The organism is Pantoea piersonii (genome assembly GCF_003612015.1).
GTDB classification, from domain to species: domain Bacteria; phylum Pseudomonadota; class Gammaproteobacteria; order Enterobacterales; family Enterobacteriaceae; genus Pantoea; species Pantoea piersonii.
The window spans coordinates 1-56,045 of the sequence record NZ_RARB01000012.1 but is presented as its reverse complement, the minus strand read 5'-3'; the positions used below and the strand labels follow the sequence as shown (position 1 = coordinate 56,045).

The 56,045-nt window shown below is 50.8% G+C and carries 59 protein-coding genes and 5 pseudogenes (1 of these 64 running past the window's edge); 20 read left to right on the top strand and 44 right to left on the bottom strand.

Features of this window, described 5'->3' with window-relative positions; all coding sequences use genetic code 11:
* From D7S44_RS21640 to D7S44_RS21600, 9 genes are all read right to left on the bottom strand, one after another.
* A protein-coding gene (locus D7S44_RS21640; protein ID WP_120458278.1) for a gp53-like domain-containing protein crosses the window boundary here: on the bottom strand, positions 1–152 show its 5' end (the start). It extends 1,264 nt beyond the left edge of the window; 152 of the gene's 1,416 nt are visible here — the first part of the coding sequence; the start codon lies at positions 150–152; its stop codon lies beyond the left edge, outside the window.
* Between the two features lie 67 nt (positions 153–219).
* A complete protein-coding gene (locus tag D7S44_RS21635; protein ID WP_120458277.1) occupies positions 220–882 on the bottom strand; it encodes a hypothetical protein in 663 nt (220 codons plus the stop codon).
* A complete protein-coding gene (locus D7S44_RS21630) occupies positions 883–2,010 on the bottom strand; it encodes a baseplate J/gp47 family protein (protein ID WP_120458276.1) in 1,128 nt (375 codons plus the stop codon).
* Between the two features lie 4 nt (positions 2,011–2,014).
* On the bottom strand, positions 2,015–2,380 hold the full coding sequence (locus D7S44_RS21625; protein WP_120458275.1) for a GPW/gp25 family protein: 366 nt from the start codon (positions 2,378–2,380) through the stop codon (positions 2,015–2,017).
* A 12-nt stretch (positions 2,381–2,392) separates the two neighbouring features.
* Positions 2,393–2,995 (bottom strand): phage baseplate assembly protein V, encoded by a 603-nt coding sequence (locus tag D7S44_RS21620; RefSeq protein WP_120458274.1) that lies wholly within the window; start codon positions 2,993–2,995, stop codon positions 2,393–2,395.
* A complete protein-coding gene (locus tag D7S44_RS21615) occupies positions 2,992–4,107 on the bottom strand; it encodes a phage late control D family protein (protein ID WP_120458273.1) in 1,116 nt (371 codons plus the stop codon). Before D7S44_RS21615 ends, D7S44_RS21620 begins: the two co-directional genes overlap by 4 nt.
* Complete coding sequence (locus D7S44_RS21610) at positions 4,094–5,098, bottom strand: hypothetical protein (RefSeq protein WP_120458272.1); 1,005 nt, start codon at positions 5,096–5,098, stop codon at positions 4,094–4,096. Before D7S44_RS21610 ends, D7S44_RS21615 begins: the two co-directional genes overlap by 14 nt.
* A 238-nt stretch (positions 5,099–5,336) precedes the next feature.
* A complete protein-coding gene (locus tag D7S44_RS21605; protein WP_120458271.1) occupies positions 5,337–5,633 on the bottom strand; it encodes a hypothetical protein in 297 nt (98 codons plus the stop codon).
* A 217-nt stretch (positions 5,634–5,850) separates the two neighbouring features.
* The gene (locus tag D7S44_RS21600; RefSeq protein WP_120458270.1) at positions 5,851–8,133 is read right to left on the bottom strand and encodes a hypothetical protein; all 2,283 of its coding nucleotides are present in this window, start codon (positions 8,131–8,133) and stop codon (positions 5,851–5,853) included.
* 137 nt (positions 8,134–8,270) lie between these two features.
* Here D7S44_RS21600 and D7S44_RS21595 point away from each other — a divergent pair, with 137 nt between their 5' ends.
* The 3 genes from D7S44_RS21595 (at position 8,271) to D7S44_RS21585 (ending at position 9,282) form a co-directional block, all read left to right on the top strand.
* On the top strand, positions 8,271–8,531 hold the full coding sequence (locus D7S44_RS21595) for a hypothetical protein (RefSeq protein WP_120458269.1): 261 nt from the start codon (positions 8,271–8,273) through the stop codon (positions 8,529–8,531).
* A gap of 75 nt (positions 8,532–8,606) precedes the next feature.
* On the top strand, positions 8,607–8,798 hold the full coding sequence (locus D7S44_RS21590) for a hypothetical protein (RefSeq protein ID WP_120458268.1): 192 nt from the start codon (positions 8,607–8,609) through the stop codon (positions 8,796–8,798).
* 37 nt (positions 8,799–8,835) lie between these two features.
* On the top strand, positions 8,836–9,282 hold the full coding sequence (locus tag D7S44_RS21585; RefSeq protein WP_147402126.1) for a hypothetical protein: 447 nt from the start codon (positions 8,836–8,838) through the stop codon (positions 9,280–9,282).
* Here D7S44_RS21585 and D7S44_RS21580 read toward each other — a convergent pair.
* The 20 genes and pseudogenes from D7S44_RS21580 to D7S44_RS21490 all read right to left on the bottom strand — a co-directional run bounded on the left by D7S44_RS21580 (position 9,275) and on the right by D7S44_RS21490 (position 23,476).
* A complete protein-coding gene (locus D7S44_RS21580) occupies positions 9,275–9,709 on the bottom strand; it encodes a phage virion morphogenesis protein (protein ID WP_120458266.1) in 435 nt (144 codons plus the stop codon). The two genes, D7S44_RS21585 and D7S44_RS21580, sit on opposite strands and share 8 nt — an antisense overlap.
* Positions 9,709–9,855, bottom strand: coding sequence for a hypothetical protein (locus tag D7S44_RS23585; RefSeq protein ID WP_158591294.1), 147 nt, complete (start codon positions 9,853–9,855; stop codon positions 9,709–9,711). The genes D7S44_RS21580 and D7S44_RS23585 overlap by 1 nt, the downstream gene beginning before the upstream one ends.
* A 35-nt stretch (positions 9,856–9,890) precedes the next feature.
* On the bottom strand, positions 9,891–10,268 hold the full coding sequence (locus D7S44_RS21575) for a hypothetical protein (RefSeq protein ID WP_120458265.1): 378 nt from the start codon (positions 10,266–10,268) through the stop codon (positions 9,891–9,893).
* Between the two features lie 8 nt (positions 10,269–10,276).
* Positions 10,277–10,708, bottom strand: a complete 432-nt coding sequence (locus D7S44_RS21570; protein WP_120458264.1) for a hypothetical protein — start codon at positions 10,706–10,708, stop codon at positions 10,277–10,279.
* Positions 10,709–10,739: 31 nt separating this feature from the next.
* Complete coding sequence (locus tag D7S44_RS21565; protein ID WP_120458263.1) at positions 10,740–12,293, bottom strand: phage tail protein; 1,554 nt, start codon at positions 12,291–12,293, stop codon at positions 10,740–10,742.
* Between the two features lie 45 nt (positions 12,294–12,338).
* Entirely contained in the window at positions 12,339–12,914 is a 576-nt protein-coding gene (locus D7S44_RS21560) for a hypothetical protein (protein WP_120458262.1), read from the bottom strand.
* A 1-nt stretch (position 12,915) separates the two neighbouring features.
* Entirely contained in the window at positions 12,916–13,560 is a 645-nt protein-coding gene (locus tag D7S44_RS21555) for a hypothetical protein (RefSeq protein WP_120458261.1), read from the bottom strand.
* A 1-nt stretch (position 13,561) separates the two neighbouring features.
* Positions 13,562–13,954, bottom strand: a complete 393-nt coding sequence (locus tag D7S44_RS21550; protein WP_120458260.1) for a hypothetical protein — start codon at positions 13,952–13,954, stop codon at positions 13,562–13,564.
* A 45-nt stretch (positions 13,955–13,999) separates the two neighbouring features.
* Positions 14,000–15,130, bottom strand: coding sequence for a major capsid protein (locus tag D7S44_RS21545; RefSeq protein WP_120458259.1), 1,131 nt, complete (start codon positions 15,128–15,130; stop codon positions 14,000–14,002).
* 14 nt (positions 15,131–15,144) lie between these two features.
* Entirely contained in the window at positions 15,145–15,900 is a 756-nt protein-coding gene (locus D7S44_RS21540; RefSeq protein WP_240629517.1) for a DUF6651 domain-containing protein, read from the bottom strand.
* 103 nt (positions 15,901–16,003) lie between these two features.
* Positions 16,004–17,407: a DUF4055 domain-containing protein gene (locus D7S44_RS21535; RefSeq protein WP_240629515.1), complete on the bottom strand. Its 1,404-nt coding sequence runs from the start codon at positions 17,405–17,407 to the stop codon at positions 16,004–16,006.
* Between the two features lie 12 nt (positions 17,408–17,419).
* Positions 17,420–18,892 (bottom strand): phage terminase large subunit family protein, encoded by a 1,473-nt coding sequence (locus D7S44_RS21530; RefSeq protein ID WP_120458257.1) that lies wholly within the window; start codon positions 18,890–18,892, stop codon positions 17,420–17,422.
* Positions 18,879–19,448 carry a terminase small subunit gene (locus tag D7S44_RS21525; RefSeq protein ID WP_120458256.1) on the bottom strand — a complete coding sequence of 190 codons (570 nt, stop codon included), beginning with the start codon at positions 19,446–19,448 and terminating at the stop codon, positions 18,879–18,881. Before D7S44_RS21525 ends, D7S44_RS21530 begins: the two co-directional genes overlap by 14 nt.
* A gap of 224 nt (positions 19,449–19,672) precedes the next feature.
* Positions 19,673–19,747, bottom strand: a pseudogene (locus D7S44_RS24165) (lysis protein); the annotation flags it as partial.
* A gap of 639 nt (positions 19,748–20,386) precedes the next feature.
* The gene (locus tag D7S44_RS21515; protein WP_167456985.1) at positions 20,387–20,860 is read right to left on the bottom strand and encodes a lysis protein; all 474 of its coding nucleotides are present in this window, start codon (positions 20,858–20,860) and stop codon (positions 20,387–20,389) included.
* A complete protein-coding gene (locus tag D7S44_RS21510) occupies positions 20,850–21,353 on the bottom strand; it encodes a lysozyme (protein WP_120458255.1) in 504 nt (167 codons plus the stop codon). Before D7S44_RS21510 ends, D7S44_RS21515 begins: the two co-directional genes overlap by 11 nt.
* A 3-nt stretch (positions 21,354–21,356) precedes the next feature.
* A complete protein-coding gene (locus tag D7S44_RS21505) occupies positions 21,357–21,578 on the bottom strand; it encodes a phage holin (RefSeq protein WP_120458254.1) in 222 nt (73 codons plus the stop codon).
* Positions 21,579–21,790: 212 nt separating this feature from the next.
* Complete coding sequence (locus D7S44_RS21500) at positions 21,791–22,492, bottom strand: antitermination protein Q (RefSeq protein ID WP_120458253.1); 702 nt, start codon at positions 22,490–22,492, stop codon at positions 21,791–21,793.
* Between the two features lie 57 nt (positions 22,493–22,549).
* Positions 22,550–22,834, bottom strand: a complete 285-nt coding sequence (locus D7S44_RS21495) for a hypothetical protein (RefSeq protein WP_120458252.1) — start codon at positions 22,832–22,834, stop codon at positions 22,550–22,552.
* A 15-nt stretch (positions 22,835–22,849) separates the two neighbouring features.
* Positions 22,850–23,476: a helix-turn-helix transcriptional regulator gene (locus tag D7S44_RS21490; protein WP_120458251.1), complete on the bottom strand. Its 627-nt coding sequence runs from the start codon at positions 23,474–23,476 to the stop codon at positions 22,850–22,852.
* Positions 23,477–25,632: 2,156 nt separating this feature from the next.
* Between D7S44_RS21490 and D7S44_RS21475 the strand changes: the two genes are divergently transcribed.
* Entirely contained in the window at positions 25,633–26,340 is a 708-nt protein-coding gene (locus D7S44_RS21475; protein WP_147402125.1) for a hypothetical protein, read from the top strand.
* Between the two features lie 102 nt (positions 26,341–26,442).
* Complete coding sequence (locus D7S44_RS21470) at positions 26,443–27,042, top strand: phosphoethanolamine transferase domain-containing protein (RefSeq protein ID WP_240629513.1); 600 nt, start codon at positions 26,443–26,445, stop codon at positions 27,040–27,042.
* 1,005 nt (positions 27,043–28,047) lie between these two features.
* Here the strand turns inward: D7S44_RS21470 and D7S44_RS24160 are convergent.
* Complete coding sequence (locus D7S44_RS24160) at positions 28,048–28,188, bottom strand: replication protein P (protein WP_371315561.1); 141 nt, start codon at positions 28,186–28,188, stop codon at positions 28,048–28,050.
* Between the two features lie 209 nt (positions 28,189–28,397).
* Entirely contained in the window at positions 28,398–28,553 is a 156-nt protein-coding gene (locus D7S44_RS23575) for a hypothetical protein (RefSeq protein ID WP_158591290.1), read from the bottom strand.
* A 542-nt stretch (positions 28,554–29,095) separates the two neighbouring features.
* On the opposite strand from D7S44_RS23575, the pseudogene D7S44_RS24050 reads away from it, so the two are divergent.
* Together D7S44_RS24050 and D7S44_RS21460 are read left to right on the top strand one after the other, a co-directional pair.
* Positions 29,096–29,176 (top strand): annotated as a pseudogene (locus D7S44_RS24050) (helix-turn-helix domain-containing protein); the annotation flags it as partial.
* Positions 29,177–29,221: 45 nt separating this feature from the next.
* On the top strand, positions 29,222–29,644 hold the full coding sequence (locus D7S44_RS21460; protein ID WP_257026240.1) for a TetR-like C-terminal domain-containing protein: 423 nt from the start codon (positions 29,222–29,224) through the stop codon (positions 29,642–29,644).
* 337 nt (positions 29,645–29,981) lie between these two features.
* Here D7S44_RS21460 and D7S44_RS21455 read toward each other — a convergent pair whose 3' ends face one another.
* From D7S44_RS21455 to D7S44_RS21440, 4 genes and pseudogenes are all read right to left on the bottom strand, one after another.
* On the bottom strand, positions 29,982–31,523 hold the full coding sequence (locus tag D7S44_RS21455; protein WP_205685251.1) for an MFS transporter: 1,542 nt from the start codon (positions 31,521–31,523) through the stop codon (positions 29,982–29,984).
* Positions 31,520–32,008 carry a MerR family transcriptional regulator gene (locus tag D7S44_RS21450; protein WP_120458286.1) on the bottom strand — a complete coding sequence of 163 codons (489 nt, stop codon included), beginning with the start codon at positions 32,006–32,008 and terminating at the stop codon, positions 31,520–31,522. The genes D7S44_RS21455 and D7S44_RS21450 overlap by 4 nt, the downstream gene beginning before the upstream one ends.
* A gap of 260 nt (positions 32,009–32,268) precedes the next feature.
* A pseudogene (locus D7S44_RS24070) lies at positions 32,269–32,409 on the bottom strand (alpha/beta hydrolase); the annotation flags it as partial.
* A gap of 67 nt (positions 32,410–32,476) precedes the next feature.
* On the bottom strand, positions 32,477–33,370 hold the full coding sequence (locus D7S44_RS21440) for a LysR family transcriptional regulator (RefSeq protein WP_240629512.1): 894 nt from the start codon (positions 33,368–33,370) through the stop codon (positions 32,477–32,479).
* Between the two features lie 112 nt (positions 33,371–33,482).
* Here D7S44_RS21440 and D7S44_RS21435 point away from each other — a divergent pair, with 112 nt between their 5' ends.
* The 3 genes from D7S44_RS21435 to D7S44_RS21425 all read left to right on the top strand — a co-directional run bounded on the left by D7S44_RS21435 (position 33,483) and on the right by D7S44_RS21425 (position 36,185).
* Positions 33,483–34,391, top strand: a complete 909-nt coding sequence (locus D7S44_RS21435) for an alpha/beta hydrolase (protein WP_205685249.1) — start codon at positions 33,483–33,485, stop codon at positions 34,389–34,391.
* Positions 34,392–34,452: 61 nt separating this feature from the next.
* Entirely contained in the window at positions 34,453–35,208 is a 756-nt protein-coding gene (locus D7S44_RS21430) for an SDR family NAD(P)-dependent oxidoreductase (RefSeq protein ID WP_120458245.1), read from the top strand.
* A 38-nt stretch (positions 35,209–35,246) separates the two neighbouring features.
* Complete coding sequence (locus tag D7S44_RS21425; protein ID WP_120458244.1) at positions 35,247–36,185, top strand: alpha/beta hydrolase; 939 nt, start codon at positions 35,247–35,249, stop codon at positions 36,183–36,185.
* On the opposite strand, the pseudogene D7S44_RS24155 reads toward D7S44_RS21425, so the two are convergent.
* The 3 genes and pseudogenes from D7S44_RS24155 to D7S44_RS21410 form a co-directional block, all read right to left on the bottom strand.
* Positions 36,174–36,615 (bottom strand): annotated as a pseudogene (locus D7S44_RS24155) (replication protein P). The gene D7S44_RS21425 and the pseudogene D7S44_RS24155 overlap by 12 nt on opposite strands.
* A gap of 22 nt (positions 36,616–36,637) precedes the next feature.
* Entirely contained in the window at positions 36,638–37,033 is a 396-nt protein-coding gene (locus D7S44_RS21415) for a DUF4440 domain-containing protein (RefSeq protein ID WP_120458242.1), read from the bottom strand.
* On the bottom strand, positions 37,030–38,409 hold the full coding sequence (locus tag D7S44_RS21410; protein ID WP_120458241.1) for an MFS transporter: 1,380 nt from the start codon (positions 38,407–38,409) through the stop codon (positions 37,030–37,032). The genes D7S44_RS21415 and D7S44_RS21410 overlap by 4 nt, the downstream gene beginning before the upstream one ends.
* A 124-nt stretch (positions 38,410–38,533) precedes the next feature.
* Between D7S44_RS21410 and D7S44_RS21405 the strand changes: the two genes are divergently transcribed.
* Positions 38,534–39,445: a LysR family transcriptional regulator gene (locus D7S44_RS21405; protein WP_120458240.1), complete on the top strand. Its 912-nt coding sequence runs from the start codon at positions 38,534–38,536 to the stop codon at positions 39,443–39,445.
* 297 nt (positions 39,446–39,742) lie between these two features.
* Here the strand turns inward: D7S44_RS21405 and D7S44_RS21400 are convergent, their stop codons facing one another.
* Both D7S44_RS21400 and D7S44_RS21395 read right to left on the bottom strand, forming a co-directional pair.
* Positions 39,743–40,288, bottom strand: coding sequence for a cysteine hydrolase family protein (locus D7S44_RS21400; RefSeq protein ID WP_120458239.1), 546 nt, complete (start codon positions 40,286–40,288; stop codon positions 39,743–39,745).
* Between the two features lie 483 nt (positions 40,289–40,771).
* A complete protein-coding gene (locus tag D7S44_RS21395) occupies positions 40,772–41,674 on the bottom strand; it encodes a pyridoxal-phosphate dependent enzyme (protein ID WP_120458238.1) in 903 nt (300 codons plus the stop codon).
* A gap of 209 nt (positions 41,675–41,883) precedes the next feature.
* On the opposite strand from D7S44_RS21395, the gene D7S44_RS21390 reads away from it, so the two are divergent.
* The 5 genes from D7S44_RS21390 to D7S44_RS21370 all read left to right on the top strand — a co-directional run bounded on the left by D7S44_RS21390 (position 41,884) and on the right by D7S44_RS21370 (position 47,955).
* Positions 41,884–42,801, top strand: a complete 918-nt coding sequence (locus D7S44_RS21390) for a bifunctional helix-turn-helix transcriptional regulator/GNAT family N-acetyltransferase (RefSeq protein WP_120458237.1) — start codon at positions 41,884–41,886, stop codon at positions 42,799–42,801.
* A gap of 447 nt (positions 42,802–43,248) precedes the next feature.
* Positions 43,249–43,887 (top strand): glutathione S-transferase family protein, encoded by a 639-nt coding sequence (locus D7S44_RS21385; protein ID WP_120458236.1) that lies wholly within the window; start codon positions 43,249–43,251, stop codon positions 43,885–43,887.
* 76 nt (positions 43,888–43,963) lie between these two features.
* Positions 43,964–44,530, top strand: coding sequence for an NADPH-dependent FMN reductase (locus D7S44_RS21380; RefSeq protein ID WP_120458235.1), 567 nt, complete (start codon positions 43,964–43,966; stop codon positions 44,528–44,530).
* 547 nt (positions 44,531–45,077) lie between these two features.
* Positions 45,078–46,736: a methyl-accepting chemotaxis protein gene (locus D7S44_RS21375; protein WP_120458234.1), complete on the top strand. Its 1,659-nt coding sequence runs from the start codon at positions 45,078–45,080 to the stop codon at positions 46,734–46,736.
* Between the two features lie 652 nt (positions 46,737–47,388).
* On the top strand, positions 47,389–47,955 hold the full coding sequence (locus tag D7S44_RS21370) for a cytochrome b/b6 domain-containing protein (protein ID WP_120458233.1): 567 nt from the start codon (positions 47,389–47,391) through the stop codon (positions 47,953–47,955).
* A 1,426-nt stretch (positions 47,956–49,381) separates the two neighbouring features.
* Here D7S44_RS21370 and D7S44_RS21365 read toward each other — a convergent pair.
* Positions 49,382–50,069 (bottom strand): annotated as a pseudogene (locus D7S44_RS21365) (dihydrodipicolinate synthase family protein); the annotation flags it as partial.
* A gap of 154 nt (positions 50,070–50,223) precedes the next feature.
* The gene (locus D7S44_RS21360) at positions 50,224–50,820 is read right to left on the bottom strand and encodes a helix-turn-helix domain-containing protein (RefSeq protein ID WP_120458232.1); all 597 of its coding nucleotides are present in this window, start codon (positions 50,818–50,820) and stop codon (positions 50,224–50,226) included.
* A gap of 43 nt (positions 50,821–50,863) precedes the next feature.
* On the opposite strand from D7S44_RS21360, the gene D7S44_RS21355 reads away from it, so the two are divergent.
* On the top strand, positions 50,864–51,568 hold the full coding sequence (locus tag D7S44_RS21355) for a B3/B4 domain-containing protein (protein WP_120458231.1): 705 nt from the start codon (positions 50,864–50,866) through the stop codon (positions 51,566–51,568).
* Positions 51,569–51,900: 332 nt separating this feature from the next.
* Positions 51,901–52,410 carry a GNAT family N-acetyltransferase gene (locus D7S44_RS21350; RefSeq protein WP_120458283.1) on the top strand — a complete coding sequence of 170 codons (510 nt, stop codon included), beginning with the start codon at positions 51,901–51,903 and terminating at the stop codon, positions 52,408–52,410.
* Between the two features lie 252 nt (positions 52,411–52,662).
* Here D7S44_RS21350 and D7S44_RS23395 read toward each other — a convergent pair whose 3' ends face one another.
* Positions 52,663–52,893, bottom strand: coding sequence for a hypothetical protein (locus D7S44_RS23395; protein ID WP_147402124.1), 231 nt, complete (start codon positions 52,891–52,893; stop codon positions 52,663–52,665).
* Complete coding sequence (locus tag D7S44_RS21345; protein ID WP_120458230.1) at positions 52,877–53,446, bottom strand: hypothetical protein; 570 nt, start codon at positions 53,444–53,446, stop codon at positions 52,877–52,879. Before D7S44_RS21345 ends, D7S44_RS23395 begins: the two co-directional genes overlap by 17 nt.
* Before the next feature lie 529 nt (positions 53,447–53,975).
* Here D7S44_RS21345 and D7S44_RS21340 point away from each other — a divergent pair.
* Together D7S44_RS21340 and D7S44_RS21335 are read left to right on the top strand one after the other, a co-directional pair.
* Positions 53,976–54,827, top strand: coding sequence for a LysR family transcriptional regulator (locus tag D7S44_RS21340; protein WP_120458229.1), 852 nt, complete (start codon positions 53,976–53,978; stop codon positions 54,825–54,827).
* Positions 54,828–54,983: 156 nt separating this feature from the next.
* The gene (locus D7S44_RS21335; RefSeq protein ID WP_120458228.1) at positions 54,984–55,727 is read left to right on the top strand and encodes an SDR family oxidoreductase; all 744 of its coding nucleotides are present in this window, start codon (positions 54,984–54,986) and stop codon (positions 55,725–55,727) included.
* The last annotated feature ends 318 nt before the right edge of the window (positions 55,728–56,045 follow it).

Genomic DNA, 56,045 nt, shown 5'->3' with positions numbered 1-56,045 from the left:
GCGGTAGGCTTACATGCCAGCCCGTACAGCCAGGTGTTCTCACCCAGAATGGCTGACGCCAGTTTCGCCAGCCCTGTCATGGCGAATTTATTCGTGTTGAGCAGGTCAGTTTCAAGGGGGATCTGACCCGGGTATACAATCTGACGGTCCATTCTTTACCTCATAAAAAGCCATCCTTCCGGACAGCCGTTGTGTTAACAGGTTAAAAGCGTCAGGGTTTTACAGCAGCTTTATCCAGACAATGGTGCCTTCCATTTTCACGGCCGCGACCGCTGCGTATATCTGCGCGTCAGTCACGTTGCCATTCACCATTTCATGAGAAACATACTCACCCTGTGAAGGCACGCTGTAACCCGAGGGCGGCGTAGCGTATCCGGCAATCAGGGGAATACCTGTTCCCTTGGGACGGAAGGCCACAACGAACGCCTGATAAGGAAGAAGCAGAGAGCCGTATCCTCCGGCCATCCCATAACCGAGCGCTGGTCCACCGTATGAACCTGTATCCATGGGGCGCTGCGGCTCAAAAACTCTGGGTGTATTACCTGTGAGTTCCTGCAGGATGTCGATAACAGCCTGCCGCGTGCCCCGCTCCCGGAAGAGGTTGATCCTGATGTGATTGCGAAACGCGTCGTCGGACATCCCGGCCCGACGCTGCAGCCCGGTGCCGAAAAAGTCATACGCGGCGATATCCAGCCAGCCATCAGCGGCTGAGGAAAGGCGCGTCTGTGTCAGGGCATAACGGTAAAGGGCATAGCACCATGACAGAGACCTGGCGCCAGCCATAAGTACCCCATGCATGACGGGGCTGTTGTCAGCAAACCAGCCTGATGGCAGAAGCGCCTTGAGCCGCTCGTAAAAATCGTTCAGATCGCCTTTTGCCATTCAGCTCACCGTAACAGTGCCGGGCCGGATGACCTCTTTTTCAGAAGCAGCCAGATCGGCGTTTCCGTTATTGAGTGCCAGTGAGGTTACATTGGTGATCAGTGGACTGGCGTTGTACGCGACTTTAACCAGCTGTGTATACGCCAGTAATTGCCCCAGCGACAGGCTATTGATGTACGTTCTGATGGCAGCCTGCACCAGCCTTACAACTGCCGCATGGTCCGCTGACGCGTCGGTGATAACCGTCAGGGTGACATTTGCCAGACGTTTTACCGGTCTGAATACCCCAAAGCTGACCGTAAAGCCCCTGACGGCTTCGACAGCGGTACAGGCCTGTTCAATAAAGCTATCAGACGGTTCGCCGCTGCCATCATCCACAACAGCGTAAAAATAGCCGGGCTTTGCCAGCCCCTCGTACGTTGTATTTTCAGTGAGTGTGTAAGTCACGCCGGCCTGGATGCTGCTGAGGGCATAACCTGCAGCTGCCCTGGTGGATTTTGACAACGACGCTATCCATAAAACAAAGCGTGCGCGAAAAGCGTCATCCTGTTCAGCATCTTTCCCGCCGGTAAACGGGGCGTTGTTCATGACAAAATCGACATACGGGATGCTGCCGACAATGACGGTAACCGTACCGGCCTGGGCATTTCCGGCCGCGCCTGCAGTGTCGGCCCGAACAGGAACGGTAAGGGAAACAACGCCTCGCGCAATGGTGTATCCCCCCTGTGAAGCATCCCAGGCCGCACTGGTCAGGTCCTCAACGACTGCATACGCTTGCGAGCCGTCGGTTGTGGTGATGCGGGTCCCTGTCCGGATGAAGGCCGGTTCGGCTGCGGTAAAACGGCTGAAGGTAACTATCCCGGTTGCCTGAACCGCAGACAGCCGCCGGAAACCAAAATCTGCCATCCAGCTGTCCAGATCTTCCCCTGAACAGGTAGCGGCGCGGGTTGTCACCAGCAGCTTCACAATCAGCTGCTGGATCCACATGGCCACACCGGCGTTAGACTCCACAAGCGCGCGCAGAATGCTGCCAGTAGACAGGTCTGTCAGTTTCGCTGCTCTCGCCTGCAGGGTTGTAACCTGCTCACGCACCAGTTCAGTAAATGATTTGATGTTAAGAGACGCCATGCTTTTACCTCGTTACGTCAAAACGGAGTATTTCTGTCGTGCCGGCCATGGCATCGGTATACGTCACCGATACACTCACCCCACCTTCAGTCGGGCTGAGTGTTACCGCGGGTGGAGGATCGGATGCCACAGCCTCTTCCAGCAGCATTTGTCCCCGGATAAGTGCTTTCCATTCACCGGGATTCACCGTCTCGCCCACTTTTTTACCCAGGCCTGCACCGTATTCAGGATGAAACAGGTATTCACCCGGGCTGGTCAGAAGGCGGCGAAGTATTCGCTGCTTTGCCCGCTCGCTGCCGGAAACCGGGCGCAGGTCGCCGGCAGCCGAGACCTCAAGGTCACTGCCGATCAGATGCCAAAGGTCATACATGCGTGTCGTCTCTTAAGGGGTACTGATTTGCTGACGAGGAGATACGGTGAAGTTGCCCTCGCCTTTCTCAAGATGCGTGTGCCCGTTATAAACCGTGCGGATTTTCTGCAGCGTGCCATGTGCACCGTTATGGTCGCTGATGTCCTGAACAACCTTCAGGTTGCAATCCATCAGCACATCACCGCCTGTAAAATGGTGTGACGGCGCGTCATACGTCAGCTTTTCTCTTGCGTGAAGCAGCACTTCACCGCTGTTCATAAACTTCAACAATGAGCCACTCTGGTGTATCAGCCAGAACTCGCCGGCAGGCGGCCCGGGGCAGCGGTCGATATCGTTGTAAAACTGTCCGGCAGCCATACCGGTACCCATCAGCCCCGAGTCAAATTCGACCTCCACGACGGCACCTGTCATCGGCCCTGCGGCCAGGCCCCAGCCGTTACCCACCCAGGGCGAACTGAGAGGTATCCATCCGGTTTCCTCGCCCGTGGGCTGCAGTTGCACTTTCACGGCGTAACTGCCGGGGTCATAGGCAGTAATAATGCCCTGTCGTGTACGGCTGTCACCGGCAACCGACTGGCGAGCTGCAGCGGCCATGACATTCAGGAACGCTCTCATGGCAGGACCTCCAGCGCCGGGCTTTGGTTTTTGCCTGATATGTGCATGGTATAGCCGTCAGCCTGACTGAGGGTACGACGTACGCTGTCGCACCAGTAAATCTGGTCAAAGGGACTCTGCGTGCCTTCGATACGGACCAGCATGCGGGGTGTCAGCAGGTTGTCTCCTGCCATTGAGCAGCTGAACTTCATCTCATGCTGAACAATGTTGCGGTAAATCGTCTGCGCCAGCGCGCTGGCTGATTCAGGTGTAAGGCCATTGCGAATGACGCGATAAACCTGCGTTTTTGCCATGGCGCTGCCGGGAGGAGTGTTTTTGGGAGCCTGCGGATACGAGGCGACAAACTGTTTGTTCTTGTTCTTTGCATTCCAGCTCAGCACCTCCACCGTCACGCCTTTTGAAATTGTCAGCGCACGGGAAAATGACAGGTCATCAGCTGTATTGCACCGGGGATAAGCAAGCTGACCTGCCGGTTGCCATCTGATGACGTACGTACCGGCTTTACCAGGCTCAGTGACCGGTTCGAAATGAAGTCTGTCATTGTCGACATACACGGTGAAGTTCTCTGTGCCGGCCAGAGCGCTAATCAGGTCCCAGTCGGTCTGCTCCCCGGTCAGGTGCGCCGTGTCAATCTGATAAAATTCACCGAAGCGCTTTGTCGTGGCCGTGACAACTGGTGTCAGCCCGTGTCGCTGCGCCAGCATTATGGCGATCTGCGAACTGGTGTAGTTCTTAAAGCTTTCTCCTGCTGACCTGGCGTCAATCAGCCGTGCGGTAAAGTCACGACCCTCAGCTGTCACCTCGAACCGGGCCGGATCGTAGTGCCAGTTATCGATATTGCCTGTGATGAGCTTCTTCTCGTCTGTGCCAGCCTGGGTGATGACAGAAGCAAACAGTTCAACAACGACAGTCGTCTGTCTTCCCCACCAGCTGAGCATCTGCATTTCAGCCGGCAGGGCTGAAATGGCCAGGGTCAGATCAAACGTGGCGGCTCCCCGAAAGGCGTTACTCTCTACGCTGAACGAGACAAAAGGCACGTCATGGCCATTTAACAGGCACCGCCCGCTTATCTTACGGACGTCTGACCTGAACGCAGCGTTACTGATGTCCATGGTTAACCTGAGGGCTGGATGGAATGATCAGGGTCTGAATGCCGCTCAGCTGTGGATCTGTCAGGTCATTTGCTGCGGCAATGCTGGTCCATTTAGCGGCATCGCCATACTGCTCAGAGGCGACCTGATAAAGATTACCGCCAGACAAGTTCACTGCCCTGACACCATCCGCTGTCTGGCCGGCATGGATATTTTTGTTGAGGCGTCCCAGCACGTCCTGTAAGTGACAGAGGGCAGGAATACGCGTCGCATGATCCAGCTGGTTAAGCAGATTAGTGACCGTTCTGGATACCGGGTAGCCCGGTATCAGCCCACCCAGCGTCGTGATTTCTCTGGCCGCTGATTCGAGCACCGCAAGCTCGTGCCGGATAATATTTCGGGCAGCGATGAGCGGTCTCACGACCGCCTGTACCTGCTCCACGGTGGCATGGGCGAAATCACTGACCTGTTTTACAGCCTGGTGGAGATACTGAACCGTCTCTGTTACCGCATCGATGTTAATGATATTACTCAGCCCCAGCGCACGGCCCAGGTCACTGTCAATCAGTCCCCGCAGTGCACCCGTCAGTGCATCTGCCTTGTCCGGGCACCCTTCGTTTCTGACAACGGCTACTTCAATCGTATAAGGCCTGCGCCAGACAAACTCATAGACCGGGCTGAAAGCCGTAATCACTACAGTGAAGCGATAGTCATCCAGCGTCAGCACTACCGGGTGTCCCGCATCGCGCATCCGCTCAAGCGCGCTCACACGCTCCCCGGCCTGCGATCCGGTGATAGTCCCGGACCAGGTCAGCGGCTCGTATTCCGTACCCAGCACGTCAGCGATGCACTGGCCCCCGATTAACTGATGCTGCACCGTCTTCTGCCTGCCGGCGATAACCATTCGCTGAGGGACTTCAAACTCCATGAACTCGAAGTCTCCCAGCATCAACCGGGTAACAGTCGGATCCATGCCCTGTGCAAATGGCTTCAGAGAGTTAAGAAGTGACATAAGTCTTCATGATTTATTGTGAGGTGTTTGACGGTATTGCTCTTCTTCAGACACAGGAAGGGCAGGCAATCATCTTTAAGGAATGGATAACAAATTCGAGGGAAATGATGTCGCCCGCCTGCCGCTGAGGATCCGGGCTTTTGACGTATCACTGACCAGCGTCAACGGGTCTTTTTAACTCAGCCTCTGAGAGGGTAATCCGCAATCAGGAAGAAAAAACCCGCTTTCGCGGGTTCAGTTATGCAGCATTATTTTTGCGCCATTCATCAACCATCTCTTTTGAAACTTCCTTTTTGTAGCAAATGGGGGCATAGCCGCCCTGCTTACTCCACGCGCTTCTTCTGCCACAGCTACTGCCGTTGCGAGCTGAGTTAAAAGGACAGGCACAGACACCCGGGTATGATGCAATAGAATCTTCGATGATGAGCTGACGTATCTGGTCATCAGTCTGCCGTGTGGATTTAGCGTCAGAAGCGCCAGCCCAGAGTAAACTCACGGCCATAACCAGTGAAACAGCAACAGTGCGTATATCCATGACACCCTCCTGATAATGAGAGAGCTAACTTAATTCATCACAGCACCAGGCGATCGCGCGAAAAAGAATCATTAAATGCATTAATTTTGAACAAACAGAAACTCGTCACGGCCGGGACGTCATTCAGAAGTCTGAAAACCGGAAGCCCTGAGAGCATTACCTGAGGAACAGGCAGGTAGCGTTACTACACCAGGATATGAACTGAGAAAACCAGTTTTCAGGGCAATGAGAGATTGCCAGCCTGTCCGGGATAAGCCATCAGCATTGAGGGATCGAAAGCGCTGGTGGAAGAAGGCGCTCTGGCGGCCTGTTTACTCATGCCATCCATCACAGTGGCTACCAGCACCTGACGGCCTTCGTGCGTCATCAACAAATTGACTGGCTGCTCCGTTCTGGTACCCGCGACGGGTGGTACCGCAGGGTATCTGCCGGATTTACGGTAACTCTGCTCACGTGTTCTCTGGTTATCAAAATCAGCCTGAGAAGGCATCCATGGTTTATAGGCAGCCCCGTGATCTAGCGCATTCTGCCGGGCAAGCCGGTCACGTTCTGCCATTTCCTGACTCTGCGATACGGTGCTTGCAGGATAGAGTGCTGCAAGTGTGGCGGTGGCAATGACAGCCGGAAGCCCGGAAAGCGCGGCCGCCAGTCCGGTCAGACCCGTCGTGGCGCTTTTCCCGATGAGCATATCTATGCCCCATCCCGCCAGTTTAAGAGGTGACAGCAAAGCGCCGACGGCGTGTTTCATCACCCACATTCCGCCGCTCAGCGTTGCCAGCGCGGTTGCCGCCAGGGCTGCCTGTCCCACAAATTTAGCCAGTTCGGGATGTTTATGTGCGATGTCCGTCATGCGCCGCAGGGTTGTCGTCAGGCTCTCCAGCCCTTTGTTGAAGGTATCCAGTAATCCACCGTCTTTACCCATAACCAGTTGCAGATTCTGCCATTTCTTCTGGAAGTCGATAACCTTGCCGTTGTAGGTTCCACCCACAGCGCCATAGGCATCATTCAGTCCCCGCGCGATCCCATAGGCGTCGATACGGTGATGAATGGTGGCCAGCTGCCTGTCGATAAGGTTAAACATCTTGCCGCCGGTCCGCCCAAATATCAGGGCGTTCTCGCGCTGTATCTGGTCATCGGTATAATGTTTTTTGCGGTAGATGGGCAGGATCATCTGCTCGTAGTATTCCACCGGGGACTGGCTGAAAAGCTGAGAATTGACGAGTGGGTTACCCAGAAAACGCTTCACCCCGCCCATGCTGTTGAGTTCAACCTTGCTGGCATCCCAGACACCCATCTTCATCAGGTCGTGAGTGACCTGGTTGGGCAGCCTGATGATGCCGTTTAACCGGTTGTAGGCAGTCATCAGCGCATCGCCTGCTGAACTGCCCTTCAGTTCGCCGATGACGGGTTCAAGCTCAGCGAACAATGCTTTATTGCTGAGGTTGAACGCGGAGGTGCCGGCTTTGGCCATGAACTGACGATACTGGGTGAAATCGACGTTACCGCCTGAAGACTGAATGGCGCGAAAGGCCGCATCCATCAGTTCATTAAAACGCTCAGGGCTTTTCAGGCCACCTGCTGTTTCGGTGAATCGCAGCATGTCCATCTGCTTTGCAGTCGTGGCTTCGCGCTGATGCTCATCGAGTCCACGGGAGGCGAAGTTGATTCGCGCCAGCACGGGCGCTGCCATTTTTGCCGCACGTAACTGTTCATCCAGTGTTTTTGCACCTGACTCACTGAATACGCCCTGTGCTTCTATAAAATACTTCAGGATGTCAGTGACCGAGGAACCGCGAATCCTGGTCTTTTCTGCAAAACGCTGCGCTTCGTATGTCGCAGCCTGACTCATACCGAACTGTCTGAACTTCTCGGTCATAGTCTGGTAGCGGGCAGCCTCATCCACGAAGCCACTCAGCACTTTAAAGCCGAGGTAGCCTGTGGCCAGACTGGTCATGCCGTCCGAATATGAGTAATGGCCGGGAGGTCGGCCATTGCTCCCACCGTTCCCTGCCCCGCCGTCACCCCAGCCGCCCGGTGGCACGCCGTTATTCCAGCCATGCCATCCACCGCCGGAACCTGACGGAGGAGGAAGCGCGAGTCCCCCGCCATGGTTGCCATATCCACCACCTCCACCTGCAGCCGCAGCACCAGCGGCCAGAACAGGCAGCGTCAATGCCGCGCTAAAGCCACCAGCCAGCTTTGGAAGGTTACTGGTGGCACTGTTCATGCGCTGGGCATGGTCGGCAGCCGAACGTATTGCGCTGGCATACTCGCGGGCCCCGCGGGCTGCGGCAGAGAACTGGTTATTCAGAGAGCGGTTAAGCGCCCGCAGTGCGGATGTCGCCTCTTTCGCTGCGCTGGTCAGCGCTTTGATGTTCTTTGTGATTGCGACAAATTTCTTATTGAGTTCGATCGCATCACGGCTTACCTGCAGCAGGTTCCGCGTAAGCTGGTCGTCCAGCGCAAGACGCACGGCTACACGGTATGCCTGGATATCCATAGTAACCTCGTCTTGCGGGCATTAAAAAACCACCGGAGCGGGTCAGTTTGAGATACTAAAAGTGTCGAGGGGGATGCTAAACTTTAACGTTAATTTGTCGATAATCATTTTCACGCCCAATCAAAAGAGACTAGGCTATGGATAAGCTCGCGCGGTTATTTGAAAAGTCCCAGGATGCTCAGTCTCTTTATCAGCGAACTACTGACGATCAACTCAACTTTATCGCCAGAAAATGCAACCGAGACGAAGTCGCTGCCATTCACATCAGGCTGAAGCTATTTTGTGCAGAACTTGCTGCATGTCCAGAATGGGATGGTGATAATCAGGACCAGATATGGGAGGCGATCGACACACATAAGCGTCTTCTTAATCAAATTAGGCTACTAAACAAGCTTTAGTGATTAATCAGTTTAGCTAAATAAATAAGGCTACCTGCCGATACCATCGGGCATGTAACTCATGGAGAATATTCAATGGAAAAGCCTAACCCTCTCGCAGCCCTGTCGTTGATAATCTGGGTTTTGATGTTCATCCCATGCTTCCACATGGCGCAGAAAGCTGGCTTCGGATGGAAGATGGCCCTGTTGCTTTCATGTCCAGGCATCCATTTCATCATGCTCTATGTCTTCGCTTACAAGAACTGGCCAAGCCTTCCGTATGCATGATACTAGTGAAAACTAAATTATTTAGGGTTTTTTGATAATGAAAATAGCTTCGTTGGTTTTAGCATCAATGCTATGTTTTTCATTCGCTACTTATGGCTCGAAGATAACTACTGATAGAGTCGGGGCTTCAGGTGAATGCCTTGGCTACTTATCTATGTTCAGTGAGGCCGATTTAAAAGAAAAACCTAACAGAACTCGAGAACTCTCTGATCTATTTAAGGCCTCTTTCGGTGAGGCAATGCAGACTTCATCAACTAAAAAAGCAATAGATAGTGGGTTCTTCGCTAAATCGGGTGCCGACTTTAATAAAGATTTCTATAGCGGTTTTATCCTGTCAGGTATCTTTAATGAAACCACCAAAAAAATTAAAGACTCCATTCCTAATAAAGAAGCAGTGGATTTATCATTTGCAGAGCTAAAACAAAGATGGGGTGAGGAGGCCAAGAAGGCCTATACTTCAGAAAATTGTGACTTAATCAGATGACAAAAACCCACCATAAAGCCAATCCAATAGCCTCCATCAGAGGATCAATCTTCCGTACATATGCTGGTCCGATGAAAGGACGTGGCGGTATGCGGTCGGTACCGACCTCCTGCCAGAAACCAATCTGACTTTTCGTGCCCACAATGGCCGCCAGGCCAATCACCTCACTCTCGATTGAGTCTCTCAGCTCACCTGAACGCAGCAGCGGATCGTCTTCGGTATAACCCGAACGAACACGGTCGGCTCTTGTGGAGGCTGCCAGCGGTGCCCATGCTTCAAATGGCCCGACAGCGGGCTGATACACGCCAATTTCCTCCTTCGCCGTTTCCTCGATTTCTTTCACAATGTCGCGGAAACGCTGCTCAAGCTCTGTGGCGATTCTGGCGGAGGCATGCGACATTTCACGCGCGAACATGTCCAGGTCCATCAGCTGGCCTCCTCCCATTGCCCGGTATTCCAGTTATAACGGCCTCCATCGAATTCACGGATGACCACGCCCATGGCAATGCGCTCATGGGGCATCAGCTCAGTCAGGCCGGGAAAAATAACGCTGAACGGAACCCCGGATTTCATCAGCCAGCACTGGTTAATAAAGCCGGGGTTCTGCGCTAGTTTTTTGCGGCGGCTTCCGTGAGCTCTTCATCGTCTCTGGCGCGTTCACGAAGCCAGCCTGAGGCGGCCTTAAGTCCCTGCTTGCCAAGGATGGCCAGCAGGGTTTCAACCTGCCGGGGGTTCTGTGGTACCGGGTATTCTTCCCCGTCGATTTCCGCTACCGCCGCAACCGGGAAAGCATACAGGTTCATGTACATCACGTTCATCGCCATTTCCGGGCCGACGGCTACCGTCAGGCGCGACTCCTGAACCGGGTCGAGTTCACGCATTGTCAGCAAACGCCCTTTCGCATCCTTCACCTGATTAGAGCTAAGTGTTGCAGGCGCAACGGCTGCTGTCGGCAGTTCATTTTCGTGCACTGTTATCTTTGCCATATTTACCCTTAATTCACTTTCTTGCGGCGATTTGCAGTGAATGACATCGTCTGGTTGACCGTCTTCTCGCCCTGCTTGTTACCGGCATCGGTGAGATGAAACGACACCCCTTCATACCGGTACACGCTGACCGTGCCATTCGCTTCGGTGATGGTTTCGGTAATGGTGCCGCGGGGCTGGTCGATACCGTTGTAGTAGTTGTCTTCCCACTTCGCCCAGAAGTCATCGAGCGTGGCATCCATTCGTTCAGCGGTGATGGTGCCATGCCAGCCCACGGGGATTTGCAGCTCGTCGGTGATGCCATTCAGAGGGGTAATCTTCTGCGTTGAAACCTGCGGCTTCGATTCAAAGCTCATGATTTTGGGAATACGCAGCTTGCCCGCGGGTGTATTGATATCGACTGCGATATCGCGACCTACGGTATAGCCAAGGGTGGGCATGGGTTATCTCCAGAAAAAATCGCTGCGATTGTTAACGTGGATTGTCATTTGAGAATGAAATGGAGACGCTGCCACCCCCTTCCATATTCACGAGGAAGTAGCGCACCACGTTCAGGTATTTCACCTGTATGTCTGCCGTCATATAACCCAGGGCAACCCGAGAGTCAGGATTGTTGGTCGCATCCAGACGCACCGAAAAAGCCGGCCCGCCATTCGGATCTCCGATCATCTTTAACCCTTCGAGCGTCGATAAAAACGACTCAAGGGTGCTTTTGGTTTCCCGTCGCAAGTCTGTCGTCTGGTTGTCACCGACCACGCCACCAAAGGCTGATGCGATTGTCAGCGCCAGGAAGTTGGTCATGCGGGTATAGGTGTCATCGTTCTGGGTCGGGTTCGAAGAGGTGTTGCGCCCGGAACGCATACCGAAGTAGTTGCCGCCCGGACAGGGTTTCGTAATCACATCGAGGCGTGCTGCGTTAATCGTTCCGATTTCCTGAACGGAATAAGGTCGTCCCGCCAGCTGGCGCTCGGTGGCAATAATGCCCGGGATACGCTTGTTCAGCGTAGAAATATGAGGTGGCCGGGAGGCAATATTTGCAGCCTCAAACGTCGCGGGCGCAATCATCCGGTTAATGCCATTCGTGGTGTCTTCCCAGTAGGGCCAGTCGCCTGTGATGAGCTTGAAATGCCAGTCATCCACGCCCGAGCTGTTGAGTGCATCAGACAGGGTTTTGCAGTCGGTTGACGCGGCACCCTGAGCGACTATGTATGCACCCTCAGCCTGAGCAAAAGCGGCCATCGTCGGCCAGCAGGATGAGTCGGTCACGTCCGTGAGACTGATGACCTGTGAAAATGTGCCGCGCAGCGCGTACATTCCCTTGCGCGGCGTATCGATGCCGTCAGTACCCACAAGCATTGCGTCAGTAAGCCCTGTGGCACCATCCGTGCCGCCGCTGAGCGTTATTTCCGTCACTTCGTCCATGGCAGCGGCGTCGGACTCTGCGACTTTTGCGCGCACCAGCTGGCTGGGCCCCCGGACAGTTAACTGTCCCTGATTGACTGCCGCCGTCATGGCTTTCAGCAGGTCGTCACCCTCACCGCGGAGGTTATCAAACACCTCTGCACTTACGCCGGGCAGACTGACGGTGAGTTTCAGGGATGCAGCTGCCGTGCCCTTGCTGATACCAGCGCGAATCTGATTACCTCGCGTACCGCTGTAGAGCGCTGACAGTAACAGAACGCTTTTCGTGCTGCCTTCACTGAGTTTTCCCGTAGCAACCGTATCCCGCCCGTTCGTCACACGCACACAGTTAAGGCTGGTGGCCCCCACCTGCAGCGAAATGGCGGCGGCGGTAGAAAGGTCATACTTTCGGTTAACGGGTGCGCCCAGAAAAAAAGCCAGCTCGGTATCAGAGCTGATGCGAAATGCACTGTTTACGGGCCCCCAGCTCGCCACACCAACCAGACCCAGTCCATCGGTGGGAACGCCATTGATGTAGCGCGCCCGTGGTGGCACCACCTGAACATACAAATCCGGCGCGGTCAGTGCAGATGTGTTGAGGTCGCCGGCAGGATAAATCGGCATGAAGAGTTACTCCATTTTGAAGGTAAGGTGCAGGGTGAGCGGGCGTTACCGTACGGCCTGTTGATTATTGAGCGTGACAACGGTCTGAATAACTTCCGGCGCAGTGATGGTCTGTGTGGTGGCAAAATTCACGCTGAAGAACAGATCGCGCCGGTACACGTGCCAGTTCTCCGCGCTGTCTGAATCAAACTGTCGGACATAGAACAGCTGGGCAGGTGCACCATCGCCCAAATCAATATTGCTCTCAGCAGAAAGCGCAGCATCTGTCGCTGTACCCGCCTGTTCTCTGAGTTCTGGCGTGGGTGCCCAGACGGTAATCTGAAAATCTTTAATCTGACGCTTCAGCTCCCTGACAGCTTTGCCTGCCCTGTCTCCAGCGCCTCTCACAGGGCGGAATGGCCGGCCCAGCGGGGTATTTACCCTGCGCTCAGTCGGAAGCGGCCAGACTGAAATGTGCACACTGCCAGCATCAATATCCGGCTGCAGCAAACCGGGCACAGGCCAGCCGGGATAGACTTTAACGGGAGCATTCACTGTACCAGGCAATGCCGTACCGTCAGGGTAAATGGACTCGGTCACTCGCCTGGCAAGGAACCGTAAAACATCATCGACACTGGCCATGCTAAACCGATACCCGCATCGCGATGAGGCGCCAGCCCATATCAGTCAGTTCACTGCCCGTAATGACGTATCGCCGGCCAGTCTCATCACTGACAAAATCCCCCGCCTGCATCTGTATGCCACGGAATGCCGACATAAGGATACTGTAACCGGCGCTGCGGGTGTCGGCGGGTAACCGGAGCGGGCTGTGTTCGCCACTCCGGATCAAAAGAATACTGGCCGGCCAGTCCGTCATAATGGCCTCTTCACGCGCAGTTGTGGTCCCACCATACTCCTGCATCCCGATGCCCGGCCCTTCAGATGTGGTACGCCTGAATGTGATGAGCCGCTCCGCCTTAACGCACAGGACGGGCTGCAGCAGGGGCATTGCCGCCACATAAAAGGTTCCCTCTGACGGCGAGACCAGAAAATCCCCTTCCCTGAAAAGGGTGGCATCAAAAATGCCGATGCGTGACGCCTGACCATATCGTGCAGCGCGCATGTAACTGTTGTCAGCGACAAACGAGGCGGGCAGAAGCTGTAGTGGTGTGGTTTTCAGAGGGCTGAACGGGCTGGTCGCACGATAATGGCTGACAATATTTCCAAGGCGCTGAGCCGCCATACCATTGCCATGATTCACTTTGGCCACCAGCTGTGATGCATCCATATCAGTTCCTGACAATCCGCGTGGTGCCATTGTCCAGCGTTGGCCCCGGGGGAATACCCAGTAAGCCACAGAGCTGGCGCCGCCATTGATTATATAAACGGGTACGGTCAGCCACCTCGGATCGGTTGCGCTGCCACACGGCTGCTTTATCTGTATCGAGGTTATCTGCTGCGCGAGTGATGCCGATCTCAAGACCAGCCAGAGTAGCAAGATAGCCCGCTACAATGGCTTCTTCCTCAGGACGCAGGGTATTCAGGCGGTGAGCCAGCGTCTGGTACCGACCGGACGTAACCTGCGCATAGGCAGCATCGGAGCGATCATCAGGCGTAGTGTCACCCAGCATCGGATAGCCCATAAAGCGGCGTGCGTCGGCCTGCTGTTGGAGAGTCAGCATGCATACCTCGTCTGATTAAGAGATGCCTGACGTGAACGCAGCTGGCTATCCTAACAACAAACAGGTGTGTTCTGGTTTGATGTTCTGACAGCCCCATGCCGCGGCAATTTCATAGCGCACGCGGCGGTACTGTTTATACATGGAGACTTCAAACGACATGTTCGTGCGCGGGTCGGTGATCATGATGCGGTCATCCGCCATATCGCCTTCTTCAGGTAGCGCAGGTGCGCGGGTCGCCAGGATAAGGGCGGAGCGGCTGAAAGCAAAATTGGCCGTGAATTTGTTCACAATCTTTACTTCACTGCCTTTACCCAGCTTTTCACGCAGACCTGGCGCGAGAATGGTCAGGCCCGAACCGGGCTGAACGCTGGCAATGATATATTTGTGGCGGCCGGCAATGATGATATCACCGGGATACGCGGTTTTATCATCAGCCTTCAAAGCCATCATGATGTCACCCGGCCTGGCCTCTGATTCGAGCACCAGTTTCTCACCGGGCGCACTGCCTGATGCAGGCGAAGCAACACCCGCTGACTCGCGCAGGGTAAAGCCATGCAGCTCTAGCAGTGTTCCCTGTGCACGTAATGCCGTGGTGCCGGCTTCGTTCGCTTTCGTCAGCTGCGCCATAGTACGGAGCGCTGCCCCCGCCGTGGTATCAATCACACACTGCAAATCACTCAGAGGCGCGCCATTATCAGTGAGAATTTTACGTACCTGCGCCGTATCTGTGAGCGTATCTTTAAAGGGCGTTTTGCCGGCTTCTCCTGCTGCGCGCGATGCCCGACGGAAGAGCTGGCCCAGGTCCACTTCAATCTCATTGACGAGCGTACGCATGGCCTGAGTCACCTGGTCACGACGGATACCGTGATATCCCGGACCCGATTTGATGCCTTTCTGTTGCTCACCCTCCCAGCGGAACGGCACCATGCGGGATTTGGTAATGGTCAGCGGCACATTACCGATATCCTGATCGCCGTCATCGGGCGGTAGCTGGCCGGGTTTCACATCTTCGGCCTGAGAGGCAGGCGTCAGCGGAATGCGGATCGGCTGATTGAGTGCAGCGCGCTCTGCGGAGGCATCCAGCGTGATGGACGGAATGAACCCGCAGAGTTCACGGGACACAACATCCAGTGACTGATACAGGTCGGGGATCAGTTGGGTAAGGGTATTAGACATTCAGAGATATCCTTTTAATCGGTAATCTGCACACCCGCGCACGCTCTTTCGCTCTGCTCCTGAGGGCTGAGGGACTCAAACTGTTCGCGGGTGAGCGTGTTCGGGCTGGTATTGCCATTGCCACCGCCGGAACCGCCGCCTGATGCACCGGTGCCTTTGAGGATCTGGTCTTTATACGGGTAGTGCTCAACGAGAATGCTTAACGCTTCATCAAATCCGGCCGCTTCGCCGGGCCTGACGGCACTGAAAATTTTATTTCCATCACGGTCAAAAGCCGTGACGGCGTCACCCACTACCTGAAAATTGCTGCCAAAACGTGCTTCTACCAGATCAGCCGGAATACTCATCTTCTCGGCGATGAATTTAGACCGGGCGAAACTGCCGCCAATTTTCTCAGCTGTGAGTTTCTGGCTCAGATCGTCGCGCTCTTTCACGATGGGCGCATATTTCTCTTCCAGGGCGCGAACGGCTTCCGTGCGGACCTTCTCGACCTCACCCGCATCCACCAGCGTTTTGACTTCCAGGTTTTTCAGGGTATCAAGTGCCGCCAGAGCAGCAGCCGGATCGGCAATACCTTCAAAGGTCTTGAGCTGCGCTTCCACTGTCTCCGCACGTTCACGGTGCGATTTCGCCTCACCGTTAAGACGCGAAATGGTCTGGAGCGTGCCCGGCGCATCAAATACCAGTTCCTTGCCATCGTCCTGTACGTAAACCGGCTTGCCATCGTTTACGACAACATGTCCGTTCTCATCGAGTTTCAGTTTCATCATGGCCATCCAACCAGGTAAGAGCCATCCGGCTCGTGGCACCGCGCTGCATCCGCAGCGGCCGGCAATAAAAAGGGCCCGTGCGTCTGCACAGGCCTGAAGAAGGTTATACCGGGTTTGGTGTTACCGGTTTGTCTGGCACGGGAGGCGGCATGGCACGGATACGTACCTGCTCATCTTCCCACCGGAGTCCGCTGCTGATGAGGCCACGGCGCTGTATCTCGTTAAACAGCGTCTCGTCTGACAGCGCACGCGTTTTATACATGCCCACCAGGAAGTCTGCCGAGGCTTCAGCCAGCGTGGTGGCGCCAAAGTCATTGAAGATAGTGACGTGGCCGCCCTCGGTCTCGCCAGTCCACTCAGCCAGATACTGCAGCGCCAGCCGGGTTGCATCGGTGAGGTCACACACCATGCGCTGTAATGCACTGGTACCCGCCTCGTTATCTGCCAGCGTCTGAACAACAGTCCGGTGGCCGGGTTTGATCACCAGTAACTCCGCACCTATCTGACGCATCTTTTCCTCAAGGTCGAGAATGTCGGTGCGTCCGGCTTCGATAGCTTTTCCACTGTGTTCGACATAGCGCAGGTCCGCTTCATCTTCTTCTGACATGATTGCTGATGCAGCGCCTACTGAGATGGGACCATCGCCCAGCTTCTTGCCGAACAACACCGGTACGCGCGCGACATGCAGAATGGTCTGCTGGTCACTGCGTGACTGCCAGTGTTCGACGTTGAGCCAGGCCAGCTCTGCCAGCGGCGGTCTGCCGTTCATAAAACCACGCTTGTCACCGTAAACCGGGACAAACGTGATTTTATTCAGGCTGGTGGTGCCCTCATCGTGCAGCTGCCACTCCAGCGCCCCGTTTGTTTCATTGCGCTTTTCGCGATAAATCCGCCAGCGGCCAGGATTCAGTACCCTGACCTGCTCAATCTCTTTGACGACAAATTCATTTTGCGGGTCACGCTCACTCACCGTCTCGACAAAACGCAGAAGAGTAAAGGTCTCCTGCCCGTTAACGCGTTCTGAGTCGTAATCCAGCAGGCTGTTAGCGCTTACCTTGACGAAATAAGGCCGCAGCCCACGCTGGCGTTCCTCAGCCAGGGAGAGCGGCTTATCCGCAGGTGGATGCTCGACCAGAATGCCGCAGAGCCCAAAGGCCATCGCCTCTTCGCAGATGTCAGCAAGGAAGGAATGCAGGTTTGTGCCCTGCGAATCTATATCCGTGAACATGTCACGTATGCGTGCCGGAACCACGCTGTCCTCCCAGGTGACCGGGCGGGAAAAAGGTTTGCCGCTCAGGACTTCAACGGTACGGGCGAATGCCGGAAAGAGTGTGGCCACAGACAGCCGGTTCTGATAGAACGCTTCTTCCTCATTTGGCCAGCGCGGCAGATAGATTTTGCCTGCGAGACGCATCGCTGAGGTGCCGCCCAGCAGCGCGGTAATCATCGGCCAGCAACCAGCCATGGATTCGATTTTTGGCGATCGCCTGCGGACGTCGTTACTCACTGGAATTATCCGTTATGCGGAAAATGGCCGGACCGTCGTGCCTTTCGGCTGGAACAGCTCTGTGATAGCCCAGACCAGCGCATCGAGGCGGTCAGGAGACTTTTTGGCCGTGGCGGGCACATATTCCAGCAACTGATTCTCCAGCTGGTAGAGGTTACCGCGATGCGCCACTCGCCCCTGCTCATACAGCGCTGAGATGGGCTCGGCCCGGGCAAACTTGCCCTTGCTGGCATGGACACGAATGATGCGCCCCCGAAAACCGGCGTTTCGCAGCGTATCCTCAGCCATGTCACCACCCTGGTTGGTTTCAATGACGATGGCTTCGGCATGATGCTCTTCATAAGCCCGGATAGCCCGCTTTGCCCAGGCGTTGGGTGAATATTTGCCGGAGTAATCCGCATCTGCGGAGAAAAGCCGATCGTTGCCGCGCCCGTAACTGCTTCCCACAACAATACCGGTTTCGTCACTTTCGCCGCTGTTGGTCGCCTGCGGGTCAATGGCCACCACCGTTCGCGAAGGCTGAAGGGCTATGTCCAGCGCACGCGCGCCGGACACCATCGCTTCCGTCCAGAGCGCGCCTTCCGCATTGAATCGCCGCGGATGCTGCATGTACTGTGCTTCAGCGGTACGCCGGTGTGAAAACAGCTGCACCCGATGAGACTCGTTATGCTTGAACGGCCACAGCCAGCCATCAGGCAACCCGTGTTCAACCGGTATCGCGTGGGTGTTTTCCGGATAAAGCGTCGTATAAGGCTGGCTGCGGTCAATCAGTACAGGCAGGTTCAGGTGGTGCCACATCTCGCCACTGCCACCCCGCAGCAGGTAACCGCTGAGGTCGTGGTAATGGATACGCTGCATGATGACCACGATGGGCGTAGCCTCAATGGCCAGACGGGAACGGATGGTCTCGTTAAAGCGGGTGTTGACCCCGCCGCGTACCGTCTCACTGTAGGCATCGTCAGGCTTTACCGGGTCGTCAAGGACAAGACAGCCCTGCCAGCCCGGCTCCATATGCCCCGCGCGAAAGCCCGTCACCTGACCGGCCGCAGACGAGGCATACACCCCGCCGCCGTATTCCGTCCACCACATGGCTTTACTGTCTGCATCATCCCGCAGCGCCATGGGCCACATGGCCTTAAAGGCGGCAGACTTCACAATGCTTCGTATTGTGGACGAGTTCAGTAACGCCAGGTTGTGGGAATACGAGAGATGCATAAAGCGGGCGCGACGGTTCAGCGCCAGCCCGCGGGCTATCATGTTGAGGGTTGCCAGCTCTGTCTTGGTGTAGCCCGGGGGAACATTGATGATGAGTCGCCGGATGTCGCCCTCTGTCACCCGGTCCAGCGTCTGCTGAATCACCTGATGATGTGGCGCGACAATCATTTTGCTGCCGGTGCGCTGCTTAAAGAAGTACCGGGCAAAATAGAGCCCGTCCTCTTCGCACTCTATACGGCGTGCAGCGGTCTTGAAGTCAGCAGTCGTCATCCTCCAGCATTTCCCGGCGCGCCTGCCGGTATTCCTCGCGGGTCAGTAGCGCAACCTCCACCGGGCCCCCATCTTTGCCTGTGTGTGCGTGTGTGGCCTGCTCCCGGAAGGCCTGCACAGCGATGTGCTTGCCGAGCAGCTCCAGGTTTTTGACTTTGTCTGGCCACTTTATTTTTTTGAGGATGTGTTCGGTAGTGGTTTCGTCGGAACGGGTGATGGTCGTCAGTACGTCCACCCCGCTCAGCGTCGTACGCCAGACTCCCGGCCACTCGTGCACACGTTTCAGTCCGCCATCCTCATTCAGGATGTCGAGCACATCCATTTTGTCTATCTCTGCCAGTCGACGCAGCACGTAATCTGCGTTTACCTCTACCCTTTCGTTGCGCTCTGATTTAAGTTCGATAATACGCTTAGCAATGTCAGGTTTTGACAGGTTTTCTGAGCCGATTCGGCTTGCAGTTTTATGACTGTAGCCTGCCCTGATGGCCGCCTGCGAAGCGTTCAAATCGATTAAGTACTCGCGACAGAACATTTCTTGTTTGTCGGTGAGTGTCATTTAGGTACCTAAGAAAAGTTATGTATTACTCGTTCCGAGACGCCACCATCCGCTTTTCAGTATTTCAGGACAGCATTTGCCTCGTCTCAGGGGTTTAAGAAATTCACCGCTTATGCTTGAAAGCATCGCGAGATTGTCTAACCTGAAAAGCGTATAAGAAAGAACGAACTCCTATCACGTTTGGTCCACGGATGGGCTGTTTTTTTCAGGCATTTTTGCAGTGATCATTTCAAGCATTGTTCTCTGATGTATTGTTGTAATCCTGCTATTTGCTTTCTGGCAATTTCGATTCGCTCTCTGAGGGTGAAATCAACAAAAAGCCTGAGTGTTGTCGGGCTTTCGTGGTCTGCGTGTTTCCAGGGGCTTCGTTAATGCCTCTTCCGGACTCATCACCCTTAATCTGGCCGCCAAACATCCCATGCTTAATCCGTAAATCCTCGCCGCATCCTTGAAGCACATGTTTTTACCAAAGGCTATGATCATTCTGTTTGTACGCCTGTTTCGTGCTTGCTCATGTGCAGTAGCCCATCGACAATCAGTAGAGTTGTAACCCCGGTTGTTATCTATCCGCTCAATGGTTGCGCCTTTAGGCCTACGCCCCATATCAGATAAAAAATTCTCAAAATTAAACCAGCGCTCATCAATTGAAATACCTCTGCCACCATAAGAGTGGTAGTTCACATCATTAGGATTGCAGCAGCGGCTCTTCATGTCTTCCCAAGTAAAATACTCTGGCGTTTTCTTACTTACTCGTGCGTGTCCGTGTTTAATCTTCAGGCATCCACAAGATCGAGTATTCCCTCCAGTCAGGTTGCTATGCCGAACAACAGTTTCGTTGCCGCACTCGCAAAGGCATAACCACATTTGTTGATTGTGATTATTTTTTTCCTGCGGAGCAGATCACCGTTAAACGCTCGAATACCTCCCCAGACAATGAATTATTTTTTGTCTCGCTCATCAATAATTTGCCTTATGTAATCCTGGAGGTATTTTATTTTTATTTGGTCACTGACGATTCCGGACCGGATGCTGAGAACGTTTCGTCTAGCAACTGAAGAGAGTTCGATGGTGGCATCATCGCCCATGCCGCTGGCGCCGGGGGTTTTATCCTCTGGCATGGCTGAACGGCGGGTTTTGAGGTACAGCCGCTTGCGACCAGCAGCAACATCACGCTGCAGCCGATCGATAGTTGTCTGAGCATCAGTCAACTCCTGTGTGTATCTGGCATCGAGTGCTGCCACTTCACGCTGTCGCAACTGCATATCAGCAATGTACTGCTGCTGTTGCATAACCAGAGCCTGAGCCTTATTAGCACGCAGCTTTTCAGCGTTGAACCGCCCACAGAGCACGAGAATGATGAGCGTGGAGAGCAGCACCTCGATGGTTATAATTACCCATGCTTTAAATGTCATCTGCACTTTCCGCCAGGCAGAGAGAACGCTCCATGTCGCGGCGATTTAACAGCCCTTTTCGTTTGATGCCACCGGCATAAATCCATCGGCGCAGTTCTTCACAGGCTCCCTCTCTGTCGCCAGCATTCAGCCTTTTAAGGAGAGTGGAGCGGGAGAAAGCTTCTGGCCCGACGTTATAAGCAAAGCTGTAAAGCGCAGCGCGCTGATACTCGCCTAGTGGAACCTTCACAAGACCATCAACACTTTCCTGCACCCGTTTCAGGTCAGCCTGCATCAGCCTGTCGCATTCCAGATCGGTATAGGTTTTGTTTCTGACAATATCGGTACCGGTATGACCGTCACAGACGGTCAGGACGCCAGCCATATCCGGATAAGGGACATAGACACGACCTTCCAGCCCATCAGGGCCGCTCAGCAGCATGGTGGCAATGGCAAACGCGCCGGCGCCTGCCGCGACGACTAACCGTTTTCGTAAAGCGACTGGTACCGCCATGCCTTAAGGTCTGCCATTTTTGCAACTGCAGTTAAGTGCCCTGATTTCTGCCATTGTCGCCTTGCGTCTGTAATACCAGTTAATGATGCAGGTAGTCATCGCGATGCTTATGCCTGCCAGAACGCCAAGGGCACTCCATTCTTCCGGACTAAACCACGTCAGAATGCTGTGAACGATAGCGCCCGCAGATGCGCCGTAAGCGACATCGGTTGTCAGTTTGCTCATGAAAGGATGCCGCGCTGGTTATAGAGAAACAAACACGAAACGGGGAAACAGAAACCGCGGATAAAAGCGGTGCATAAAAAAAGCCCTGACAAGGATGTCAGGGCTGAATAAAGGCCTCTAGAGGGTAAGTTACCCATCATTAGAATCAAAGTATCACAAAAAATGGAAAAGTAAATAGCTTACGATAAGTTGGCCAGTATTTTAATAGCATGCTATTTAGTAGCGCGAAAAAGTTGTTCTTCTGCCCGGGACTCTTCTTTATGCAGTTCAGTAACAAGAAACTGAAGCAACAGCTTCACACTCTTGTTCCAGGTATCCAGAGAAACAGCCTGCGTAACCTGGCAGACCGCCCTGAACACCACCAGCGAAGAAATACGCTCATATCCCCGCCCTGAACAGCGTTTGCAGTGCTGATATACGGGCGCTCCCTGCAGACAGGTTTTCATCCTGTTAACCGACTGCCCCCGCCCTTTGCAGTCCTTACAGGCGGCACGGACAGCGCCCTTTCCGCTGCATTTTGTGCAGCGCTTGCCTTTTCTGTACCCGCTGCTGTTACAGGCATGACACGGCATTGTACTTTCAGGACTGCGTGCATAATCCAGGAAAGCGTAGGCCGCCATAATCTCTATGACTGCCAGACATTCGGTTTCGGCCATTTTCCTTAGCGCCGGATAATGCAGGGATTCTTTCAGACCGCTTGCGGTCAGCAGAGTGACAGCCCGGCGTTTGTCTTCCTGGCTCAAATCCATTTTTCCGCAGAAAGCCGAATAACCCAGAGGCGCACGCTTATTGGCCATACCCAGCGCAGCCATGATGTCACTGCCGGAAAAGGATTCAGAAGAAGAATGTTTCGGACTGAAGAAGGGTGAGACAGCTCGTGGAGAATGATACTTAACGATATTCTCAAGTTTCATCGGAAGGACTCTGTGCCGGTAAAGGATGTACGACCGGCACTATGAATCCGCCCTGATTCATTTTTCTGAATGCCTGCCGGAATGACTGGCGGGATGAAGAATGAACTTCTGCATAACCTTTTCTCGGGGCACATCCTGACGTGTCCTGCCGGTGACACAGCACCACATTTCAATCAGCGCTTCACCGGTATGGTGACGAGGGCTTGCTCCCTTCTTCCAGCCAACGAGTGTTGACGCCACGACATCCAGTTCTTCAGCAATACCCTGCAGTGAATATCCCTTTCTGCTAAGGTCAGCCAGGATCCTGAACCAGTCGATCTTGTTGATACTTATGACAGGCACATTTCCTCCCGACACTCAGAACCTGAGCAGCTCTTTCAGGTTTCTGACACCCAGTTTATTGGCACAGTTCTTCCGATGCTGGTACAGCGTTTGTGTGGCAATGCCCAGACAGGCAGAATGGCTGGCCGCGTCAACACCATTAATAAAACCATCGATCACTGAGATTTCACGGTCAGATATTCTGCACCCCCCCGAAAGAGAATGCTGTTTAACAATAAACTGTTCTATAAGAAAAGAAATGTAATCGACAGGCATAGAAACATCCAGGATCGGCTCCAGAAAGCAGACTCTTTCCAGCAGACTTTTCTTACGCCTGCCAAGTAATTTATGACTGTCCCTGAAAATAAGTACGTTACCGTTCGTCTGTCGAAGTAAGGCTAAAAATCTACAGAACCAGTCAGGAAAAAAATCATCGTAACCCAGGCAAATTATACCGAGATTAAACTCCTCAAAAGCACCAGCAATGCCATTAATACAGAGGTAAGGATGACTGTCTGGATAAAGAATAAGATGCCCTTGTTTATTGCATTCCTGCTCGACAAGCCTGAAAAAACCACATCTAAGAATGCTTTCTTTCCCCATAACAATCACATGACGCTTCTTACTCCACATAGCCTGTTTTCCGTTCCTGATATCAAACATAAAAAATGCCCGGTCATGGACGGATATTATTACTACTGATATTACTTGCCGCCTTCAAGGCAAACGTTTACGCAAGGAAATATGTAACTCACCAGAAACCATGTTACACATTGAATTTTAAGAAAACTAATTAAGGCAAATGATAATTTCGGATTAACTTTCAGAGATTTATTAACCATTAATCTTATTAACAGCCAGACTGCTGACAGCTTAAGCACAGAATCTGAGCCAGGACGTTCAGCATTCCCTCAGATTTAGCCAGCCTCAAACGCCAGAAAATTCTTTTACGGTTTTAAGAAATACTCAGGAGTTCACGCAGTGAAAGCCATCCGGGAAAATCATTATCCCGGGTATGCATTGCTGGAGCGCCTTACGGAAAACATTTTATTAGCCAGCTCACGTGCCTGGATGAAAAGGTATCCGGGTATATATAGCGCAGCATTTTGCGGTAATCGAAGAGCCCGCTCTCTATGCGGAAGATGCCAGACATTTTTTTCGGACTCTCCGAAGTCAGGCTGACGGAAAGAAGCATAACGGGAATCAAGAATAAGACAGGCGGGTAGTAGCAGTCTGAACTGAAAGCCGCTTAGCGGCATGAAGGTGCCTCATTACGTTGAAGAATGCATTAATGCTGAACGGTGCTGTTCGTCCGACGCAACTGTTCAGGGATGTAGAAATCGTGAAACTCCGTACCTTTCTCTGAGTGCTATAAGTGCTTTCAGTATGGAGAGTTCTTTTGTCCTCCCTGTGATTTATGACTCCTGTCGGCGGCAGCCTGCTAACGCACCCGGCGCAGCAATGACTCGAATTCAGTCCGTATCGTCCCCCCAGTTAACCGGGAAGCCACAGTCAGCACTGTTATCCATGCATCCCTGTTTTCTTATGCGATCCATACGGCTTACTTTTTCCCGCGAAACCTTCTTTTTCCAGATATCATTCAAGCTGGTATCATGTTTAACCCTTTCGCGCCGCCCGGGATAAGCATTATCATTTTGGCAGGATGCCAGAACAGGGATTATGAAAACGATCAGGATAACTAAAGCTCTCACAATTCAGCCTTTACTGAAGCTAAAAGAACATAAACAGAATGCGCCTGATACGATTCATTATTGTGTATTTATCAGAGCTCCCGGCATGGCCGACTTTACCCCTTGCCAACTTAAACAAAAAATAGTCGCAGATTATCAGACCGAGCATAGAAGTAATAGTCGCAAAGGGAAGGATCGTAAGAGTTCATCCAGTGGGTGGCATTTTTCGCATCATGAAGACTGAAACAAAGAAAGTGATGTGGGTCAGGCCATCACCCGTGCGCCCTCTTCTCTGTTCCTTGATATTTCTGATGCACGCCTCCCACCTCAACACCCCGGCTCACTTATTCCTGATAAATGGAAAATCTGACAGGCGGGAAGTCAGTACAGTCAACGCCGCAGGATGACATTTCGTATTTTGCCTGTCTGACAGACGCCATATCACCCACGTCCGAAATACTAGTATATCAAGACAGATACGGGCCAGAATATCATTGCCCTGAATGAGTCGCATCAGTCACACATCAGATCCCCTGAGACACACATCCACTTCTTTATGAATGAGCTCTTCCGGTAAGAACTTTTCTTTGACACTGAAAAAATCTGTATAAAGCGATTCAGAATAATGAACTCATGCATTTACTTTTTATTTTGTTCATAAATTGAAACATTATCAATCATAGTGATACATGCTCTGTGATGGAATATCGCTTTCCTCATCAGACAACAAAATCAAATGCATTATTATGCATAAAGCCTTAACGGCAGACGTCAGGCCAATGTCCACAGAATAAGAGACAGTGCCTCTAAATCCCTCGGTTGACTCACCCTCACAGCCTTTGTGAGGGTATTTTTCAGATGTCTGGTCTGATGGTGCTGACGCCCAAAGGAGAAGAGATGCGATATTTCATGAGAGCATGGGTAATAGCTTCAACGTTCTACACGATATATGACGTTACAGTTCGACTGTCCGGACTCTACCCGGATAAGACTAACCTCGTAATGGTAGCGGGAATAGTGATTAACATTGTGATGAACACGTTCATCCTGAATGCTCTGTTCGGAGATGAGGAACAATGACATTCCCTCACCTGCAGACTTCAACACGTATTCAGCGAGATGACAGCGATGAGTGATCAAGCCATGAGCCATTCCGGTTTTCCGACCATTGATGAAATCAAGTACATCAGTATGGCCAACAAAAAGCTGGATTGTGTCGTTTATGCCAGGAGTATACCTGTCATATTTTTGATTAACCCGAAGCGGCTTAATTTGCGCTCTGTCCAGACAGCCGCTGGTTCCGCAATGATATTTTTTCGTGCCGGCGCAGAGGAAAAAGCGCTGAAGATAAGCAACCTTTTTGCAGATTTTGACTGTTATTACTCAAGCTTTCTGGCGGCGGGTTTAAGCGTGCTGAACGGGGATTCACCAAAACTGAAAAGGTATAATATCTCGTCCACGCGGGCCTGCACCGGATACCGGATACCCACCGGCATTGAGCCTCACGAGGGCATTGAGTATGCCCTGATGCAAAAGGATCTGAAGCGCGTGGCGATGTTTGAATACTGCATTCCCATTGAGTTCATCACTAATCCCTTACAGCTGGATATCAAATACCTGGATTTCAATAAAGGTCAGGGTCGGATCTATTACAAATCCGGGTACGAAATCAGTGCGAAGGAACTCAGGAAGGAGCTCAGCAAAAGCATCAGTCCCTTTGACGAAGACCATATCAGGCGGGTTGGCAGATTACTGGGATACCAGAACGTTGATATCGAGCAGTACATTGAATACTGCCGTGACCTTTATAGCTTTTACGGCTATGCATCCCGCTGACTGATGTTCCACGGCATCCTGCACCCTGGCAATCTTACTGTTTCAGCCTTACTGAGGATACGGAATACCTGTATGTCAGCCTTTCACTTCAGGAAGCCGGTAATGCATCGCATTACTTTTATTGTATTGTTCTCGCTGTATATCACCGTTTTTCTGAATATTGCTTACTACAGACAGGCTCTCACCCTCATACCACTGACCGGCCTGCACAACATTCTTTTTTTCCTTTCAATGCCCGTGGTGGTCTTTAGCGTCATAAATATTGTGATAACCCTCGCCTCATTTGTCTGGCTGGACAGGGTAACTGTTGCGCTGTTTATTCTTGTCGCTGCCCCTGCTCAGTTCTTTATTCAGCAGTACGGTATTGCCCCTGACCGCTCGATGATCACCCACATCCTCAATACCACACCGGCAGAAATCAGAGCCATACTGACCACCCGCATGGTGCTGGTCTTGTTTTTTTCGGGGGGTGCGATGGCCGCACTGGCTTTCTGGCCATGCTTTAAGAAATTTATTCCGTTGTGGAAAGGCCCGGTTTACCGTGTCGTAAACATTGACGCTTCTGTCACCCTGGTAGCGCTGGTCATGATACTGTTTTACAAAGACTACGCGTCGCTGTTTCGTAATAATCCTGAGCTGGTAAGCACTCTGAGTCCGTCGAACTTCATCGTAGCATCTCTGTCTTATTACTATCACCGCTAACGGGCTGACCTTCCACTGATAAAAACTGATGCTGCAAACGTATTCAGTGACGTGAATGAAACTTGCAGACTCTGAACATGGAGAAATTTCGTTGAGATGGATTACAGGGATTTTAGTTTTTTTTCTTCCTTTCAGCTCACAGGTTGCCAGCGAAACTATGTATCGCTGTCTCATACAGCAGTCATTTAATCAGCAATCCCTCTGGCTGGGTGAAAAGCAGTAGCCGGTCTCGATAAGAACCGGTAGCGCTTGCTGGGTTAATGCGAAGATGGAAGCGCTTGTTGATGCTGGCCTACTGACCTCACAGGTGAAAGCAGGACGAAAAGTCTGGGAACTCACCCCGTACGGCCAGGTTTCATTCCGCAGGCATCATGATTTATGCTAGGGGACCATGCGTGTCAGAGACATAAAGGCGGTTTCGACAGATCATTCAGGCGTCACTAACGGTACCTTTACCTGTTACATTCACGCTCTGCCCGCATGGGCAAAAAATCACTCGGTCCGCGTGGCTAATACCGATCTTGGTAAGCTGGTCATGGGTGTCAATAAAGTATGATATCCGTCGCGGTTCAGTACGGGGCGTCAGAAAAAATCAGGTTTATCAGCGAGCCTGAACAGCCCGATATACTGTATCAATTAAAAGAGCTTAACTGCCTCTTTACGAAATTCAGAAACCCAAACCCGAACTTTTGCAGCCGTACTGAGAAGATTTTTTACAGCCAGACTGCTTTATTTATGACATTTTCCCCCGGGTTCACGCTAAGAGCACTCGTCAGCTTTTCGCTCTTAGCGGGTATTGGCCGCTTTGAGGCTTCGGCATTCTCATTCTCCGGGGCTCTCTTCCAGATTGTCATACAGTAACCTCAGATATCGAACTATTACCTCTTCTAAAGGTTTACGTGCCGTCAGTTTTAGCAGTACAACCCCTTTTCAGTCTAAGCTGCTCACGGATCCGGTTGATTTTACGTAGTACCCAAACATGGCTGGCTGACATATAAAGCATTGTCAGTTATATACAAGGGCAGGTAAAGGGACTCCAGTACTGACTCGACGACACATTTTCTGAAGCTCTGAATAGCACGCCTGACACAACTTAGTTTCCGTCAAATTCTTCGTTCTCATCTGGCTGTAAAGACCAGTGACCACCTGTGCTTTGTCAATTAATCTAACGACAGATATTGAGGGCTGCGGTGCCTGATACTACCCGGCGAGCCAGGAAACAATATGATGGTCCCGGCAGATGCGCCATACGCTGCGTCCGAAGCCACATCTGGTAAAGAGCAATCTGGATTGATTGGCTCGGCACAGAAACGAAAAAGGCCCGCCGAAGCGGGCCTTTTTAACTTAAAGGGAGGTCAGTCATGTTCATCAAAAAGTGACTCTAAAAAACAGCGCTGATGAGGACTTAAAACCCATCCATCCAGACGGTCTGCTTTATTATCTTGCTTCTCTTTTTTTTCTTCATATCCATCTATGTTGTCATTTCTCCCTGTATGTAAATCCAAAAGCATGGTCCACCCTTAAACGTATAAAAAACAATCAATTAGCATTGTTATAATCCCATGCGTTATCTTACCGCATGGTTCGAATAGATTTTATACACCCTTTATTAAGAATACCCCTACCCAAAAAAGTTTAAAAAACGTGAAGTGAGTAAGGTTCTTCCCTTGCGAACCCTGACGAGAATCCCAGTACACACGTGAAGAATTCGCCTGAGGGGTTTTTTTATGGAAAAAATCGCCCCCTACAACAGGCCGCTGAACCGAAGGATGTAGTGATTTGCAGGGCCAGAACCGAAAGGCCCCCGCCGAAGCAATTCTTTGAAAATTTTAATTAATTCGTGGAGTTCGCATTATTCGCTAAACAAGAGAAAACGTTGCCACTATAGTGCACCGGTCAGTTTTAAATAGCTGACAGAGGAAACTTGAATCTTTTCCGCTTACTGCTGGTTCGCCGGCAGTAAGCTTTTTTTTGGCGGTCGCAAAAAAAGCGTCTTATTTCCATGCAATGTCTAAAGCGCATGGTTTTGAAATTTGAATAAGGGTATGCCAGTACTAACCTGAATGAAGTGGCTAAGCGTGCAGGTGTGGCAAAAGGTACGCTTTACCTGTACTTTGCGACAAAAGAAGATTTATTCAGGGCCGTTGCACGTTCTGCATTTACCAGTCATCTGGAAGGGATGGATAAGGCTGCCTCTGAACTCAGCGGTTCAGCGCGATTCATTATTCCCTTGATTCTGAATACTGCGGCCGAAGGCGCGAGTAACAGTCATGTGCCGGCCATAGCCCGTATGGTGATAAGCGAATCGAAAAAATTCCCTGATCTTGCACGCATCTGGCACGACAATGTTGTCGCCCGCGTACTCAGCCTGATAACTGTCGTGCTTACTGAAGGGCAAAAGCGGGGAGAAGTCAGGCATGGAAATGCGCTGCATCAGGCGCTTTCAGTCATCGGACCGATGGTAACGGCGACGCTTTTTCATGAAATTTTCCCAGAAGACAGCACACTGCGGCCTGATCTGGACTCGCTGGCGAAAAGTCATGCTGATATAGTTTTAAGAGGCCTTTTTGAATCACCATGCGGACTGGACTCAGCCATGTGAGTAGTATTTAAGCACGATGTCCGCCTTTGCTATTGGCGAGCATGGCTGCTTTACTCTCACAAAACATCCCCCCGCTCCCGGGAATCGGAACCGCCTTTGTCGGGCTACAGGCGCCAAGTGAATCTGGTATGGCTTTTGGTGCCTTCATGCGCTAACGCGCATAATCTTTTCACCTCTGGCGGGGCTGAGTTTAATACAAAAGGGGGCAAATTTTGCTCAAATGGCTAAACGCAATCAGCTTCTTTTTTTCATTTCGGATCCTGATTTATCAGCCTGAGGATAGTCTGGCAATAATACTGAAGAAACTACCGGACAGCTCTGGCAGGACAGGTTAAAATCAAATTTTTCGCTGCCACAAAGAAAATATTCCCGCAATCAAAGCTATAGCTGCAAGAAATAAGAAGCCATCCTGAACGCTCAGCATTTCAGATTGACTAATAACCATCTTCTGGATTAACACAAGTGATGCCTGCTTTATTTCTGTCTCAGGAATCATAGTAAGCTGCCCGGATAGTGTACCCATCATGTTCTGAAAGGCAATATTATTCATGGTAACTGCCTCGGCAAGACGAGAATAGTGTAGCGCTTCCCTTTCCTGTTCGAGCATAATGACAGACGCGGTAGAAAAAGAGTAAGTCAGTTGCTTTACAATATTTTTCAGTCTGTAACTGTGACTGTAGTCCTCTTCACTAAAAAGGCTGAATGCACTGCCGCCGACAGGCAAAGCGATCGTCAGCAGCAATCCACCACGCAAAAACAAAGGTATCAGCAAGCAGTCTTCACTTACATCAGGTGGCATTTTCAACATCCATATTGCAATAACAACAGCTATCAGCCAGCCGGGAATAATTATTAACTTTTTATTTTTTATCTTTGGAGCAAAGCGAAAATACAGAAACATCAGAGATAGCGCAAGTAACGACGTCCCTCCAACTAACAGACCAGCATTCTGAACAGGGTAATTCAGTCCTCCTTCAAGCATTCTGGAAATAAGATACCCCATAGAGTTATTTATATAATAATAAAGCATATACATCACCAGGCCGGTTCTGAATAAATCGGTTCTGAAGGTACGAAGGTTCAATAGTGGCCGTGGATGTCGCCATTGATGGTAGGTAAACCAACCCAGAGCCATAAGCCCAGCACCTGTCAGCAGTGGCATAAAAGGAGCCGAGGTAAAGCGCTGGAATTGTACCTGCTGCATGACGGTCTGTAGCGAAATGATAGCCAGCGTAAAAATAATATAAGGCCAGAAATGCGCTTCGGTACGTTGTGACGTCTCGGATTTCCCTTGTTGCGGTACCACATAAAACACCATGAGTGCTATGACGCCACCGGTTAATGACATAGCGGCAAAAGGTGTTCTCCAGCCTAAATAGCCAATAAGGTAGCCCCCTATCAGGGGTGCAGCAGCACTCGAAAGCAGTATGCAGAATAAAAACAATTTCAATGCCAGGCCACGCATTTTACCGTCAAGGGAGAACTGCAGAATTATTCTACAGATGCTTAACATAGGGCCCATACAGTAACCCTGCACCGACCGCAGGGTAGCCATTTCCGCTGAAGAACTCGTAAAACAAACCAGTAATGAAGCCAGGCTGAAACCCAGCAAACAGAGCGTCAGATATGCACGATAACCGATGCGCTCAATAAGCCATGACTGCTGAAGTATCCCAACTACTGAAGCCACCGCATAGAGACTGGTTGACCAGACCAGTTCATCTGCAGGTGCATTGATCCCGCCGGCAATATAACGGGCATAAAATGAAAAAAAAGTACTATCGAAAAACTCTAACCCCACGCACAGTGCGATGGTTAAGGGGAAAAATATATCTTTTGTAAGCCTAGTCCTGTCATGAGCAGAAACTGAAGTCATCATTTTTTACTTATTTTATCCGTGTATTTTGAAGAAGCCAGCCGTTCACTAGTCAGGGCTGCAGATGATTCTCCGGCTATACGACGGGCCAGATAAGTTAAATCCTCAGTTAACTCATTTTTCAGCTTTCCAGCTTCGCTAAGCTCCTGCCGGGCTGACTCGATTCGCTGAATAACAATATTCAGTTTCTTTTCTATGGCTGAAGCAATATCACGTAATGTTTCCAGACTATATTCTGCCGCTCCTGCCTCGTTCACTTCCATAGGCCGGCTGATAATTTCCTGAATGGTACTGAGAGAGAAACCTAACGCACGTAAACGGATAATACGCTTTAAGAGTATCAAATCGTTATCATCATAAAGCCGGTAACGTCCCCTGGTGCGTTTCGGGACAACCATGCCGAGTTCTTCATAATACTTAAGCGTCCTGTGCGTCACACCGAGCTGTGTCGCCGCCTCTTTGATGGTTATGTAAGCGTGATTTTCCATAAATTTTACACATTGCTTTAGATGAACGTAGATAATATATACGTACACGTTCATCTTTGGAAGTAATCTTCGTTCAGCGGGCATACGATACTTCCCCACAATGACAGCTACTTATTGTTTTTTAAAAGGTTATAGAGTGAAATAAGGAAAAGCGCTCGCCCTGGAGGAGCGCCTGTTACTGTAACGGCTGGTGTTAAGATCTTTTCCCTGGTCAAACTTACGTGACCTGCGACCATCACCGGCTGGAGGAACAACATTTACGCAAACGCACAACCATCCCAGGCCAAGGTTTTCTATGCGTGAGAGAATAACATTCGCGTCTCTCCGCCTAGCAGCTGGCCGCGGGGAGTGCTGTACTTTTCTGTTGCTTCATACACATCACGTTCAGTCAGATCATGTGCTTAAACCATTCCCGGGCTTGCGGATACTCTTATGGGGCAATTCATGCAAGGTCGTTGAATTTTGGGCTCACTTTTTATTTCTGAGCGCTTCAATAATGACATTAAAAGCAGCCGAAGACTTCAGGCGGCTGGTGTAATACAGATAATATTCCGGGAAGGTAATAGTGAAGTCGTCCAGAACGGTCAGCAGCTGGCCGGAATCGATATCATTCTGCACCAGTGCCTGCGGTACATATGCAAATCCATAGCCATCAAGACAGGCCTGACGGACCTGATTAATGTCGTTAACGACAATTTGCCCTTTTACCCGCAATTTTTGCTCCTGCCCGTCAATTAAAAACGTCCACGTCAAATTCTGCCCATGCGTGGGTAGCTGCAGATTGATACACGGCAGGGTAAGCAGTTCTGCTGGGGTTTCAGGCAAATCCTTGCCGGGAAGATAATGAGGCGATACGATGACGACCATACGGTGTTCCGCGCTAATCGGGATGGCAATCATATCCAGAGCGATCAGCCCACCTCGCCTTACACCAGCATCAAAGCGCTCTCTGGCAATATCAACCAGACCATAATCGGTGATGAGTTCAAGATGAATATCGGGATAATTTCTCAGCACCGGCGCTAACTTCGGCCACAGCACCTGCTGAATGGCATATTCATCGGCAGAAATACGAACCCTGCCTGCAGGTTTATCACGCATTTCAGCGAGTTGCTCCAGCCCATCTGAGATTTCTTCAAATGCCGGTCCAATAATCAGTGCCAGGCGCTCTCCCGCTTCCGTAAGTGTCAGACTTCGGGTTGTGCGATTTAGTAATTTTAGCTGCAGGCGTGCTTCAAGGTTACTGATGGTCTGGCTCACTGCTGACTGGGACGTTCCCGACTTCACGGCTGCCCGTGTGAAACTCCCCTCCTGAATCACCGTCAGAAATGTAATGAGATCGTTGAGATTCTCTTTCATCATATTAATAAGCCACGCTAATAACTGTCATTTGATTATCCCAGCTAATCAAAAATGCTGTCCACTCCTATCATCAATTCATCGTAACTACTGGACCCAGCCCCGGGAGAAATAAATGATGAAATCCATTCGCTTTACCAACGCAGAAGTCAATATGGCGGGAAATTTGTTTCTCCCTGAGAATTTCAATGAAGCAGAGCGCTACCCCGCCATTGTAGTTGTCCATCCAAGTGGCGGCGTTAAAGAACAAACTTCAGGCCTCTACGCTGCAAAGCTGGCAAGTCATGGCTTTATTACCCTGGCCTACGATGCTTCGAATCAGGGAGAAAGCAGCGGAGAACCCCGCCAGCTCGAAAATCCTTACAACCGGGTAGAGGATATTATTACAGCTATTGATTATCTGGTCGCGCAGAACTGCGTTGATGAACAGCGAATTGGCGTTCTGGGTATCTGTGCGGGAGGTGGCTACGCCATACACGCCACCATGATGGATCGCAGAATTAAAGCGCTCGGTACCGTAAGTGCGGTCAATTATGGTGATATGTATCGTCTTGGCTGGGAAGGCGATCTTAAGCCTTCATCGTCTTTTGAACTCCTCGGGATGGCTGCAGAGCAACGCACTGCTGAGGCTAAAGGTGCGGCCACTGGTTATCTGCCAACAACGCCGAACTCCATGGAAGAGGCGCCAAACAGGGATTTTGCCGAGGCTTATGAGTATTACCGGACACCCCGGGCGATGCACCGTAATGCCCCCAGTAAATTCACTACCCGCAGCCTGGCGCAGCTTATTACCTACGATGCATTCAATCATGCTGATATTTTTCTGACTCAGCCCATGCTGGTCATTGCGGGTAGCGAGGCGGGGACGCGCTGGATGACGGAAGCAATTTATCAGCGTGCCGCCAGTCAGAAAAAGACAATTCATATTGTTAATAATGCCACCCATATCGACATGTATGACAAGCCTGATTATGTGGCGGAAGCGACAGAAATGTTTGCACCTTTCTTTTCAGAAAATCTGTAATTACGTCCATTGCCTGCGGGATTTCGCCTGTACAGGCAGACACAGACCAGAGGTCATTATCATGAAATATACTCTTATCACCGGAGCCAGCTCAGGGATCGGTAAAGCGCTTAGCTATCAATTCGCATCCCGCGGCCATAACCTGATTATTACTGCCCGCCGTCAGGACGAGTTGCACAGACTAAAAGAAGACATTGAAGGCAAATATGCGGTGCAGGTTATCGCAAACCCCTGCGATTTGTCGCAGGAAGGCCAGGCGGAAAAACTGTATCGCCAGCTCGATGATTACGATCTCTCTGTCTTGATCAATAATGCCGGTTTTGGTGATTTTTCCATGCCCTGGGATATGGATTTATCCAAAGCAACCCGGATGCTGGATTTGAATATTAAGGCTCTGACTTCGCTCTCGCTGCTGTACACCAGGGACTATGCCGAGCGGGAGGCAACGCTAATCAACGTAGCTTCTGTCGGCGGTTATTCCGTGTTTGATATTGCCGTCACCTATTGTGCCACCAAGTTCTTTGTCGCTGCGTTTACTGAGGGGCTTGCTCAGAATCTGCAGGATCAAGGAAAAAAGATGCGGGCCAAAGTAATAGCCCCGGGTCCAACGCAGAGTGAATTTGTCGTCCGCTCATCCGACAATAGCGGGATCAATGGAGATGGTCTGTTCGCAGAGGATTCATTTATTACCGCGGAAACTCTGGCAGATTACACATGGCAACTCTATGACAGCGACAGTATCGTGGGCATCGTCAGTGCTGATCGCCGCCTGATGCTTAAGCCGCCTGTCTATCCTTATATCCGAGTCCCGCACTGATGCGCCGGGGATTTTAATAAGTTTGAGGAGTGCATGCTATGTCTCATGAACAATCCGTGACCTTCACGAATAACACCTGGCAGGTTGCTGCCACAATCCGTTTTCCTGACGGATTCGATGCAAACCAAAAATACCCGGCCATTGTCTGCGCTCATCCTATTAGCAGCTGTAAAGAACAGACAGCAGGCTCAGTCTACGGTCAGAAACTGACTGAAGCGGGTTTCATTACACTGGCATTCGATGCATCCACGCAGGGGGAAAGTGGCGGTGAGCCTCGCTTTAGCGAAGATCCTTCCACCCGCGTGGAAGATTTCCGGTGCGCAATAGACCACCTTATGACCTTATCTTATGTGGATGAGGAGCGCATTGGTGTACTGGGGGTCTGCGGCGGAGGTGGTTATGCCGTCAGCGCCGCAACGACCGATCACCGCTTCCGGGCGGTTGCAACTGTGGTTGCTGCCAACTACGGACGCATCATGCGTGAGGGCGATTCGGGGCCGGATGCCGCTCTCAGGATGATAGAAGCACTTGGCAGGCAACGTACTGCTGAGGTCCGTGGAGCTGCTCCGCTCGTGGTGGGCTACATCCCGGCCAACGCTGAGGAACTGGCCAAATCGGGCATTGCGGATATCGATATTATAGAGGCGGTAGATTATTACACCACTTCCCGGGGACAACACCCTGGTTCCCCCAACAAGCTGCGCTTTACCAGCACCGCTGCCACACTGAACTGGGATGCTTTTGCCTTTACGGAGAAATTACTGATACAACCTCTGCATATTGTTATCGGCAACGTTCCAGGAGGTTTTGGTTCCTATCGCGACGGATATGAACTGTATCAGAGAGCCCGATCCACCGAGAAAACGCTTCAGGTAGTGAAAGGCGCTTCACACTATGATCTGTACGATCGTCCCGAAGCGACGTCCGAAGCACTGGAACAACTTATTCCTTTTTTTAATAAGTATTTAGGAACGTAAGTGGCCTAACCGCTTTATATCCTGCCTTCCTGCCCTGCACACCGGGTTATGTAACTCATGACCCGGTTTTAAACGTTTGCATTCTCCTGTAATCCGAGGGACCTTATACAAACACTGACTATGCAAAACGGTTCTGAGCAATTCGCTTTCACTCAGATTCTTCACTTTCATCTGACTGTAAAGACCGGTAACCAGCCAGTATTCAGCATGACTTTTCCAGGGATAGCTTTCCGGGCTTTCATACAAACCTCGGCGCACAGTAAGCCATCGCAATGTCATAAAGCTCGTCTTCCTCCGGCAAGCCGACAGCAACTGTAATCATCTCGCTTGCAACACTGAACGGCCAGAAGTGTGAGCAGCTGGCGCGCGCATACTTCACTCCAGCCGATAGTTGCTGCTTTTTTGTGATCCTGTATCCAGACTGCAGCATTATTAACATGGAATATCACCGATTAGGTATGCAACAGAAAGGTTTCATGCAGGTGACGCCAGATAACATGGTCATCATCACTCAGTTCAAACACGACAGTTGAAAATCGTAACGTAGCATCCTGTCCGGCAAGCTGCTGTTCCTCTTTATAAACTACAGTCGCCCCGCTCGTATCTTCAACAATAACCTGCATATCATGGATTTTAATATTCAGCCCCTGACGTGCGCCACGCTGACTGAGGAAAAAAGATTTCAGGCCGTTAAAATCCAGTACCATCCCCCCGGGCGTCACCATGGTGTATAACGGACTAAAATGTGATAATAAGTTTACGCAGATGTCATCATCAGCTTCAGTATTGCCCAGCCAGCTGCTTATCAATTCGTGTGCATCTAATACTTCCTTAAAATAACGATTCATTTTTGCTCCTGATTAAGTGCGGTGATAACCTTCTGATTAGCGATTCGTAGACAACAAAGGACAGGAATAACAGCACTACATGCTGATATCACAAAGCAAAGATGGTAAGCCTTTTCTGCAGGAGTGTTTGTATCAGCAATCAGGTTAAAAAGCAGGCTGACCAGCGTAACACCTAAAGAGAAACTAAGCTGACGATTGATATTCCATAATGCACTGGCATCAGCAAGCTCGCTGTCTGCAATCTGAATGAAGGCAGAACTTTGAGCTGTACTGCTACACAAACTGCCGCCAAATCCCATCAATGTGAACGCAAATATACAAATATATTCATTCGCACCATGACCCGTAAGGGCCAGTAATACAATTCCGAAAGCATGAACCAGACAACCTGTGATAAACAGAGGACGAGGTCCCCAGCAGTTAAACCGCTTCCCGGTCAGGCTGATCGCTGCAAAGGAGGCAAGAGACCAGGGCAGCATCATTGCGCCTGCCAAACTTGCATGCATACCAAGCTGGTTCTGCAGATAGAGCATGGTCAGCATACTCACCCCGGTAAATACACCCGGCACGAACTGATATATCAGCATTGCAGCCTGTAACAGTGGGTTCTTAACAAGCCGCAGGTTTAATAATGGTTTATTTTTATTCAGGCTACTCCATACATAGCCTCCCAGACAAAGGAACCCGAGCAATATTACCAGTGCACCCTGTTCAAAGTGATTAGAATCTCCCAGGTAAGTCAGGCCCAGAAGAATCAGGGTTAATGCTGAACAGCCTGTAATCAGCCCTGCCAGGTCTAAACGTTCTTTAGAATCGAGCTGTTTGTCGGCTTTAAGCCAGCATCCGGCCAGCACTAAGGCGAGAATGGCCAGCGGCAGGCTTGCCAGAAACACCCAGCGCCAGCTGATATGCTGAACGAGCAGTCCGCCCACTGCCGGTGACAAGGCAGGTGCCAGGAGAGCAACGAGCATCACGACTGAAGACAATTTTGCGCGTTCATGGCTCCTGTAAAGTGCATATGTCATTGTCTGACCAACCGGGATCAATAATCCACCGCCTATACCTTGCAACAAGCGCAATGCAATAAGTTGCATAACAGAAGATGACATCCCGACACCGCAGGTACCCGCAATAAAGATAAACAGAGAGATCATAAAAAGACGTTTTGTGCCAATGCGTCTTGCCAGCCAGCTGCTGAGTGGTATGACCATAGTAAGGCCTAATATATAGCTGTTACTTATCCATGCCAGCTGGTTAACAGACGCCTCAAAACACCGGCCAATTTCAGGATAAGCGACGCTGGCGATAAACATATTCACCAAATCGATAAAAAAACCCAGCAAATACACACTGGCAACGCGTACGCGATAATTCATTTTCTTCTCGAAGGGACTGTACAAGACGCGAATTGTAGTTGCACCGTTAACGGGGATAAATCCCGTCTCGGTTGTTATACTGTCAAATATTTTTTGACAGTATCTGTTCTGGAAGGAGTGATGGATGATTAATATGCAGCGTCTGGAAATTTTTGTTGCTGTGGTTGAGGCAGGAAGTTTTACCGGTGCAGCCCAGACGCTGGGACTGACTAAAGCAGTCGTGAGCTTTAACGTTAAACAGCTGGAAGGAGAGCTATGTGTCTCGTTACTGACCAGAAGCACCAGAAGAGTGGCAACGACAGATACGGGTGAGCGATTTTATCATCACTGCCTGCAGCTTCTTCAGGATGCGGAACGTATACTGGACGACGTTCGCAACGAACATTCGGGTTTGAGTGGCTTACTTCGAATCACTACAACACCGGAATATGGCGCACGCGTTGTCGTGCCGGCACTGGCAGAATTCAGTGCAAAGCACCCGCAACTACGTATTCAACACGTTTCGTCATCGAAGAATGACGATCTTATATCTGGTCGTTTTGACGTAGCTATCAGGCTCGGCCAGCTTGCCGACTCCAGTCACCATGCCAGGCAAATCGACCAGTTTGATATTTTCCCGGTTGCTTCACCTGGCTATATGAATACCCTTGATGGGCAGCCAATCGGGAACCTGGCACAACTTGCTGATGCAAAATGGATTGCGCACAGCCGGTTATCAACACCATTGAGCTGGCAGGTTACAGTTCCAGAAGGAAATACTGTTTTATTTAATGTAAATAATGCTGCCATGATCAAGGCCGACAGTGCGTCCTCATTACTGGCCTTTGTCCTGGCTGGCGCTGGCGTTGCTATCCTGCCAGCCTGGTTAGTAAAGGATGAGCTGGCTAAGGGAGGACTAATCAGGCTGTTACCAGACCATCTTTTTCCTCGTCAGGGGATCTACGCGCTTTATCCTGATACACGCCATCTGCCGGAAAAAGTACGTTCGTTTATTGATTTCTTACATAACAAAGCAGGCAGCTCGGGTAAAAAATAAATTCTTACCTGCAGGAAGGGAATTAATGCGTACTTGCGTTCCTCGCTCACTGCAGCCTGAATACGATATGTTGCTTTGTCGCTCTCACCCACTCCAGAACCCCTCCGGAACCGCATAGCCTGTATGGGTATCGCATAAACGCCACGTCTTGGCGCTCTGCTCCACTTACACTTATGCCCCTAAGCCAGTTTCAGTTCTCCCTCCCGCTTCTTTCTGGAAAAAGTGCGATCATCTGCAGTGTGCTAAAAGTGGATTTCAGGCATTTGAGCCGCCCTGTGAACGGCCCTTATTTCATACTCATTTCTCAGAATGGAAGTTCCAGTCAGCCGCGGTCACGAGCGTCACAAACGGGCCAGCCAGCGTGACGTTGTGATGGCCGATGATTTCATTTGCTGCCAGGTGCCTGGTATCCATTGTTGTGTGCGCATCTGAAACCAGCACGGTTCTGAATCCCAAATCAACAGCTGCGCGGCATGTGGTATCCACACAAAATTCTGTTTTCATCCCGGCAATAACCAGCTGTTTAACGCCTCGCCGGAGAAGCTGAAGCTGCAGGCTGGTATCCCGGAAACAGCTGGGATACTTTTTGATAAACACGACATCATGCTCAGGGTTCACGCTTATTTCGGGGATCAGTTGTGTTAACGGACTTTGCTCTGATAAAGGGGAATCATCAGGTCCGGTGTGGCGGGCAAAAAAGATGGACACCTCGGCCTGCCTCGCTTTTGCGATTAGCAAACAGATGTTTGACAGAACTGAGTGTGCTGAATGCGGAGAAGCCGGACCATGGAAAAGTCCCTGCTGCATATCGATAATTAAAAGCGCGTTCTCAGATGAAATCATTATTTTCTCCATTCAGAAGGTTATGAACGGAGAGATGTCATTCCCCGTCCGGTCTGGCGGGGAATCAGAATCTGTTTTGTCAGAAGCCAGTCACAGATACACCAACGCCGCCGGAAATTCCGGTGGTGGTGACGGTGGTCACTCCCTGAACTGATTTAATCATTTTCTGACTTTCTCTTATGAGTTGAGTATCGGGAACTGAAGACACACAGAGTGATAAAAAGCGTTCTTTTGTTTTAGCACCGAGATATACCAGTTTCAATAAATTTATTGTCTGAATGATGTACGGCTATCCCTTCCACATACTGATCGCACAAAGAACGGCTATCCGGCTTCTGCTCCTCGCTCACAGCGGACCTTGACCCACGCGCCAGTCTGCTTTGTGCCACAGCGGGCATAACTCACTTTAAAACAGGTTAATTAACCGGGCAGTTCGCCCATCCTTTTGCTCATGAAATTTGGCAGGATAAATGCGATCTTCTGTCAGCCCGCGATCCCTTCCAGCGTGACAGAGGCCCCGCCGCATATGATGACCAGTACATTATCGGCCGGTTTGAACCGGACTTTTTTGTCGTACAAAAGTGAGAGTGACACACCGCATGCAGGCTCAGTGAGCACCCGATGGTCATCGAGAAAGCGCCGGCAGGCATTCAGCGCTTCCTGGTCAGAAACCAGCATACTTCTGACGTCCATACGGCTGGCCACATTAAAAGCATTCTCGCATACCTGACTGGCGGCCAGCGTCGTGGCTATGCCGCTGACCTTATCCAGACGTACCAGCTTACCGGCATTAAGCGAGGCGTTAAGGGAAGCCGTTCCGTGAGTTTCAACAGCATAAACCGGAATATGGCCGAGCTGATGTTTTTCCAGCCCCTGCGCGATGCCGGATAACATGCTGCCACCACCAACTGACAGGATAACCGCATCCGGGCGCAGTCCCTCGCTGATGACTTCATCCACCATCGTGCTAATGCCTTCCCACAGTAATGGATTATCAAAGGGATGTACGTAGACGACTTCATCCGTCACAAGAGAAAGAGCATAATCATTGGCTTCACTCCATACCTTCCCATGTACAACAAGCCCTGCACCTTCCATTTCGATGAGTTGTCTGGCACGCGCCGGAGTGGTTTCAGGGACAACAACCGTCACCGGCAAACCCAGCCTGCGACCGCTGTGCGCCACCGCGATACCAGCATTTCCGCCCGATGAGCTTACAAAGCCTTTAACCCCTCGGCTGGCATAGTGATTGCAGGTATGTCCTGCGCTTCTGAGCTTGAATGAACCCGTAGGCTGCGAAGACTCCATTTTTAACCAGATATTGCATCCGCTTTGCTGGCTTAAAGGAAGAGAATGGATAAGGGGCGTCCGGATACTTATGTCCATTTTAAAATCCCTGATAGTTTTTTCGGGGTGTTAATTGCAAGCTGAACTTAAAGCTATAACAGCTTCATTCTGGCTCTGTTAGTTTCCATTAACGACAATAAAAAAATCATTACCTGGCATGCAGTTGGTCAGTCATGATACACAATGTAGTTAACACCGTTAACTACATTGTGTATCATCCCTGTGAAATTTTTAATCAGGCCGGATAAATGAACAGAAATGAAATACGCCAGTTTCGCGCAGCCATGCGCGACATGGTAAGGGAACTGGGCATGCTCGGTCGTAAGGCCAGCGGAACTGAGTTATCCCCTCTTCAGAGCCACATCATGATTGAGCTGAACAGCAAGCCTTCAGGCGCAACAGAACTGGCAACAAAACTCTGTGTGGAAAAGCCAAGCATGAGCCGAACGCTTCGCACTTTGACTGAGATGGGGTATCTGACAAGAGAGCATGATAATCAGGATGGCAGAGCGTCAACTTTCCGGTTAAACGCGTCAGGAAAGCAACGACTAATGTCTCTCGAGGAAAATGCCGACAGATTTACTGAAGAAGCGCTCGCCTCCTCTTCTGAAGACGAGATAAAGGCGTTTTTTGACACCATCACCCGCTTTGCCGGAAGCTTACACAATGCACGCCGGCAGCGTGAAGCGGGAATAATTTTCCGGCCGATCGAGGCCAGAGATAATGCAGCTGTTGCTGAAATCATTCGCAACAGCTTCAGGGATAATAAAATCGACCACCTTGAGGGAGTCAGCCTGCATGACCCGGAGCTTGAACGTTTAAGCGAGGTTTACAACCAACCCGGAACGGGGTACTGGGTCGTTGAAGCCAGGGGGATAATTGTTGGCGGAGCTGGTCTCGCCCCGCTTCCGGGTAAAACAGGGATCTGCGAAATGCAGAAACTTTATTTCAGCCGCGACGTTAAAGGCATGGGGCTTGGAAGGCGTATGATTGCATTCATTCTTGCTCAGGCTACTGCTATGAAATACCAGGCCTGTTATCTCGAAACCCTCGATGAGTTAAAGGATGCGGTCCGCCTGTACGAAGCCTTTGGGTTTCGTTACGCTGAGAAAATGGGCGAGACAGGGCACGACGGCTGCGGCATATGTATGCTCAAAAAGCTGTAATTTACTGGTCAAGGAGAAGCACGAAGAATCAAAGAGAAACCCTTTTGTGTTTTCTCAAATGGCAATTTATATCACTGAATTAAATGGTTCTTTGAAAACTATACCGGTTGACCTCATCCCTGTGAAGTAACGCACCAGACCTGCTGATTGCTTACTACTGCCGGATGATTTCCCTTCTGGCAGCTCTGAGCCAGAAGCGGACTTTGAAGGATGTATGGCACTGTTACGAGTGAAACAGATGACGCGCGGGAAGCGTCTCAAGTAGTGTAACTGATGATAATGGATACGAATTTGGAGCAGTCATGGGCAGCCTGCAGGAAGATCGCATACTTATCTGGCATTATCCCGTTCTGCTCAAATGAAAGAGATATGCATCAGGATGACCCAGATGTTCTGTGGGACGCATTCCCTTAATGTTTTCTGAGTCGTTAAAGACAGGAGCAATCAGTGCTGACAGTATGGGGAAGGAAAACATCATCGAACGTACAGGCTCTCATGTGGTGTATAGGTGAAATGGGACTGCCTTATCAACGTCACGATGTTGGTCATAAATATGGGGGTACAGACTCTGACGAGTTTTACGCCCTTAACCCTAATCGTACCGTACCGGTATTGCAGGATGACGCCAATACACCACTGTGGGAAACAGGCGCGATATTACGTTATCTCGCTAATCGGTATGGAAGTGAAAGCTTCTGGCCTGCTGATCTGTTAGCTAAAACCGAAGTTGATCGATGGGCGGAGTGGTCAAAGCTCAATATTGCCCAGACATTTACTGCGCCAGTCTTCTGGCGAGTCGTCCGCACCCCTGAAAACAAGCGGGATGCTGAGGCTATCAATGCAGCTGTAGAGTATTTTGAAACAAAGCTTCTGATTGCAGAAAAGCGCCTTTCAGAACATCCCTTTTTAGTCGGAGAAGCCTTTACACTGGCAGACATTCAGTTCGGTCACGTATTGTACCGTTATTATGATATCAATATTGACCGGAGCCCCCTTCCCAATGTGCGGGCATATTATATGCGCCTGACTTCCCGTCAGGCTTTCCGTGAACATGTCATGGTTTCTTATGATGAGCTCAGGGCTTAGTCTCTGAAAGAGATTGACAATACCTGGTCATCAAACTGGGCAGGTCAGGCAGTATGAATATTCAGGACGTACTTGAATGAGAAATGGAAAACATGTACTGGGCGTATCAGGCAGTCTTCGTGCTGCTTCGTTGAATACCGTATTTTTATGGGCTATGTCTTTACTTTGTCCTGTGGGCATCACATTTGAAATATATGACTCCCTGGACAAAATCCCCCTTTTTAATGTTGATGATGAATCTAAACCAAAGCCTGCTGTTGACCACTGGAGAAACGCACTTTCCAGGGCAGACCTGGTCTTATTAGCCAGCCCGGAATATGCACATGGCGTCACCGGCGTCATAAAAAATGCGCTTGACTGGATTGTAAGCAGCGGAGAATTGCTGGATAAACCGCTGTCATTGCCCAACCTGTCTGTCCGGGCCCGTCTGGCGCACTCCCAGCTCTCAGAAACATTAAGCGTTATGGGCGCAGTGCTGACCGAAAAATGCTGCCCCAGAGCAACGCTTGATGCGCCTTACATACTCCCTGATGCGGCAGAATTTGCACTGATTGAAAATGCACAAATATGCTCACGGCTTAATGGGTTATGGAGAAACATTGAACATAGCCTGACAATCATGCCTTACAGCCGCCATGAGTAGAATGTCTGCTGTTCGTTCATAGCGGACTGTGAATCAGTGCCAGGTTGCCTGATGCCAGAAACTGAATTAGCCAATCACACGTTAACTAATGTGTGATGGAATTATACTTCAATGGCGTATTAGCTATTGATACCTCTTCAAACTGCCCGCTATCCACCTTTGCGTATAGCCATGCACAATGGCATCAGCTGGGGTTTATGATGCAGGCCGGGCAAAGTGCCGGAACCACCTTTCTTACTGAAGAGCCTGCTGCGCATTTAAACGCTTTGAGACTCAGATCCTGATGCGACTGCAATCTGTGGATTCTGTCCCCCGAATTCAGCCGCGCACAGACCGCCAGTGCACTCCACTATGTAAGATATCCGACAGGCTTAATCCACCCGGCGTGCCTGAATGCTCTTCCAGAGGTTGTGCCCTTATCACCGGCAGTTCGTTTGTTTAGGTTTCATTGTCTGAATTTCTGTTTTTTTTGGCCGATACCTGCTCCGAAGTGTGTTTTTTAACCCGCTCTCTGCATTGCAGATATCATCTATGGCAGGAAATTTTTATGACTATCACACAACGTTTGATCCTTACTTTCTCACTACTCTCAGCTGCACTTATTTCCATGGTTTTCGTGGCCATTATAGTATGCAGTGGTTTCCAGTCCCGCTTCCAGTACGTTCACGAGAACACCATTCCTTCACTCGTTGACATCAGCAAAATGATAGACAGCAGTAACTCACTCATTACCTGGCTTTATCGTTATCAAAGCGACACAGACAAGAGCCGTCAGGCTGCAGTCGAAAAAAACATTGACCGCGTAATCAGCCAGATTAAATCGCTGAATCAGTATTATCTTGAGCATGATATATCAAATGACGACGACCGCAGAATGACGGAAGCGTCCTTCGCCACTATCAGGCAAATCGAAGCCACGCTGCCGGCTTTTCTGGAAGGTTCCCGCGCGCAAAATGGTGCCGCGTCCCCCGGCGTGCTTCAGGGGAATAACGGTATTGGGGAAACAGCCCGAAAGCTGATTACTGGCTATGAGAAGCAGTTACAGCTGAATGTCAGTGTTAGCAACGAACTGCGTAAAGAGAACGATCAGAAATACCAGACTACAGTCTGGAGCCTGACGGGAGGTTCGGCACTTGCCATCATTATTCTGTCATTTTTCACGATCAAAACTATTTTTGCTATCCGCCGCCAGCTCAATGGCATGCGTCAGACAATGGAAACAGCCAGCGAGCGGCTTAATTTAACGCTCCGGGCAGATGAGTCACGCCGGGATGAAATTGGCCTGACCGCCAGAGCATTTAACCACCTCATAGAAAATGTTTCAGCTTCTCTGGCAAGAGTCGGATCTTCTGCTCAGTCAGTCAGTACCGCATCTGCACAGATTTCGGCGGGTAATGAAGATTTGTCCTCGCGCACTGAAGAGCAGGCCGCCTCGCTGGAGCAGACGGTGGCGAGTATGTCTGAACTCAGCGAAACGGTTCGTCAGACCGCGGAGAATACACGCCTTGCCAGCCAGTTAGCAAAAAATGCGAATGAAATCTCAGAGGACAGCGCGGAGCGCGTCCGCGCACTGCTGTCAACGATGGATGACATCAAAGGCAGTTCAGCCAAAATCAGAGACATCATTGCGCTTATAGAAGGGATTGCGTTTCAGACCAATATTCTGGCACTTAACGCTGCTGTTGAAGCTGCGCGGGCAGGTGAGCAGGGTCGCGGCTTTGCCGTGGTAGCAGGCGAAGTCAGAAACCTCGCGCAACGGTCGTCGTCCTCTGCCCGCGAAATCAAGGCGCTGATCGAATCTTCCTCTGATTTTGTTGCTGCCGGCGCAGAGCAGGCGGGAGGTGTGGGAGAAAATATGTCGCGCATGAATGATGCTATACGGCAGGTCACTGACCTGGTCGATGAAATTTCTGTGGCAGCCAGAGAACAGTCACAGGGAATTGGTCAGGTACATCAGGCCGTCAATCAGATGGATGATGTGACCCAGCAGAACGCTGCGCTGGTTCAGGAGGCTTCAGCTGCATCACGCTCACTCATGGAGCAGGCTGCATCGCTTAACGAGCTGGTAAATACCTTTACCCTGACTGCGGACGCTGAGAAAACAGCGTTCTCCCCACGCGCGCGCGAAAAAAGTCCGGCGCCGGTAGCGGAGATTGCAGTCTCTTCCATTGCAGCATCGGGTAACGCTAACTGGCAGAGCTTCTGAAGAAGCTGTTCTGATCTTTTTAGCAATACAGGCAACTGAAGGTTACAAGTAAAATAGCAGATACCGGGCGTGGCTGGATTCGGGAGATACGCGCCAGAAGCGGCCAGCCACGATAGCCGGAATTATTGCGCAGCAGCAAGATGACGCGTCGGCTAAAGAGCCCTTATCCAGTCTGTTTCTTCAGGGAAACACCTGGTAAAAGCCAGCATACCGGAGCATCTGAGACAGTCTTAGGTGCTGTCCCTTGATGATCTAATAACGGCCGTATCGTAGATACAGGAAAGGGAGTTAACTTCTGCGATTATTGGGCCCGTAACCGGCTTCGACAGGCGCAGCACGGTTTCAGATGGTATCAACTGTTTTTGACGATTTCCGGCGATTTCATGCCGTTAACGCTGTATTCAGAGGCAGGCTGCACATTGTTCGTCTGACTTTTTCGCATTAAAGACTGGAAGGCTTCTGAGACGAAGTGTCCGCTTTGTGCCAGAAGCGGACGCTGTAGATATTCTGAAACCAAGTGTAAATATATCCCGGAGAGGGATAACGTCTTTCTTAAGCACGACGAAAATTTTCAGAGCAGAATAGAATTAAGGATCAGTTAACCATTTCCTGTCAGATTGCCAGAACCACTACAGGCAAAGGCGGTGAAACGATGGCTGTCAACCTACGCAATGCGCTTTCTCATCAGGGAAATTCAGTCATTCGCACTCTTCATATTATTGTCGCAGTGCTGGTTCTGGCTCAAATTATTAACTCAAACCTGACTGAACGGGAGGCCCTGGGGCAACTCTCTCTTCAGGGGATAGTGACATGGCTGCACGTCATTTCGGGTTTTGGGCTGTTGTTTTGTGGCTTCATCATGCTGTACTGGATGCTGACTCAGCGCGGTTTTCTGTATTATTTCTCGTGGGTGCGACTGGATTTTCGCGGAATAGCAGAAGATTTCAGCATGCTGCGTCAGTTCAGACTACCCGAAGCGCATACCGGAGGAATTGCTGCGATAGTACAGGGGCTCGGCGTCTTGTCGCTGCTCGGCGTTGCAGCGTGCGGTGGGCTCTGGTTCTTTCTGAACATTATATACGGCCCGGATTCAGTCCTGACACACCAGATCTTACATTTGCATAAATTTCTGACTGTCTTTATTGAAACATACTTCTGGGCTCACGGCGCAATGGGCGTTGTTCATTTTTTCCTGACGTTCCGCCCGCAGAGATTATAAAAAGATAATCAATCCAGGTAAGCAAGCTGACGTTTCATTGATTCACGGCGCCGAAAATGCCAGCTGTGAAAGGTTTAGCATGGGTTCGCTTTTCGCTCCGGGCAGGTACGGCCCGTTTATATGTAACCGTAACGACGAGAGCCCGTTTCATGGATTGAGCTAATCTTCTTCCCTGCTGAGCTGAGCCCGGCAGTGCTGGCAGATTATGCGCATTATTCTCTCCCCTGCAGAAAGGCAGCCGGGTCCTCAGTTACCCTCAAGTGATCAGTCATCTCATCTCGTAAGCGCATTTCCTGCAACCATAAAACTCCTGCCAGATCGAACATATCGCGTCATGATATTTGACACCAGCGTCACTGGGAAATGGTGCGCCAGCAATGCGGATTATTCTCATTCATCCTGATGGGCTGGTTTCTTGAACGACACAACACATCAGTTTTGCTACGATGTTTGAGACCTGCACAGAGAGGAATTATCCTTTTCCCTCGCCCCTCCCCCAAGGGGCGACTGTCCATTTAAACCCGCCGCGGCGGGTTCTTTTTAGATTATCAAAAGAAGATTCTGAAAAGTTTCACAGAGTGGGCTGGTTTTCCATTTCGCATTCCGGTTAAAAATACAAACTGTACCGAAATGCCGGAGTCGCCGGGACTGAGTACCAGACGGCCGTGTCAACAGGTTTTCCTGCTGTTACCCTCGCCGCTCCGGTATACACAGAACATCATCGATGTCAGCTCCCCGTAACTGATCAAACGTTACGCTGTATATATTTATCTTGTCGCTGGGGCGTTATCGTCAAAATTTTTCAGCTCACAGCCGAAGAGTACAACACCATAATTCATCGCTGTGGTTTCAGTAAATTTTCATCTCTGTTTGCCCACCCTGTACGGGATTTTTTTATACATAGAAATCCCTGTCATGATTAATCGAGAGCGAAAGAATAACTGTGGTTACTCTCTAAAATGCACGCTGAACAGCTTGCTGATTTGTCATTCTGAATCCTCATACCCTTAGACAGAGGGCATGCTTTTATAATGCAGTTTTTATTAATATTTTCAGCCAATTAATGAATATCACTGTATTTATTAGCTACTTATGCTTGTGCATCCCTGTTCGTTTGTTACCTTATAAAGACCAGCCAATCAGATGACGCTACAGTTCGATAGCTGGATATAACCACCCTATTAGGATATCGCTCTCTACCACATTGCCGGTTGCCATTCCTCGAGCAGCCGGCTTTTTTAAAAGCAGCATCAGGCCGACTTTATTACCCTATAGCTTTAAAGCTGTTCACTGATGTCTGAACGCGGCTTCTTACGGAAGCACTTTCGACAGGGTGATGCTTGTGCAGGGAGAATTTGTCCAGGCATCATTAAAAGCATATCGTAGGCACTTGTCGGTTTCATCAAGGCCATGATTGCCCTGTTGCGTAGTCGCCCGCCGCCGCCGCTTCTGTGATTTTTTGGCCTCAACGGGGAAAAGACCACTAAATACTGAATACCAGACCTCACAGCCAGCTGTCATGCCCGTGGCGGCAAAGCTGCCACCGCTGATGCCGATTGTTACATCTGGAGGCAACATGCCGCGCAGGTTTCTTATCCTGGCAGCTGCAACCTCCTCATCTGAAGAAACGCCCGGAATTTTGACAGAATGAATGCTAGGTAAAGCCGTAATTTTACCGTGCAGCTCATCTGAGAAGTTAAAATGGGTTGTACCCGGATTGTCATAAACGCAAAGGGGCACCGATACGTGACGCGCGACTGTTTCAAACAGTCCATATACCTTGTCATCATGCAGTGCCTGGTAAGAAACCGGTGGCAGCAGCAGCGCGCTGGCACCGAGTGCCTGTGCATCATCGGCCAGCCGCAGCACTTGCTCTGTACTGACCGCACCCACACACACCATCACAGGAATGCTTCCGGCATTATCCACAGCCAGTCTGGCGATCCGCCCGCGTTGTTCACGCGTCATATAAACGTAGCTGCCTGTCGAACCGAGTACGCCAGGGAATCGACCTTCGCATCAGTCAGCCTCCGCAGTATTCTCAGAAAGGCTTTTTCATCAGGAGAGCCAGCTGCAAACGGAGTAAGTGAAAACGCGCTGAGACCTTTAAACATGGCTTATCCTTTTTAGTCCGGCTTAAAGCCGGATCGCTGAATAGCAGACCTGTTACTGTGGGCGTTGTCTGCCGGTCCGGCCTGTTTTTCTCATCGGCCTGCCAGGGGAGTGAACAATTCAAAATCGCATCGGGGAAAGCGACAGGCGCTGATTTCAGCGACCTTTCTCATGCACCGTCATGGTAAACACGGTTACGTCGGTGCCAGTGTTCATATAGGCATGCGGCGCATCGGTTTCTGCAACAGCTGCCCCTCCGGAGCTTATCGTGTATGTGGTATCGCTGACGACAAGCGTCAGCGTCCCGTCGGACACATGGAGAAGTTCACAGGTGCCTTCCGGATGGCCGGGGGACTCAAAAGCTTCCCCGGGATAAAGCACCCACTTCCACAGCTCAATCATGTCCGGCCCGCTTGTGCCCGCAAGCAGACGCGCGTTGCCCCCCTTTTCTCCTTTCCACAGCACGTGAATGTCACCAGCATCGATGAGGTGAACGGCGGGCTTGCCGGCCACGTTAACAAAATCTGCCACGGATACGCCCATGGCAGATGCAAGACGGCAGAGCAGTGCAATGCTGGGGTTGGCCCGACAGGCTTCTATCTCTACCAGCATTCCTTTACTGACGCCTGAACGGCGAGAAAGCTCATCGAGAGACATTTTATGCTGGCGCCGGTAAAGCTTTAGGTGCGCGGAAACGGCCTGGTTTACCCTGCCTGCTTCGGCATCGGTCGTTATATTGACTTTACTGGTCATCGGTCATTATTATGTAATAAATCAGTCATTACAGGATTATCATATGTTAACCGCGTCACCGTCAATCAGTGCCGAAATTTATCGCATTGCACCAGGCTTCCGTGCACTGAGTATCTGCGTAGAATCCGCCCCTGTGGCTGATAAACGGGTCGGTGAAGTCGCGCTGCGTGAAGCTTGCGAGGTTGCTTTAGCCGGGCAGCCGGTCTGGGCAGAGGCGCACCTTAGCGCCTGGGCGGACGTTTTCCGGTCCTTCGGTGCAAAACCTAAACGCACGCCTTGCTCGGCAGAAGCCCTGAGAAAGAGAGCGATAAAGGATGGCATGATGGCCGCTCTCGATCCGGTGGTTGATCTATATAATGCCGTCAGTATCCGGTATGCCGTTCCGGTGGGCGGAGAAAACTTTGCAGCTTACGCCGGAATGCCACGACTGGTTGTGGCTGACGGAACCGAAATATTTGACACAATAAAAGACGGCCAGCCGGGAAGCGAGTCACCAGAGGCGGGAGAAGTTATCTGGCGCGATGATACCGGCGTGACCTGCCGGCGATGGAACTGGCGACAGGGCATCCGGACCCGGCTGAGCGTGTCAGACAGTAATATGTGGTTCATTCTTGAGAGCCTGCCGGAAATGCCACTTGAAGAACTGCATGCGGCTGGCAGGATGCTGACAGAAGGCCTGGAAAAAATCATGCCCGGTGCGCGCTGTAAAACCGTTCTCATCAGTAACGAGTCGTCTGACGCAGAATAACTCTACGCAATATCAGGTCAGACAAACGCTGATGCACATGAAAGACCGAAAAGAACTAAACAAACATTTCCGCAATGCAGGGGCTCCTCCTCCGCGTACCTTCGAGCAGTTCGAACACCCGTGAATCTGAAAGGCCGCCTGCGGGCGGCTTTTTTACCTGAACGTCACGACAAGAGTGGTCAGATCCTGACCCTCTGCTGCTTTTTAAAAGATAAGTCTCTGCCTGGTGCCAGAAGCGGACATGGCTGACATATTTATGCTATTCACTGGGTACGGGTATGGTACAGGCCATAACAGTGTTTAGATTAATGAAAGCAATGGAGAACCGAATTGTGGACATCACTATTAGTGCTGCACAGCCTAATCATTTTTCCTCACTGCGCGCCATTGAGTTAGCAGCTTTCGAAACACTACGGGAAGCAGGTGCTGTGACAGGTCAGGCTGTTGCAAATAGCCTGGAAGAATTTGGTCATTTCAGCCGTAACGGTCTGCTGCTGGCGGCCTTTGCGCCTGGTTGTACGCCCGTAGGATTTGTAGCGGGTAATGTCGAAAATATATGGCTGCACATCGCTGAAATTGATGTACACCCACACTGGCAGCGCCGGGGAATCGGCAGACTGTTAATGCAGGCTCTCCTCTGCTCCGGGCAGCAACGCGGTCTGGCCGGTGCCACACTGACAACAGATAAGATGGCCGCCTTCAATGCCAGATTTTACGCTACGCTGGGTTTTGAGATAGTGGACGGTCGATCTTGCCCGCCGCACCTGATAAGCCAGAAAGCTGAGGAAGTTCAGATGGGCTTCAATCCGGCCCGGCGCGTAGCAATGCGTCTGGATTTTTAACAGCTACGGCATAGTAATAACGATTATGAAGTCCGTTTCTCGCTCCTGACGGACCCTGACCTTTAAGCAAGCCGTCATCCTCAACATACAAAGTCAGTGTTGTAAGCTTCCATCCTCCCCACCTCTGAAATCTTATGGGCGAGGCAAGTATGGATGCGTTAGTCAGCAGAATTTAAAGCACTTTAATTGATTTATTCGGATGCCAGAAAACAACAAGGCCCGATTATCGGGCCTTGTTATTAACTAATTCTATTAAATTTCATGCAGTTCCCGCACGAGATGGCCTTTCAACTTCTTACGTAGTATGGTCGCTGAAGAATGTTTTTTAGTAGCAGTAAGGCTGGCTTTAAGTTCGCACAAATGAGCCTCAGCATCCACAGGGCAATTTTTCATCTCCGTAGAAACTAATGCCTTCAATACTTTCTTCTCATAATGAACAGAGGTAGCAGGCACGGGACGCTCTTGTTTATTGTAAGACGACATAAAAGGCTCTCCCCTCTGTTACTAATTTATACGACTGTAGCTCTTCCGGTATCAATGGTCGCGGAGCTTTTTTTGGCAATCCTGTACGCTGATTATAACGCGGTTCACTTTTTAACCCAAGCATATAGTCATACGTCTCTTCCAGGGTAGTACGGCGACCGATATCAACAACGCCACCGGCGGCGGCCTGGAAAACGAAACCGCCTATATCAAACTCCTCAAAGTGAGCGATCAAGGCTAAAGAGACTGTTTGCAGGACGACAGCCCCTCCTAACCCTTCAAAATGCACGTGACGAAAATCCCCCAGATTGTCTATCCCGTCGAATACATCAAAGTAGACTTCTGCCATTCCGTTCATCGGAAATGCTACGCCCGCAGGCATCTGGTATCCTGATTTTTTAAAGGTAAATTCGTCAACAAGACTGCCTATGATAACCGTATAAATTTCGTTTCCGGCAACAAAAACGTAACTGTAATGAACGCGTTTATCATAGACGAATCTCTTACGTTTCAAAGGATAATCATCGAGATATACTTCTTCGTCTATCAGCACTTGTCACTCCTTTGAGAGGCGCTTAAGTCTTGAGAAAGCATTGTTTAGTACTTAACAAATTTCGTCAAATTCACCTTGTAGCATCACTGGTGTTGAAGAACGTTCGACATCTCTGAGTATCTCAAATTTACGTATTTCTCTCCTGGCGGACCTTGATCATCAAAGCAGTCATATTCCTCGATATGCCGAGTAAATCCGGACAGGTCGCGCTCTACCTGCCCTGAATCCCTCAGGTACCGCATAATCCATGTCAGCCACCAGAGTTAAGTCCCGCTGCCCTGTAGAACGCTTGTTCAGTTTGTTACGTCCCTTCTCTGTGAACCCTGCCAGTTTCAGCGGCCGCTGAGCGTGCATGCCTAAAGGCACTGTGCCAGTCCGCTTTGTGCCAGAAGCGGACACTCTTTAAATCTTAACGAGTTGATAGCAGGAGCAATCTGGTGCACCGTTACAACGTCCTGCATTGCAGCGAAGGCAGACGCAAGTTATTTCTTATTACTTTCTGTTTTATTCACCGGCATTGAGAGGCCTTATGTTTGACTGGGAAGACCTGCGCTATTTCTCAACCTTCGCCCAGACCGGCTCGCTTGCATCTGCAGCAAAAAAACTGGGCGTCGATCATGCAACCGTTGCGCGACGGATAGCTTCTCTTGAAGCGTCAGTTAACCTCAGGCTGGTTGACCGCAGGCCCCGGGCTTATGTCCTGACTGAAGACGGGCGTCAGATAGCTCATTACGGAGAACAAATGAATGCATCTGCTTACTCACTGGAGCGTTACTCCAGTGCTGAACAGAGCGCAGTAGAAGGTGACGTAGTGGTCGCTGCTCCTCCGGCTTTCATTGCTTCTTTTATCGCTCCTTGTATCGGGAGCTTGCGTAAAGATTACCCTTATCTTCGCCTGACCCTTCAGGTAACCAAAGAACGGCTTTCCCTTGCCCGCCGTGAGGCAGACATTACCATCAGTATGGTTCGCCCCGTCGAGTCCGCCGTTCGCACACAGCGCATTGGACAGGTCAGGTTTACGCTTTACGGGAGTGCAGAATATCTCGCCTCTTCAGGCGAGCGGAATGTTATCGCTTACGATGATTCCGTGACAGAGACACCACAACAGGCTTGGCTCAAAGAGCAGTGTACGGAACAGAAAGTCGTATTCTTCAGTAATGATTTACGTATACAGGCTGTTGCGGCTGCGGGCCATGCCGGTATCGCGCTGTTACCTGATTATCTGGCTAAGGAATATAACCTTGTTCCAGCAGAGCCCGACGGTCCGGCTCTCATTCAGGATGTCTGGCTGAGCGTTCATGAAGATGTGCGGTATGCAAGACGCATCAGTACCGTTCTTGAATTCCTTAAAGACTGCATTGAACCAGCTTGTGGCTTGTGAATATCTGCATACTGAGAGGGTGATTATCGGGAATATCACCTAGGGTGGATACTTCCTATACTCGCCGTGACTCTGAGGACGGGCTAACCCCGGATTTATTATCCGGCTTATCCGGGCTCTCCCGTTATTTCCGGCAAACCAGTAAAGGTATCCTCTATGAACAGTAATATGAGTGGAAAAGTCGTTGTTATCACCGGTGCCAGCAGCGGTATTGGTGAGGCAACTGCCCGGCTCTTAAGCGCAGCAGGCGCGCATGTCGTGCTGGGCGCCCGTCGTCTGGAAAAGCTTACTGCACTGGCGGATGAAATTACGCAGGCAGGCGGGAAAGCAGAAGTTGTGCAAATGGACGTTTCGAACCGTCAGGACGTTGAAAATCTGATTGCCGCGGCTGTAAAGGCGTTCGGCAGGATTGATGTGCTGATTAACAATGCCGGTATCATGCCTAACTCACGACTGGATCAGCTGCTGGTCGAGGACTGGGAAAAGGCTATAGATATCAACCTGAAGGGCACACTTTACGGCATTGCCGCAGCCCTTCCCTTCATGAAAAAGCAGAAAAGCGGCCATATTATTAATATTTCGTCTGTCGCCGGCCTTCGTGTTCGTCCGACTACCGCTGTTTATTCTGCAACTAAATTTGCTGTAAGGGCCATATCTGAAGGTTTACGTATCGAGATGACCCCATACAACATTCGCAGCACCATTATTTCACCCGGGCCGGTTGATACGGATTTACCGTCCAGCGTGACAGATGCAGCAGTGGCAGAGCAGGTCAGGAAGATACACGAAACGGCTATTCCGGTAGAAAAACTGGCTGAGGCCATTGCGTTTGCAATCAACCAGCCAGAAGCTGTCGATATCAATGAAATCGTTGTGCGTCCCACTGCAATAGACTTTTAACTATTGACCTGAGACGAACCATGAATGCCAGCAGGGATGCCTGTATTCAGCCGAGGGATATGGTCAGGTCGAAATGAACTGCAGCCCGGCCTGCGTTCTGCAGGTCTGGTCCGGCTAACCGCAACACGCCGGACTCAGGCATCAACTCTATTACGAGCCCGTAGCCGATCTGCGTGGACAGACTGAGTTCTTCCCACATAAACCACACAGTCAAGGTCTGCTTCACGCCCTGAGACATTCGACAAGCTTTTTATGGCTTCAGTAAGGGCGAGTGTCTCGCTTCGAGAGCCAGCAAATATTTCGCTTCGTCATAACAGG

What these genes read in the sequence shown, in the direction of transcription:
- D7S44_RS21635 (WP_120458277.1), bottom strand. Translation starts at nt 882, where the DNA reads ATGGCAAAAGGCGATCTGAACGATTTTTACGAGCGGCTCAAGGCGCTT.
- D7S44_RS21630 (WP_120458276.1), bottom strand. Translation starts at nt 2,010, where the DNA reads ATGGCGTCTCTTAACATCAAATCATTTACTGAACTGGTGCGTGAGCAG.
- D7S44_RS21625 (WP_120458275.1), bottom strand. Translation starts at nt 2,380, where the DNA reads ATGTATGACCTTTGGCATCTGATCGGCAGTGACCTTGAGGTCTCGGCT.
- D7S44_RS21620 (WP_120458274.1), bottom strand. Translation starts at nt 2,995, where the DNA reads ATGAGAGCGTTCCTGAATGTCATGGCCGCTGCAGCTCGCCAGTCGGTT.
- D7S44_RS21615 (WP_120458273.1), bottom strand. Translation starts at nt 4,107, where the DNA reads ATGGACATCAGTAACGCTGCGTTCAGGTCAGACGTCCGTAAGATAAGC.
- D7S44_RS21610 (WP_120458272.1), bottom strand. Translation starts at nt 5,098, where the DNA reads ATGTCACTTCTTAACTCTCTGAAGCCATTTGCACAGGGCATGGATCCG.
- D7S44_RS21605 (WP_120458271.1), bottom strand. Translation starts at nt 5,633, where the DNA reads ATGGATATACGCACTGTTGCTGTTTCACTGGTTATGGCCGTGAGTTTA.
- D7S44_RS21600 (WP_120458270.1), bottom strand. Translation starts at nt 8,133, where the DNA reads ATGGATATCCAGGCATACCGTGTAGCCGTGCGTCTTGCGCTGGACGAC.
- D7S44_RS21595 (WP_120458269.1), top strand. Translation starts at nt 8,271, where the DNA reads ATGGATAAGCTCGCGCGGTTATTTGAAAAGTCCCAGGATGCTCAGTCT.
- D7S44_RS21590 (WP_120458268.1), top strand. Translation starts at nt 8,607, where the DNA reads ATGGAAAAGCCTAACCCTCTCGCAGCCCTGTCGTTGATAATCTGGGTT.
- D7S44_RS21585 (WP_147402126.1), top strand. Translation starts at nt 8,836, where the DNA reads ATGAAAATAGCTTCGTTGGTTTTAGCATCAATGCTATGTTTTTCATTC.
- D7S44_RS21580 (WP_120458266.1), bottom strand. Translation starts at nt 9,709, where the DNA reads ATGGACCTGGACATGTTCGCGCGTGAAATGTCGCATGCCTCCGCCAGA.
- D7S44_RS23585 (WP_158591294.1), bottom strand. Translation starts at nt 9,855, where the DNA reads ATGAAATCCGGGGTTCCGTTCAGCGTTATTTTTCCCGGCCTGACTGAG.
- D7S44_RS21575 (WP_120458265.1), bottom strand. Translation starts at nt 10,268, where the DNA reads ATGGCAAAGATAACAGTGCACGAAAATGAACTGCCGACAGCAGCCGTT.
- D7S44_RS21570 (WP_120458264.1), bottom strand. Translation starts at nt 10,708, where the DNA reads ATGCCCACCCTTGGCTATACCGTAGGTCGCGATATCGCAGTCGATATC.
- D7S44_RS21565 (WP_120458263.1), bottom strand. Translation starts at nt 12,293, where the DNA reads ATGCCGATTTATCCTGCCGGCGACCTCAACACATCTGCACTGACCGCG.
- D7S44_RS21560 (WP_120458262.1), bottom strand. Translation starts at nt 12,914, where the DNA reads ATGGCCAGTGTCGATGATGTTTTACGGTTCCTTGCCAGGCGAGTGACC.
- D7S44_RS21555 (WP_120458261.1), bottom strand. Translation starts at nt 13,560, where the DNA reads ATGGATGCATCACAGCTGGTGGCCAAAGTGAATCATGGCAATGGTATG.
- D7S44_RS21550 (WP_120458260.1), bottom strand. Translation starts at nt 13,954, where the DNA reads ATGCTGACTCTCCAACAGCAGGCCGACGCACGCCGCTTTATGGGCTAT.
- D7S44_RS21545 (WP_120458259.1), bottom strand. Translation starts at nt 15,130, where the DNA reads ATGTCTAATACCCTTACCCAACTGATCCCCGACCTGTATCAGTCACTG.
- D7S44_RS21540 (WP_240629517.1), bottom strand. Translation starts at nt 15,900, where the DNA reads ATGATGAAACTGAAACTCGATGAGAACGGACATGTTGTCGTAAACGAT.
- D7S44_RS21530 (WP_120458257.1), bottom strand. Translation starts at nt 18,892, where the DNA reads ATGACGACTGCTGACTTCAAGACCGCTGCACGCCGTATAGAGTGCGAA.
- D7S44_RS21525 (WP_120458256.1), bottom strand. Translation starts at nt 19,448, where the DNA reads ATGACACTCACCGACAAACAAGAAATGTTCTGTCGCGAGTACTTAATC.
- D7S44_RS21515 (WP_167456985.1), bottom strand. Translation starts at nt 20,860, where the DNA reads ATGACATTTAAAGCATGGGTAATTATAACCATCGAGGTGCTGCTCTCC.
- D7S44_RS21510 (WP_120458255.1), bottom strand. Translation starts at nt 21,353, where the DNA reads ATGGCGGTACCAGTCGCTTTACGAAAACGGTTAGTCGTCGCGGCAGGC.
- D7S44_RS21505 (WP_120458254.1), bottom strand. Translation starts at nt 21,578, where the DNA reads ATGAGCAAACTGACAACCGATGTCGCTTACGGCGCATCTGCGGGCGCT.
- D7S44_RS21500 (WP_120458253.1), bottom strand. Translation starts at nt 22,492, where the DNA reads ATGAAACTTGAGAATATCGTTAAGTATCATTCTCCACGAGCTGTCTCA.
- D7S44_RS21490 (WP_120458251.1), bottom strand. Translation starts at nt 23,476, where the DNA reads ATGTTTGATATCAGGAACGGAAAACAGGCTATGTGGAGTAAGAAGCGT.
- D7S44_RS21475 (WP_147402125.1), top strand. Translation starts at nt 25,633, where the DNA reads ATGAGTGATCAAGCCATGAGCCATTCCGGTTTTCCGACCATTGATGAA.
- D7S44_RS21470 (WP_240629513.1), top strand. Translation starts at nt 26,443, where the DNA reads ATGCATCGCATTACTTTTATTGTATTGTTCTCGCTGTATATCACCGTT.
- D7S44_RS23575 (WP_158591290.1), bottom strand. Translation starts at nt 28,553, where the DNA reads ATGCTTTTGGATTTACATACAGGGAGAAATGACAACATAGATGGATAT.
- D7S44_RS21460 (WP_257026240.1), top strand. Translation starts at nt 29,222, where the DNA reads ATGGATAAGGCTGCCTCTGAACTCAGCGGTTCAGCGCGATTCATTATT.
- D7S44_RS21455 (WP_205685251.1), bottom strand. Translation starts at nt 31,523, where the DNA reads ATGATGACTTCAGTTTCTGCTCATGACAGGACTAGGCTTACAAAAGAT.
- D7S44_RS21450 (WP_120458286.1), bottom strand. Translation starts at nt 32,008, where the DNA reads ATGGAAAATCACGCTTACATAACCATCAAAGAGGCGGCGACACAGCTC.
- D7S44_RS21440 (WP_240629512.1), bottom strand. Translation starts at nt 33,370, where the DNA reads ATGATGAAAGAGAATCTCAACGATCTCATTACATTTCTGACGGTGATT.
- D7S44_RS21435 (WP_205685249.1), top strand. Translation starts at nt 33,483, where the DNA reads ATGATGAAATCCATTCGCTTTACCAACGCAGAAGTCAATATGGCGGGA.
- D7S44_RS21430 (WP_120458245.1), top strand. Translation starts at nt 34,453, where the DNA reads ATGAAATATACTCTTATCACCGGAGCCAGCTCAGGGATCGGTAAAGCG.
- D7S44_RS21425 (WP_120458244.1), top strand. Translation starts at nt 35,247, where the DNA reads ATGTCTCATGAACAATCCGTGACCTTCACGAATAACACCTGGCAGGTT.
- D7S44_RS21415 (WP_120458242.1), bottom strand. Translation starts at nt 37,033, where the DNA reads ATGAATCGTTATTTTAAGGAAGTATTAGATGCACACGAATTGATAAGC.
- D7S44_RS21410 (WP_120458241.1), bottom strand. Translation starts at nt 38,409, where the DNA reads ATGAATTATCGCGTACGCGTTGCCAGTGTGTATTTGCTGGGTTTTTTT.
- D7S44_RS21405 (WP_120458240.1), top strand. Translation starts at nt 38,534, where the DNA reads ATGATTAATATGCAGCGTCTGGAAATTTTTGTTGCTGTGGTTGAGGCA.
- D7S44_RS21400 (WP_120458239.1), bottom strand. Translation starts at nt 40,288, where the DNA reads ATGATTTCATCTGAGAACGCGCTTTTAATTATCGATATGCAGCAGGGA.
- D7S44_RS21395 (WP_120458238.1), bottom strand. Translation starts at nt 41,674, where the DNA reads ATGGACATAAGTATCCGGACGCCCCTTATCCATTCTCTTCCTTTAAGC.
- D7S44_RS21390 (WP_120458237.1), top strand. Translation starts at nt 41,884, where the DNA reads ATGAACAGAAATGAAATACGCCAGTTTCGCGCAGCCATGCGCGACATG.
- D7S44_RS21380 (WP_120458235.1), top strand. Translation starts at nt 43,964, where the DNA reads ATGAGAAATGGAAAACATGTACTGGGCGTATCAGGCAGTCTTCGTGCT.
- D7S44_RS21375 (WP_120458234.1), top strand. Translation starts at nt 45,078, where the DNA reads ATGACTATCACACAACGTTTGATCCTTACTTTCTCACTACTCTCAGCT.
- D7S44_RS21370 (WP_120458233.1), top strand. Translation starts at nt 47,389, where the DNA reads ATGGCTGTCAACCTACGCAATGCGCTTTCTCATCAGGGAAATTCAGTC.
- D7S44_RS21360 (WP_120458232.1), bottom strand. Translation starts at nt 50,820, where the DNA reads ATGACCAGTAAAGTCAATATAACGACCGATGCCGAAGCAGGCAGGGTA.
- D7S44_RS21355 (WP_120458231.1), top strand. Translation starts at nt 50,864, where the DNA reads ATGTTAACCGCGTCACCGTCAATCAGTGCCGAAATTTATCGCATTGCA.
- D7S44_RS23395 (WP_147402124.1), bottom strand. Translation starts at nt 52,893, where the DNA reads ATGTCGTCTTACAATAAACAAGAGCGTCCCGTGCCTGCTACCTCTGTT.
- D7S44_RS21340 (WP_120458229.1), top strand. Translation starts at nt 53,976, where the DNA reads ATGTTTGACTGGGAAGACCTGCGCTATTTCTCAACCTTCGCCCAGACC.
- D7S44_RS21335 (WP_120458228.1), top strand. Translation starts at nt 54,984, where the DNA reads ATGAACAGTAATATGAGTGGAAAAGTCGTTGTTATCACCGGTGCCAGC.